This is a genomic window from Burkholderia sp. COPS, assembly GCF_019425585.1.
In the GTDB taxonomy this organism is placed as follows: domain Bacteria; phylum Pseudomonadota; class Gammaproteobacteria; order Burkholderiales; family Burkholderiaceae; genus Burkholderia; species Burkholderia cepacia.
Genome location: NZ_WIXR01000012.1, coordinates 227874 through 271179, shown reverse-complemented (window position 1 = coordinate 271179; position 43306 = coordinate 227874). Strand labels below are relative to the sequence as shown.

The 43306-nt window shown below is 68.3% G+C and carries 38 protein-coding genes (1 of these 38 running past the window's edge); 14 read left to right on the top strand and 24 right to left on the bottom strand.

The features are described from left to right. The coding region (locus FOZ70_RS10715; RefSeq protein WP_258025593.1) for a crotonase/enoyl-CoA hydratase family protein at window positions 1-515 on the top strand (515 nt) is incomplete at its 5' end. Between the two features lie 45 nt (window positions 516-560). On the opposite strand, the gene pdeR is transcribed toward FOZ70_RS10715, so the two are convergent. The 4 genes from pdeR to FOZ70_RS10695 all read right to left on the bottom strand — a co-directional run bounded on the left by pdeR (window position 561) and on the right by FOZ70_RS10695 (window position 9070). Beyond that, on the bottom strand, window positions 561-2564 hold the full coding sequence (gene pdeR / locus FOZ70_RS10710) for a cyclic di-GMP phosphodiesterase (RefSeq protein WP_059488994.1): 2004 nt from the start codon (window positions 2562-2564) through the stop codon (window positions 561-563). 574 nt (window positions 2565-3138) lie between these two features. Further along, the gene (locus FOZ70_RS10705) at window positions 3139-6786 is read right to left on the bottom strand and encodes a hydantoinase B/oxoprolinase family protein (protein ID WP_219705842.1); all 3648 of its coding nucleotides are present in this window, start codon (window positions 6784-6786) and stop codon (window positions 3139-3141) included. 121 nt (window positions 6787-6907) lie between these two features. After that, a complete protein-coding gene (locus FOZ70_RS10700; protein WP_219705840.1) occupies window positions 6908-8206 on the bottom strand; it encodes an MFS transporter in 1299 nt (432 codons plus the stop codon). A 90-nt stretch (window positions 8207-8296) separates the two neighbouring features. Then, window positions 8297-9070 carry a putative hydro-lyase gene (locus FOZ70_RS10695; protein ID WP_219705838.1) on the bottom strand — a complete coding sequence of 258 codons (774 nt, stop codon included), beginning with the start codon at window positions 9068-9070 and terminating at the stop codon, window positions 8297-8299. A 205-nt stretch (window positions 9071-9275) separates the two neighbouring features. Between FOZ70_RS10695 and FOZ70_RS10690 the strand changes: the two genes are divergently transcribed. Continuing rightward, on the top strand, window positions 9276-10208 hold the full coding sequence (locus FOZ70_RS10690) for a LysR family transcriptional regulator (protein ID WP_021161672.1): 933 nt from the start codon (window positions 9276-9278) through the stop codon (window positions 10206-10208). A gap of 182 nt (window positions 10209-10390) precedes the next feature. Here FOZ70_RS10690 and FOZ70_RS10685 read toward each other — a convergent pair whose 3' ends face one another. The 6 genes from FOZ70_RS10685 to FOZ70_RS10660 form a co-directional block, all read right to left on the bottom strand. Further along, window positions 10391-10717, bottom strand: a complete 327-nt coding sequence (locus FOZ70_RS10685; RefSeq protein WP_219705836.1) for an antibiotic biosynthesis monooxygenase — start codon at window positions 10715-10717, stop codon at window positions 10391-10393. Window positions 10718-10782: 65 nt separating this feature from the next. Beyond that, window positions 10783-11769: a YkgJ family cysteine cluster protein gene (locus FOZ70_RS10680; RefSeq protein ID WP_219705834.1), complete on the bottom strand. Its 987-nt coding sequence runs from the start codon at window positions 11767-11769 to the stop codon at window positions 10783-10785. After that, on the bottom strand, window positions 11763-12599 hold the full coding sequence (locus FOZ70_RS10675; protein ID WP_219705832.1) for a MetQ/NlpA family lipoprotein: 837 nt from the start codon (window positions 12597-12599) through the stop codon (window positions 11763-11765). The genes FOZ70_RS10680 and FOZ70_RS10675 overlap by 7 nt, the downstream gene beginning before the upstream one ends. Continuing rightward, entirely contained in the window at window positions 12596-13645 is a 1050-nt protein-coding gene (locus FOZ70_RS10670; protein WP_060129417.1) for a formylglycine-generating enzyme family protein, read from the bottom strand. Before FOZ70_RS10670 ends, FOZ70_RS10675 begins: the two co-directional genes overlap by 4 nt. 15 nt (window positions 13646-13660) lie before the next feature. After that, window positions 13661-15619 (bottom strand): arylsulfatase, encoded by a 1959-nt coding sequence (locus FOZ70_RS10665; RefSeq protein WP_219705830.1) that lies wholly within the window; start codon window positions 15617-15619, stop codon window positions 13661-13663. Between the two features lie 186 nt (window positions 15620-15805). Then, a complete protein-coding gene (locus FOZ70_RS10660) occupies window positions 15806-16525 on the bottom strand; it encodes an SDR family oxidoreductase (RefSeq protein WP_059589405.1) in 720 nt (239 codons plus the stop codon). 460 nt (window positions 16526-16985) lie between these two features. Between FOZ70_RS10660 and FOZ70_RS10655 the strand changes: the two genes are divergently transcribed. The 6 genes from FOZ70_RS10655 to csgH all read left to right on the top strand — a co-directional run bounded on the left by FOZ70_RS10655 (window position 16986) and on the right by csgH (window position 21494). Continuing rightward, window positions 16986-17591, top strand: a complete 606-nt coding sequence (locus FOZ70_RS10655; protein WP_081058819.1) for a CsgE family curli-type amyloid fiber assembly protein — start codon at window positions 16986-16988, stop codon at window positions 17589-17591. A gap of 46 nt (window positions 17592-17637) precedes the next feature. After that, window positions 17638-18060 carry a curli assembly protein CsgF gene (locus FOZ70_RS10650; protein WP_225723295.1) on the top strand — a complete coding sequence of 141 codons (423 nt, stop codon included), beginning with the start codon at window positions 17638-17640 and terminating at the stop codon, window positions 18058-18060. A gap of 64 nt (window positions 18061-18124) precedes the next feature. Next, the gene (locus tag FOZ70_RS10645; RefSeq protein WP_042976486.1) at window positions 18125-19024 is read left to right on the top strand and encodes a CsgG/HfaB family protein; all 900 of its coding nucleotides are present in this window, start codon (window positions 18125-18127) and stop codon (window positions 19022-19024) included. Window positions 19025-19053: 29 nt separating this feature from the next. Beyond that, window positions 19054-19596 (top strand): hypothetical protein, encoded by a 543-nt coding sequence (locus FOZ70_RS10640; protein WP_124588680.1) that lies wholly within the window; start codon window positions 19054-19056, stop codon window positions 19594-19596. 129 nt (window positions 19597-19725) lie between these two features. After that, entirely contained in the window at window positions 19726-21102 is a 1377-nt protein-coding gene (locus FOZ70_RS10635; RefSeq protein WP_219705828.1) for a hypothetical protein, read from the top strand. 71 nt (window positions 21103-21173) lie between these two features. Then, window positions 21174-21494 (top strand): curli-like amyloid fiber formation chaperone CsgH, encoded by a 321-nt coding sequence (gene csgH, locus FOZ70_RS10630; RefSeq protein WP_219705826.1) that lies wholly within the window; start codon window positions 21174-21176, stop codon window positions 21492-21494. A 37-nt stretch (window positions 21495-21531) separates the two neighbouring features. Here csgH and FOZ70_RS10625 read toward each other — a convergent pair whose 3' ends face one another. Next, the gene (locus FOZ70_RS10625) at window positions 21532-22443 is read right to left on the bottom strand and encodes a LysR family transcriptional regulator (RefSeq protein WP_219705824.1); all 912 of its coding nucleotides are present in this window, start codon (window positions 22441-22443) and stop codon (window positions 21532-21534) included. 127 nt (window positions 22444-22570) lie between these two features. Here FOZ70_RS10625 and FOZ70_RS10620 point away from each other — a divergent pair, with 127 nt between their 5' ends. Next, the gene (locus FOZ70_RS10620) at window positions 22571-23590 is read left to right on the top strand and encodes an NAD(P)-dependent alcohol dehydrogenase (RefSeq protein ID WP_060275507.1); all 1020 of its coding nucleotides are present in this window, start codon (window positions 22571-22573) and stop codon (window positions 23588-23590) included. A gap of 49 nt (window positions 23591-23639) precedes the next feature. Here FOZ70_RS10620 and FOZ70_RS10615 read toward each other — a convergent pair whose 3' ends face one another. From FOZ70_RS10615 to FOZ70_RS10605, 3 genes are read right to left on the bottom strand one after another with little or no spacing between them, the layout of a single operon-like run. Further along, entirely contained in the window at window positions 23640-24824 is a 1185-nt protein-coding gene (locus FOZ70_RS10615; protein WP_219705822.1) for a porin, read from the bottom strand. Between the two features lie 51 nt (window positions 24825-24875). Further along, window positions 24876-25673, bottom strand: coding sequence for an ABC transporter substrate-binding protein (locus FOZ70_RS10610; protein WP_059494531.1), 798 nt, complete (start codon window positions 25671-25673; stop codon window positions 24876-24878). 49 nt (window positions 25674-25722) lie between these two features. After that, window positions 25723-26856, bottom strand: a complete 1134-nt coding sequence (locus FOZ70_RS10605; RefSeq protein ID WP_219705860.1) for a M20 aminoacylase family protein — start codon at window positions 26854-26856, stop codon at window positions 25723-25725. A gap of 184 nt (window positions 26857-27040) precedes the next feature. Between FOZ70_RS10605 and FOZ70_RS10600 the strand changes: the two genes are divergently transcribed. Next, complete coding sequence (locus tag FOZ70_RS10600) at window positions 27041-28000, top strand: LysR substrate-binding domain-containing protein (protein ID WP_059653926.1); 960 nt, start codon at window positions 27041-27043, stop codon at window positions 27998-28000. Window positions 28001-28061: 61 nt separating this feature from the next. On the opposite strand, the gene FOZ70_RS10595 is transcribed toward FOZ70_RS10600, so the two are convergent. The 8 genes from FOZ70_RS10595 to FOZ70_RS10560 form a co-directional block, all read right to left on the bottom strand. Continuing rightward, the gene (locus FOZ70_RS10595; protein WP_219705820.1) at window positions 28062-30374 is read right to left on the bottom strand and encodes a TonB-dependent receptor; all 2313 of its coding nucleotides are present in this window, start codon (window positions 30372-30374) and stop codon (window positions 28062-28064) included. A gap of 212 nt (window positions 30375-30586) precedes the next feature. Next, on the bottom strand, window positions 30587-31804 hold the full coding sequence (locus FOZ70_RS10590) for an MFS transporter (RefSeq protein WP_219705818.1): 1218 nt from the start codon (window positions 31802-31804) through the stop codon (window positions 30587-30589). Continuing rightward, window positions 31801-32877 carry an ABC transporter substrate-binding protein gene (locus tag FOZ70_RS10585; protein ID WP_219705816.1) on the bottom strand — a complete coding sequence of 359 codons (1077 nt, stop codon included), beginning with the start codon at window positions 32875-32877 and terminating at the stop codon, window positions 31801-31803. Before FOZ70_RS10585 ends, FOZ70_RS10590 begins: the two co-directional genes overlap by 4 nt. A gap of 34 nt (window positions 32878-32911) precedes the next feature. Continuing rightward, window positions 32912-33322: a biopolymer transporter ExbD gene (locus FOZ70_RS10580; protein WP_009694203.1), complete on the bottom strand. Its 411-nt coding sequence runs from the start codon at window positions 33320-33322 to the stop codon at window positions 32912-32914. Further along, a complete protein-coding gene (locus FOZ70_RS10575) occupies window positions 33322-34038 on the bottom strand; it encodes a MotA/TolQ/ExbB proton channel family protein (protein WP_048021693.1) in 717 nt (238 codons plus the stop codon). Before FOZ70_RS10575 ends, FOZ70_RS10580 begins: the two co-directional genes overlap by 1 nt. A gap of 41 nt (window positions 34039-34079) precedes the next feature. Continuing rightward, entirely contained in the window at window positions 34080-34904 is an 825-nt protein-coding gene (locus FOZ70_RS10570) for an energy transducer TonB (protein ID WP_219705814.1), read from the bottom strand. Between the two features lie 33 nt (window positions 34905-34937). Continuing rightward, on the bottom strand, window positions 34938-35984 hold the full coding sequence (locus FOZ70_RS10565) for an ABC transporter substrate-binding protein (protein WP_059494513.1): 1047 nt from the start codon (window positions 35982-35984) through the stop codon (window positions 34938-34940). A gap of 44 nt (window positions 35985-36028) precedes the next feature. Next, window positions 36029-37201, bottom strand: coding sequence for an LLM class flavin-dependent oxidoreductase (locus tag FOZ70_RS10560; RefSeq protein WP_021156762.1), 1173 nt, complete (start codon window positions 37199-37201; stop codon window positions 36029-36031). A gap of 465 nt (window positions 37202-37666) precedes the next feature. Between FOZ70_RS10560 and FOZ70_RS10555 the strand changes: the two genes are divergently transcribed. Genes FOZ70_RS10555 through FOZ70_RS10540 form a run of 4 tightly spaced genes read left to right on the top strand, consistent with a single transcriptional unit; the run spans window position 37667 to window position 41506 of the window. Further along, window positions 37667-38743: a hypothetical protein gene (locus FOZ70_RS10555; RefSeq protein ID WP_059676736.1), complete on the top strand. Its 1077-nt coding sequence runs from the start codon at window positions 37667-37669 to the stop codon at window positions 38741-38743. 40 nt (window positions 38744-38783) lie between these two features. Further along, complete coding sequence (locus FOZ70_RS10550) at window positions 38784-39881, top strand: PhnD/SsuA/transferrin family substrate-binding protein (protein ID WP_230953592.1); 1098 nt, start codon at window positions 38784-38786, stop codon at window positions 39879-39881. Further along, on the top strand, window positions 39881-40696 hold the full coding sequence (locus FOZ70_RS10545) for an ABC transporter permease subunit (protein ID WP_219705813.1): 816 nt from the start codon (window positions 39881-39883) through the stop codon (window positions 40694-40696). The genes FOZ70_RS10550 and FOZ70_RS10545 overlap by 1 nt, the downstream gene beginning before the upstream one ends. Window positions 40697-40717: 21 nt before the next feature. After that, window positions 40718-41506, top strand: coding sequence for an ABC transporter permease (locus FOZ70_RS10540; protein WP_219705811.1), 789 nt, complete (start codon window positions 40718-40720; stop codon window positions 41504-41506). Here the strand turns inward: FOZ70_RS10540 and FOZ70_RS10535 are convergent. Together FOZ70_RS10535 and FOZ70_RS10530 are read right to left on the bottom strand one after the other, a co-directional pair. After that, window positions 41497-42624: a sigma 54-interacting transcriptional regulator gene (locus tag FOZ70_RS10535; RefSeq protein ID WP_021156756.1), complete on the bottom strand. Its 1128-nt coding sequence runs from the start codon at window positions 42622-42624 to the stop codon at window positions 41497-41499. The two genes, FOZ70_RS10540 and FOZ70_RS10535, sit on opposite strands and share 10 nt — an antisense overlap. Window positions 42625-42754: 130 nt before the next feature. Continuing rightward, window positions 42755-43306, bottom strand: partial view of a class II aldolase/adducin family protein gene (locus FOZ70_RS10530; RefSeq protein WP_059556137.1) — the 3' portion only. Its footprint extends 129 nt past the window's final position; only the last 552 of its 681 coding nucleotides appear in the window; its start codon lies off the right edge, out of view; it ends in the stop codon at window positions 42755-42757.

Below are 43306 nucleotides of genomic sequence, written 5' to 3'. Positions count from 1 at the left end.
GCTTCGGCACCGGGGCGATCTCGATCGCGATGGTCGAGGGCAGCGCGCTCGGCGGCGGCTTCGAGGCCGCGCTCGCGCATCACTACGTGCTCGCGCAGAAGGGCGTGAAGCTCGGGTTCCCCGAGATCGCGTTCAACCTGTTCCCGGGCATGGGCGGCTATTCACTGGTCGCGCGCAAGGCCGATCGGGGCCTCGCGGAGCAACTGATCGCGACCGGCGAAGCGCACGCATCCGAGTGGTATGAGGATCGCGGCCTGATCGACCAGACGTTCGACGCGGGTGACGCGTATCTCGCGATGCGTACCTTCATCGACGTGACGAAGCCGAAGCTGAACGGCGTGCGCGCGATGCTGCGCGCGCGTGAGCGGGTGTTCCAGCTGTCGCGCTCCGAGCTGATGGACATCACGGAAGCATGGGTGCATGCGGCGTTCACGATCGAGCCGAAGGATCTCGCGTACATGGAACGCCTCGTGATGCTGCAGAACCGGCGCGTGTCGAAGCTGCGCACGGTGTAGTGCGACGGGCGCCGCCTGCGGGCGGCGCCCTTTCATGAACGGCGCTCAGGCGATCAGCCTGAGCTTTCTCGTTTCCGCGAGCCACGCCTCGAACGCCTGTGCCGGCATCGGGCGCGCGTAGTAGTAGCCCTGCGCGTGATCGACGTCGAGCTGCTTGAGGAACTCGGCTTCCGCATGCGTTTCGACACCTTCGGCGATCACCGCGAAATTCAGCGCCTTCGCGAGCGACACGACCGAGCGCACCAGCGCCTGCGAGCGCGGATTGCGGTCGATGGCCGTGATGAAGGTGCGGTCGAGCTTGATCGCGTCGAGCGGCAGGCGCGACAACTGCGACAGCGACGAATAACCGGTGCCGAAATCGTCGAGATGGATCTCCGCGCCGAGCTGGCGGAACTGGCGCATCAGCCCATTGGCCGCCTCCTCGTCCTCGATGAAGCAGCTCTCGGTCAGCTCGATGTCGAGCAGGCCGGGCTTCAGGCCCGCGGCGTCGAGGATCGACGCCATCTGGTGCACGATGTTCATGTCCTGCAACTGCCGCGCGGACACGTTCACCGCGATCCGGATACCGAGCCCCTTCGCCTTCCACGCGGCGGCCTGCGCGGCCGCGGTGCGCATCACCCAGCGCCCGAGCGGCGCGATCAGGCCCGACTCCTCCGCGAAGCGGATGAACTCGATCGGCGCGACGAGCCCGCGATCGGGCGACTGCCAGCGGATCAGCGCCTCGACGCCATGCACGTCGCCGGTCGCGATATCGACGACCGGCTGGTAGTGCAGCACGAACTGCTCTTCTTCGAGCGCCTTGCGCAGGTTCGTGTCGAGCCACATGTACTTCGCGACCTTCTGGTTCATCTCCAGCGAGAACACGCGGTACGTATGCTTGCCCTCTTCCTTCGCGACGTACATCGCGGTATCCGCGCTGCGGATCAGCGTCTCGAGCGAGTCGCCGTGCTGCGGATGCATCGCGATGCCGATCGAGCAGCTCGTGTAGACCTCCATCAGCCCGAGATGGATCGGCGTGCGCAGCCGCTCGAGGATGATCTGCGCGGTCGCTTCGAGCAGCGGCCGCGTGCCGTGCTCGAACAGCACGAGGAATTCGTCGCCGCCGAGCCGCGCGAGCGTCGCGCCGGACGGCAGGCAGCCGCTGATGATCGCCGACACGTCCTGCAGCAGCCGGTCGCCGGTGATGTGCCCGTAGTGATCGTTGACGCGCTTGAAGTTGTCGAGATCGAGGAACAGGATGCCGACCTGCCCGCGCGTCGCGGCGGTTTCGGCGGCGATCGCCGCGTGGATGCGCTCGCTGATCGCATGGCGGTTCGGCAGCCCGGTGAGCACGTCGGTGTTCGCGAGTTCGGTGAGCCGCTGCTGCGCGCTGCGCTCCTCGGTGATGTCGATGCCCGAGCAGATCAGGAACTGCTCGTCGACCCCGCTGCCGCTCTGGACGAACTTGTTGCGGAACTGGAACAGGCGCGGCCCGTTGACCGTATTGATGTAGCGCTCGACCGCGAACGAGTGGTTGCTCGCGAAAAAGCCGGTGATGTTGCTGCGCGACTGCGCGCCCTGCTCCGGGCTCATGAACAGCTCGAACGCACTGCGGCCGATCACATCGACCTCGCGCTTGCCCGTCACTTCCTCGCACAGGCGGTTGAAGCGCTGCACCATCCCGTTGCGGTCGAGGATCACGACGAGCGAGTTCACCTCCGACACGACCTGCTCGGCGAACGCGAGCCCGTGCGCGAGATCGACCGCGACGGACTCGGCATCGGAATAGGCGGAGGCCGTGCCGGCCCAGTTGGTCGTGTCGACCTTCCGGCCGACGAGGTGGAGCCTGACCGGTTCGCCGAACAGCGCGATGTCGAGCACGAGGTGCGACGTGACGCCGGTCAGCGCGCGGATGCTCGCGGCCTGTTCGGCCGTCAGCGCGACGGCGACGTTGGTCAGGCCGCGGACGGCCGCCAGTTCGAGTGCATTGCTGTCGCTGCCGAGACGCCAGCAGGGGCTGCGCGTACCGACGTGCGCCTCGAGCACCGCGCTATCGTTTTCGTCATCCATGGAGACGCCCCGATCCAGAAAAAACGCACAGTGTAGACGGAGGCGAGTCGGCCGACCGCCCTTCCGGGCCGCGCAGCGCGCTCCCGGAAAGGCAACCGTGGTTGCCGTGATGATGGGCCTCGTCCCGTACTTGTTTCCAGCTAATGCGACCCGGCGTTCGCGCGTGATGCGCGCAGGTTGTACCTAACGAATGATGAGAGCCATCTTATCAAATGACGATCGAGAATGGCACTCACATTTAGAGCGGAGTGTCAAGGAATTGGGACTCGATTGGCAAGCCGGATTTTTCATGATTGGCAGCCCGTCTGAACGCGGGTGCGGCGGTGCGCAACGCGCCTGGCGCGACAGGCTGAACGCCCCGCCGGGCGGGCGTTTGCGGCCGATTCCGGAGTACCGGGGCAACGCTGCGGCGGGCTCGTGGCGACAGGGTCGGATCGCGTTCCTGCGACCCGGTTTTCCGTATTTTTTGATTCCGTTCGGGCATTAATGCACGGCTTTATTCCACAGTCCGTTGCAATGTTATCCGCGTGCCGGCGCGGTCGCCCACGCCGGTCGCCCGCGCCGGTCGCCCGGCTCAGCCCGCCGCGCCGTATCCGCCGCCGCCCGGGGTTTCGACGACGAACACGTCGCCCGGCGCCATCTGCGCACGGCCGATATGCTCGAGCGCCTCGACCGTGCCGTCCGCGCGCTCGATCGAGTTGCGGCCGAGGGCGCCGGCCTCGCCGCCCGCCGCACCGAACGGCGCGTGGATCCGGTTGTTCGACAGGATCGACGCGGTCATCGGCTCGAGGAAGCGGATCCGCCGCACCGCGCCGTCGCCGCCGCGCCAGCGGCCGCCGCCGCCCGACCCGGCGCGGATCCGGTGCGAATCGAGCCGCACCGGGTAGCGCCATTCCAGCACCTCCGGATCGGTGAGCCGCGAGTTCGTCATGTGCGTCTGCACCGCGCCGACGCCCGCGAAGCCGTCGCCGGCACCGCTGCCGCCCGCAATCGTCTCGTAGTACTGGTAGCGATCGTTGCCGAATGTGAAGTTATTCATCGTTCCCTGGCTCGACGCAACGCAGCCGAGCGCGCCGTACAGCGCGTTGGTGATGGCCGACGACGTCTCGACGTTGCCCGACACGACCGCCGCCGGATACTCGGGATTCAGCATCGAACGGGCCGGCACGATCACCGTGAGCGGCTTCAGGCAGCCGGCATTCAGCGGGATGTCGTCGCCGACCAGCGTCCGGAACACGTACAGCACGGCGGCCATGCACACGGCCTTCGGCGCATTGAAGTTGTTGTCGAGCTGCGCGGACGTGCCCGTGAAGTCGATTTCCGCGCGCCGCGCGGCCCGGTCGACGCGGATCGCGACGCGAATCTCCGCGCCGTTGTCGAGCGGGTAGCGGTACGCGCCGTCCTGCAGCGCGCCGATCACGCGCCGCACCGCTTCTTCCGCGTTGTCCTGCACGTGCCCCATGAACGCGAGCACGACGTCGCGGCCGAACTGCGCGACCATCCGGCGCAGCTCGTCGACGCCCTTCTGGTTCGCGGCGACCTGCGCGCGCAGGTCGGCCATGTTCTGCTCGACGTTGCGCGCCGGGTAACGGCCCGACGCGAGCAGCGCGCGGGTTTCCGCATCGCGCAGCGTGCCGGCCGACACGAGCTGCCAGTTGTCGATCAGCACGCCTTCCTCGTCGATATGCGTCGAATCGGGCGGCATCGAGCCCGGTGTCGTGCCGCCGATGTCCGCGTGGTGGCCGCGCGAGCCGACGTAGAACAGCGGCGCGTCCGAACCGTCCGCGAACACCGGCGTGATGACGGTCACGTCCGGCAGGTGCGTGCCGCCGTGATACGGATCGTTCAGCATGAACACGTCGCCGTCGCGCATGCGGCCGCGGTTGCGCTCGATCACCGTGCGGATGCTCTCGCCCATCGAGCCCAGGTGCACCGGCATGTGCGGCGCGTTCGCGATCAGGTTGCCGTCGCCGTCGAAGATCGCGCACGAGAAGTCGAGCCGCTCCTTGATGTTCACCGAGTACGCGGTGTTCTGCAGCCGCAGCCCCATCTGCTCGGCGATCGACATGAACAGGTTGTTGAAGATCTCGAGCCGCACCGGGTCGGCGTCGGTGCCGAGCGAGCGGCGCGTCGGCAGCGGCGTCGTACGTGTCAGCACGAGGTTGCCCTGCGCGGTCATCTGCGCGCGCCAGCCGGGCTCGACGACGGTCGTGCCGTTCTGTTCCGCGACGATCGCCGGGCCGTCGATCGCGTCGCCGGCCAGCAGCGTGTCGCGCACGTAGAGCGCCGCATCGTGCCATTGGCCGCCGGAATAAAAGCGCACCGCGGAATGCGCGCGCAGTGCGTCAGAGTCGCTGCCGTCGCCGCGCGGCGCGAGCGGGGCGATCTCCACCGGCGCGTCGGAGCGGCCGATCGCCTCGACCGACGCGAGTTCGGCCACCAGCGGCGTGCCGGGCATCAGGAACGCGTAGCGCTGCCGGTACGCGGCCTCGAATGCCTGCTGCATCGCGGCGACGCTGCCGGCCGGCACGTCGAGCGTCGAATCGGTGCCCTGGTAGCGCAGGTGCACGCGGCGCTCGATCGCGATCCGCGCCTGCGGCACGCCCTGTTCGAGCAACGCGCCGACGGCCTCGTCGGCCAGCCGGTCGAGCGCCGCGTTCAGCGCCGGCAGCGACGCGTCGGACAACACCGCCTCGACCGCACGCTCGCGCATCGCGGTCTGGTCGGCGAGGCCCATCCCGTATGCGGACAGCACGCCCGCGAGCGGGTGCGCGAACACCTGCGTCATCCCGAGCGCGTCGGCCACGCCGCACGCATGCTGGCCGCCCGCGCCGCCGAACGTCGTCAGCACGTAGCGTGACACGTCGTGGCCGCGCTGCACCGAGATCTTCTTGATCGCGTTCGCCATGCTGCCGATCGCGATTTCCAGGAAACCTTCGGCGAGCGCCTCGGGCGTCTCGCGCCGCCCGGTCGCCGCGTGGATCTCGTCGGCGAGCGCGGCGAACTTCGCGACCACGCCGTCGCGGTCGAGCGGTTCGTCCGCATGCGGGCCGAACACGCGCGGGAAATGATCGGGCTGGATCTTGCCGAGCATCACGTTGCAGTCGGTCACCGTCAGCGGGCCGCCGCGCCGGTACGCGGCCGGCCCCGGGTTCGCGCCGGCCGACTCGGGCCCGACGCGCAGCCGCGCGCCGTCGAAGCCCAGCACCGAGCCGCCGCCGGCGGCCACCGTATGGATGCTCATCATCGGCGCGCGCATCCGCACGCCGGCCACCTGCGTCTCGAACACGCGCTCGAACTCGCCGTGGTAATGCGACACGTCCGTCGACGTGCCGCCCATGTCGAAGCCGATCACGCGCTCGAAGCCGGCCGCCTGCGCGGCGCGAACCATCCCGACGATGCCGCCGGCCGGGCCCGACAGGATCGCGTCCTTGCCCTGGAACGCGTCGGCACGCGTGAGGCCGCCGCTGCTCTGCATGAACTGCAGGTTCACGCCCGGCATCTCGTGCGCGACCTGCTCGACATAACGACGCAGGATCGGCGACAGGTACGCGTCGACGACGGTCGTGTCGCCGCGCGACACCATCTTCATCAGCGGCGACACCTCGTGCGACACCGATACCTGCGTGAAGCCGATCCGGCGCGCCAGCGCGGCCAGCGCGCGTTCGTGCGCGGTGTAGCGATAGCCGTGGATCAGCACGATCGCGAGCGCGCGCACGCCCGAGTCGTACACGCGGCGCAGCGACGCTTCGGCCTGCTCCGCGTCGAGCGGCACGACGACGTCGCCGTGCGCGCCGACGCGCTCGTCGATCTCGACGACGGTTTCGTACAGCGCGTCGGGCAGCACGATGTCGAGATCGAACAGGCGCGGCCGGTTCTGGTACGCGATGCGCAGCACGTCGCGAAAACCGCGCGTCGTCGCGAGCGCAGTGCGTTCGCCCTTGCGTTCGAGCAGCGCGTTGGTCGCGACCGTCGTGCCCATCTTCACCATGTCGACGCGCTCGGGCGTGATCGGCTCGCCGGCCGCGAGGCCCAGCAGGTGGCGAATCCCGGCCACGGCCGCGTCGCGATACTGCTCGGGGTTCTCCGACAGCAGCTTGTGCGTGACGAGCGTGCCGTCGGGCCGGCGCGCGACGATGTCGGTGAACGTGCCGCCGCGGTCGATCCAGAATTGCCAGCGCGCGGCGTCGGAGGAAACGGGGGTGTCGTGTCGGTCAGTCATGATGTCGGGTCGATGCGTCGTGAAATCGAGGGACGAGCGCCGCCGCACGGCGCGCGCGGCGCGCCATGTCACGGGGGCGATGAAAGGGGGAGGACAACGCGGGGCGGACCGCCCCGCCGGTTCAGGCGGCGTCGAGTTCGCGGCCGCGTGTCTCGGGCAGCGTCAGCGCGGCGACGATCACCACGCCGTATGCGGTGACCGCGAAGATGCCGATGCTCATGCCGAGCCCGTATTGCTTCGACAGCGCGCCGATCAGGAACGGGAACAGCGCACCGATCGCGCGGCCCACGTTGTAGCAGAAGCCCTGGCCGGAGCCGCGCACGCGGGTCGGGAACAGTTCGGTGAGGAATGCGCCCATCCCCGAGAAGATGCCCGATGCGAAGAAACCGAGCGGGAAACCGAGCCACAGCATCGACGCGTTGGTCAGGTTCAGCGACGTGTACGCGAACGCGATCACCATCGAGCCGAGCGCGAACAGGATGAAGTTCGGCTTGCGGCCGAGGCGGTCGGTCAGGTACGCGCTCGTCAGGTAGCCGACCCACGAGCCGAAGATGATCATCGCCAGATAACCGCCGGTGCCCATCACCGTGAGGTGACGCTCGGTCTTCAGGAAGGTCGGCAGCCACGTCGTGATCGCGTAGTAGCCGCCCTGCGCGCCGGTCGTCAGCAGCGCCGCGCGCAGCGTCGTCGTGATCAGCTTCGGCGCGAAGATCTCGGTGAGGCGCGGCGCGTCGGCCACTTTCGCCTGCGCGGCCTTCTCCTTCTCGTAGACGTCCGGCTCCTTCACGTAGCGGCGGATCGCGACGACCAGCAGCGCCGGTGCGAGCCCGACGAGGAACAGCGCGCGCCACGCCTGCTCGGCAGGCAGCACCGAGAACAGCAGCGCATACAGCAGCGCGCACAGCCCCCAGCCGATCGCCCAGCCCGACTGCACGAGGCCGACCGCCTTGCCGCGGTCGCGTGCGCGGATCACTTCGCCGATCAGCACGGCGCCGGCCGTCCATTCGCCGCCGAAGCCGAAACCCATCAGCGCGCGCGCGGCGAGCAGCTGATGGTAGTTCTGCGCGAGCCCGCACAACGCGGTGAACACGGCGAACCACAGCACCGTGAGCTGCAGTGTGCGCACGCGGCCGATCCGGTCGGACAGGATGCCGGCGATCCAGCCGCCGGCCGCCGACGCGAGCAGCGTGACCGTGCCGATGAAGCCCGCATCCGCGAACGAGATGCCCCAGGTCGCGACGAGCGTCGGGATCACGAACGACAGCATCTGCGTGTCCATCCCGTCGAGCATGTAGCCGACCTTGCAGCTCCAGAACGCGCGGCGCTCGCGCGGCTGCGCGTCGCCGTACCACGAGAACAGGCCGTTGCGCTCGGGGCTCGCGGGCTCCGCGGCGCTCGCCGCGAGGGTCTTGCTTTCCATGGTGATGCTCCTGTCGTGATGCGCCGTCAAACGGCGGTCGTGCGTGCGGTATGTGGTGCGGTATGTCGTGCGGGCCGTCGTCGCCCCGGATCAGAATACGGCCAGCGACGCGTTCGTGATGTCGGTCATCAGCATGTGGCCGGGTGTGTGCGCGATCGCGATCGGCAGCTTCGCGTCCATCAGCGCGGTTTGCGGCGTCACGCCGCACGCCCAGAACACCGGTAGCTCGCCGTCGCGGATCGTCACCGCGTCGCCGAATTCGGGCGCGTTCAGGTCGGCGATGCCGAGTTCGCGCGGATCGCCGAGATGGATCGGCGCGCCGTGCACGCCCGGAAACCGGCTCGTGACCTGCACCGCGCGGATCGCGTCGGCGCCGCGCATCGGCCGCATCGACACGACGAGCTGGCCACCGAAGATCCCCGCCCGGCGGTTCGGGATCGACGTGCGGTACATCGGCACGTTGCGCCCCTCCTCGACGTGGCGCAGGCCGATCCCTTCGCGGGCCAGCATGTCCTCGAACGAGAACGAGCAGCCGATCGCGAACACGACGAAATCGTCGCGCCACAGCGCTTCCAGCGACTCGACGCGCTCGGTCAGGCGGCCGTCGCGATAGATGTTGTAGCTCGGCACGTCGGTGCGGATGTCGAGATCCTCGCCGAGCGCGTCGACCCGGAACGCGCCCGGTTCGCCGACGCCCAGCAGCGGGCAGGCTTTCGGGTTCGCCTGACAGAAGCGCAGGAAATCGTGCGCATACGCATCAGGCAGGATCGCGAGGTTCGCTTGCGCGTACGGGCCGCAATGGCCCGCGGTCGGGCCGCGGAATGCGCCGCGGCGCACGGACTGGCGGAATTCGGAAGGCGTCATGAGGTTCTGTCGCTTATCGGTGTGTCGTCGGGATGACGGTGCCGTGTCATCGGATACGGCGAAGAATAGAAAAGAAAAAATTTTGTCGCCAACGAGTTTTTTTGCGCTTCGTGTATAGAATTTCTTAACAGGTCTTCGGGTTTTCCCCGGCTCCGTTCACTTTTCCTCACCGGCAAAGTGCGCATCCACGCTCCGTCCGACCGCCATGAACACGCGTTTTCTCGAAACCTTCGTCACGCTCGCGAAGCTGCGCAACTTCCGCACGACGGCCGCCGCGCTGCATGCGACGCCGGCCGCGATCTCGCAGCGCCTGAAGGCGCTCGAGGACGAATTGCAGACGGTACTCGTCGACCGCGACAGCCGCGAGTTCCGGCTCACGCCGAACGGCGAATACCTGCTCGGCTACGCGAAAGCCGTGGTCGAGGCGACGCAGGAACTGCTGGCCGCCGCGTCCGGCGAAAGTGCGCTGCGCGGGAAGCTGCGGCTCGGCGTGATCGAGACCGTCGTGCACAGCTGGCTGCCGCACTACATGCGGCGGCTGGCGGCCGACTATCCGCAGCTGGAAATCGACCTGACCGTCGACGTCAGCGTCGTGCTGCAGCGCCGGCTGATGGCCGGCGAGCTCGACCTGATCATCCGCGTGGAAGGCAGCGACGAAGCGTCGGTCGTGTGCGACGCGCTCGCGAACTATCCGGTGCGCTGGATCGCGCGGGCGGGGCTGCTGCCGAATACGCGCTCGGGCCTCGCGCGGCAGGTGCTGCGCCAGCCGATTCTCACGTATGGGCGCGGTACGGCGCCCCACCGCGCGCTCGAGGATATCGTCCGTACCCTTGCGCATGCGCACGGCGTGCCGCTGTCGGACACGCGCATCACCGGGTCGCCTTCCATCTCCGTGATCGTTCAGCTCGTGCGCGACGGTTTCGGCGTCGCGGCGATTCCGGTGCTGTTCGTCGATGCGCTGATCGAAAGCGGCGAAGTCGTCGAACTGCCGCTGCAGCCGTCACCGCCGTCGATCGTCGTGTCGATGTCGCGGCGGGCGGATGCGCCGAGGTTCGTGCACGGCGCGTCGATTGCGGCGCGGGTCGCGTGTCATGAGTATTGCGAGAAGAGTACGCGGCGGTTGGTTGAAGCGCTCTGAGGCGTGGGTCGCGCAAAGCTGTGTTTTTCGGGTTCCTGAGCGTATAGCCCAGCCACCTTGGCCATGCTTGATGAAGAATTGATTGCACGCGATACCGCGGAAATACGTGTTCAAGCGCGAGCTTCCAGGCGCGGCATGTCGTTACTTATCTGCAATGCGAAATAAATGATTCAGACAGCTATTCACGCGGATAACCCTCCGTGCGGCTGCATCAGCTTGCCGTCGCCGTACTCGCGCAGCACCTTCGAAATCACGACGCGATAGCCGTCCAGCCAGCACGCCTGCTTCGCCTTTGCCTCGCGATGCGCCGGATGCTGCATCAACTGCTGCAGCGCCGCCTCCGACTCCCAGTAGTAGACGTTCTGGATCAACCCCGATTCGGCGTTCTCCCACGTCTCCTCGCCGAGATAGCCGGGAGTCGCGCGCGCCATGTCGGCGATCTGCCGGTCGAGCCGGTGGAACTCGTCGTCGTATTGACCGGCACGAAAAATGAAGGTCGACGCGTACATGCCTGCTCCAGCGACAGCGATTGAAAGAGCGGCGATTGTAAGGCACGCGCAGTGTGCCGCGATCGTCACGCGGCCAGCGGATCGGCACCGGCCTGGCCGGCGAGCCACGCGTCGATGCGCGGCGCGTCTTCACGCATGCCGGCCGTGGGCGCCGGCATCGCGGCCAGCGCGTGCCGTGCACGTTCGAGCGCCTCGCCGAAGCCGCGCAACTCGCGCGTCGCGGGGCGGTCGCCGGCATGCCGGCGTGCGAGTGCCGCGTCGATGTTCGCGGCGATCAATGCACGCTGAGCGTCGATGAAGTCGATGCACAGCGTGCGGCAATGCGCGGATACCGACGCAACGGCGAGCAGGACGGGCACGATCGACACGGTCAGGTAGCCGCCGGGTGCAAGCCGCGACAGCGCACGGTGTACCTCCTGCCCGCCGCCGGTCAACGATGCGAACACCGCGTCGCGCCACACCGCGCGCTCGAACACGAGCGCATCGCGATATGCATCGAGCGCCGCGCGGTCTGCGACCTGTCCGGCCGTCACCAGCAGAATCGGGAACGAAGCCGCGACGGAAGATTGCGTGCTCGTCGTTTCGACAATACAGTCCGCGCCAAGCCACGCCGCATCGTCGCGCCGCGCGGCCAGCACTCGGGACTGCAGCCGGTCGGGCAGCATCGGATCGAGCGGCACCGCGCCGCAGATCGACGGCTTGTCCGCATGTACGCTGCAGCGGCCGTCGTCGGCCAGTGCCGCGCAACGGCCGAGCGACGGATAGTCGTAGCCCTGCAGCGTCAGCGCGATCCATTCGCTCCCCGCGCCGCCGGTGCGATGAAACAACTGCCCGGCCAGCGCATCAAAAGCCGCGACATCGTCGGCATCGAACGCGTGCTCGCGGCCGCCCGCATGCCAGCGCTCGCCGATCCGCCGCTTCGGCACGCGACCGATCGTCAGCGCACCGACGAAGCGATGCCGATGCCGGAACAGTTCGCGCAACGACAGCGTCGGCGGGCTGTTGCAGCAGCGTCCGCATGCGTTACACGCGAGCAGGTAGGTGTCTACCACGGCCGTCGCACCGAATCCTGGTAGCGCGTGAGAATGAAACGCGCGACGTCGTCCGAGTGATAGGCGGCGACGAGCTGCGTCACCCACGGCTTCGCGCGATCGGCATCGCGCACCGTCAGCACGTTCGCATACGGCGAGCGCGCGTCCTCGAGGCTGATGCTGTCGCGCGCGGGTTGCAGCCCGGCACGCGCGGCATCGTCGCTGTCGATTGCAACGAACGCGGCCTTGTCGAGCGCCGCGTAAAGGCGTTCGCGGCGCAGCGCGACGAGCTTCAGCCCGAGCCGGTTGCCGGTCACGTCGCGCAGCGTCGCATGCAGCCCGGCCTGCTCGCGCAGCGTCACCAGCGTGTCGTTCTGCAGCAGCACGAGCGCACGCGCCATCCCGCGCGGATCGGCGGGAATCGCGACCGTCGCACCGGGTTGCAGTTCGTTCAGGTTCTTGAGCTTGCGCGAATAAAGCGCCATCGGCAGCGTGACGGTCGGCGCGATCCCGGTCAGGGCGTAGCGTTTCTGCGCGCGCGTCGCGGCAAGCTGTTGCGCATCCTCGAAGCTGGCCGCGTCGATCCGGCCATCGGCCAGCGCCGCGTCGATGCGCGACGCATCGTCGAATTCGACGACGTCGATGCCGAATCCTCGTGACGCGGCGACCCGCTTCACTTCGTCGAGGATCTGCGCATGCACGCCGCGCGTCACGCCGACGCGGACGGCCGCAGCAGTCGCTGCAGTCGCTGCAGTCGGTGCAGTCGATTCAGCGGCGATGGCCAAAGCCGGATGAACGCCCCCGCACGCGACCATCAGCCACGCGCCCAGGTAGTGCACGACGCGCTTCATGACGCGTCCCTCAGAATCGTGCGAAATCCGATATGCGACGCACCGAGATCGGCTTCCTGCTGTTCACGCGACGACGCGCGATAGCGCACGCAGTAATCGCGCGAGCACAGGAACGAGCCGCCCTTGATGACCATCGGTGTATCGTGCCGACGCGTCGGCGGCGCGACGGCCGCCGTGTCGCCGTTGGTATGCGACTGGTGCGGGCCCGTATAGGCGTCCTTCGTCCACTCCCACGCATTGCCGATCATGTCGTAGAGCCGGAACCCGTTCGCCGCGTAGCAGCCGACGGGCGCGAGCCCCGCATGGCCGTCCTCGGCCGTGTCGAGCACCGGGAACGCGCCCTGCCAGTAGTTCGCGGCCGGCTTGCCCTGCGCGTCGCGCGGCGCCGCGTCGAGCGACGCGTCGTCGCGGCCCGCCTTGCCCGCGTATTCCCATTCGGCCTCGGTCGGCAGGTCGCGGCCGAGCCAGCGCGCATACGCGAGCGCATCGCGTTGCGTGACGAGCGTGACGGGCAGGTTGCCGATCCCGTCGACGCCGCTGCCCGGCCCGCGCGGATGGCGCCACGATGCGCCCTTCACCCACGACCACCACGCGAGGTCACGCGCGTTCATCTCGTCGCGCGTCGGCACATGGAACACGGCCGCCCCGCCCTGCTGCTCGGCCTCGGTAACGTAGCCGGTAGCTTGCACGAACGCGGCGAACTGCGCGATCGTCACGTCGGTCTGGTCGATCCAGAAGCCGCCGACGCGCGTGCGGCCGTCGCCCACCGGGCGCTCGTCCGCATAGCCGCGCGTGCTGCCGAACACGAACGCGCCGCCGCGCAGGTGCACCATCCCGGCCTTCGGGTCGTCGCGCCACTTTGCCGGCAGCCCCGAGTAACGCTCGCACTGCCGCTCCGAGCCGAGCGGCGCGAGCGCGCGGCCGCGATTCGCGTCGTCGAATGCGTCGCCCCCCGGCGCGACGGGATTCGCATAACCGGCCGCGAACGCGGCGGCGAACAACGTGACGGCCAGCGCCGCGCCGATCGTCCAGAACCGGAACCGCATCGTGTCGCCCCGGTATCAGTAGTAACCGCGCGGACGCAGCGGTTCGACGCCGCCGACGTTGCTCATGTAGGTCTTCCACTGGTCGACGAGCGTGCCGATCACCGACGGGTTCTGCGCCGACACGTCGGTCGTCTCGCCGCGATCCGACGCGAGGTCGTAAAGCTGCCAGTGTCCGTCGAGCGGCCCGAGCGGCGGTTCGGTCCACAGTGCCTTCCAGCGGCCGTCGGCGCTGCGCAGGTAGGCTCGTCCGTAGGCTTCGTCGCCGAACGGCGTCGTATGCACCTCGCCCGTCGCCGACCCCGTGAGCACCGGCAGCAGCGACTGGCCGGTGACCGGATACACGTAGCGGTTGTTGTAGATCACCTTGCCCTTGTTCTGGTCGACGCCCGTCAGCGTGTTGACGAGCGGCGGCGCCGGCTGCGACGGCGGCGTGACGCCCGCGATCGCGAGGAACGTCGCCGTGTTGTCGGTCACGTGCGTGAACGCGCGCAGCGTCGGCAACTGCTGCGTCTGGCCCGGCAGGCGCACGATCGTCGGCGTCGATACGCCGCCTTCGGCCGAATACCCCTTCGTGAGCCGGAACGGCGACGCGCTCACCTCGGCCCAGCGCAGCCCGTACTGCAGGCGCTGCGCGTTCTGCTTGCCGTTGTCGGTGCCGAGGGTCGAGTAGACCGGCTCCTGCCCGTTCGCGGTGTCGGTCGCCGTCGGGTCCGCGCCCGAGTCGATCGGCCAGCCTTCTGCGCCGTTGTCCGACTGGAACATGATGAACGTGTTGTCGTATTCGCCGATGTCCTTCAGGTGCTGGATCAGGAGTCCGATGTTGTAGTCGAGGTTCTCGACCATCCCCGCATAGATCTCCATGTAGCGCGCCTGCGCCCGGCGCTCGGCCGGCGACAGGCTCGACCACAGCTTGTCGACCTTGCCGGGGCCGTAGTCGCTGTAGCCGTCGGCGGCCGAATGCACCGCGCTGATGTACTTCGCGCTCGCGGTGCCGTTGTTCGCGGTCGCGGGCGACGCCGCCGTCGTTTCGGGCAGGCCGTCGAACGGCTTGAAGTCGGCGGGGATCAGGCCGAGCGCCTTCTGCCGTGCGATCCGCGCATTGCGGATCGCGTCGTAGCCGGCGTCGTACACGCCCGCGTACTTGTGCAGCCATGGCTCGGGCACCTGCAGCGGCCAGTGCGGCGACGTATACGCCGCGTACGCGAAGAACGGCTTGCCGTCGCGCTTGTTCGAATCGATGTACGAGATCAGCTTCTGCGTATAGAAATCGGTCGAATAGAACACGGCCGGGCTGCCGCCCGCACCGCCCGGCTGCCCGGGCTGGCCAGGCTGCACGTAACGGCCGTCTTCCGTGTAGTTCGACGAGCCGGCCGGCTCGTGCGCGAAGTGGTTGGTCGCCGCGCCGCCGAGCAGCACGTAGCTGCGCTCGAAGCCCCATTGGTCCGGCGTCTGCCCGCTGCCCGTCGCGCTGCCGACGATCCCCGAGCCGATATGCCACTTGCCCGCGATGTACGTGTGGTAACCGGCATCCTTCAATAGTTGTGCGAACGATAGCGCGCGGTCGTTCAGGTAGCCCTCGTAGCCGGGCAACCCGCGCCGTTCGTCGGTCGGCACCCCCATCGTGCCTTCGCCGACCAGATGGTGATCGGTGCCGGACACCAGCATCGCGCGCGTGATCGCGCAGACGGTGCCCGTGTGATGGTTCGACAGGATGCGGCCCGACGCGACGAGCGCGTCGAGGTTCGGCGTGTTGATCTCGCCGCCGAATGCATGGATGTCGGAATAGCCGAGATCGTCGGCCATGATGTACAGGATGTTCGGGCGTTTCGCCGCCAGCGGTGGCGCGGGGTTCGTCGATGACGACGGCGCATCGCTGTCGACGCCGCCGCAAGATGCGAGCGACAACGCGCCGGCAATCGCGGCGCAGACGACACGGAAACGAAAAGCATGCAACGGCGAAGCGGACTTTTTCATCGTTCTGGAACGCGCGATCTACGGGATCGGCGATCTTAGCGTCGCGCGCGCGGCCCCCAAAGTCCGATTCGTCACATGCTAACGGGGCGACGGAATATGCGCGCAAACCGAATACCGGCCATCAGCACGCGCGTATGCATGCGCCGCGCCGCGCGACGGCTCGGCTGCGCGACTGTGCGTCGTACTTCAGCTGCGTCCGCCGAGACTGCCGCCGCCGTCCACGGCCAGCACCTGCCCCGTGACGAAGCCGGCCTCGTCCGACAGGAAGAACGCGATCGCGGCCGCCACGTCGTCGGGCGTGCCGAGCCGGCGCGCGGGAATCGTCGCGAGCACCTTGCGTTCGGCTTCGCTGCCGACGGGCCGCGTCAGCCGGAACAGTTCCGTCTCGATCGGTCCCGGCGCCACCGCGTTGACGGTCACGCCGTGTTCGGCCAGTTCGAGCGCCCACGTGCGCGTGCAGCCGACGAGCGCGCTCTTCGCGGCGGAATACGCGGTGCGATCGAGACTGCCGAAAATCGCCCGGCTGCAGATGTTGACGATGCGCCCGTGGCCGCGCGCCTTCATCGCGTCCGCAAAGTGCTGCGTGACCTGGATCGCGGCCCGCACGTTGAGATCGAACACGGTCTGCAGCGACCGGAAATCGATCTGCCCGAGCGGTTGCGGCATCACGATGCCCGCGTTGTTCACGATACCGTCGACAGCGTGCTGCTCACCGATACGGGCAAGCGTTGCCGCCGTCTGTTCGATGTCGGCGAGATCGCACGCGCGCAATTCGCCGGGAAAGTCGATGCCCTGCACATTTCGCGCGAGGCCGATGACGTGATGACCGTGCCGGGCGAGCAAGGTACTGACCGCGAGGCCGATGCCGCGCGTTGCGCCGGTGACGAGATAGGTGCGAGATGACATGCGTGCTCCCGAAGTCCGTTCACGTGAAGAGCGTGGAGAGAGGTTGCCGGAGTGGAGATCCGGAACCTGCGCTTTGGTCGGACGATTCTACGTGCGTAACGGACGTTACGTCGTGTCGTTACGAGCGTGTCCGTAGCAACACGTTACGTTTACCGCGCATCAGCTGCTCAAGGAATTTCCAAATCACGATTGGCGCGATTTATCGTCTGATTTAATCGCAATACGCATAATTAAAAAGAAAGATTGTTAGTGAGATATCACATCCGCAAACGTTTTACGCGAATGAAATGCACATCAGAAAAATTAGACGAATAACGACTTTAAAATAAATTCCGTTTGAAACAGCGACAGGCATGCCTCTTGCTGACTCCCCCCACCATGTGCCGCGTTCGACCAGGAACGAATAACCCGAAAATCGGGCGCCGCCATATTTCGTACAAGTGAATCCGGGGTCGGGGAAATGGAATCGAGCGCAAGCAGGCGATTTGCCTGGGGGGCCGTGACGTGCCTGTCGCTGTTCGCGACGGCACGCGCGCAGGCCCAGGACACCGTCGTCGCGCCGCCTTCCGCCGCGGCGAACGGCGGACATCCGATCGCGCCGCCTTCGACGCTGCTGAACGCCGAGCGGGTCCTCGAAGCACCGAAGCCCGCGCCCGGCGCGGGCCCGGCCGTTGCGCAGCCGGCGGCGGGCGCCACGGCGGCCGGCGCACGGGCGGCCGCCCGCCACGCCCTTCCGGAAGATCAGCTCGGCGGCACGGTGACCACCGATGCCGTGACGCTCGCCGGCCGCGATTTCTATACCTACTTCTCGCAGACGTGGTCGGAAATCCCGCTGAGCGAGCGCTACATGGTCGCCATTCACGAACGCCCGTCCGGGCGTTACGGCAGCCTGATCTGGGTCGAATTCCAGCAGAAGCGCGTATTCCAAACCTTCCTGCCGATTGCGCGGGCCAACGTCAAGGCCGTGGCCGAAAGCGCCGCCAATATTTCCTTTCAAACCGTCATTCAGGACGATCTGTCGAATTTGCTGTTCCCCGATTCGGATCTGGCGAAAGACGAGATTTAGTCGATTAATCGAAAACAAGGGGTTAGGAAAAATGAATCGAAACGGATTGAGCTTGATCGCCCTGGTCGCGATGACCGCGGTTTCGCCTTGCACATGGTCGTCGACACTGGTTTATCAGCCGAACAACCCGAACTTCGGCGGCAACCCGGCAAATGGCCCCAACCTGCTCAACGAGGCGAATGCGCAGAACAAGCACACGGATCCGTCGCTGTCCGCGTATTCGTCACCGACTTCCACGTCGTCCCTCGACCAGTTCAATGCGCAGCTGCAGCAGGCGATCCTGTCGCGCGTCGCCAGCTCGGTGACGAACTCGATCGTCGGCACCAACGGCGACCTCAAGCCGGGAACGATCAGCACGGGCAATTTCACGATCGTCGTGAGTGCGGCCGGCAACGGCAACCTGCAAGTGACGACCACCGACAAGACGACGGGCGCGACGTCGACCTTCATCGTCAGCAACGGCCAATGAATCGAAAAAAACGACTGGGCGAATCATGAGAAAAAACGCTGAACGGGCACGCTTCGACACGGGGATGACACGGATCGCAACGATTGCAGCGCTGCTGCTGTCGCTGGCCGGCTGCGTCACGCGGCCGATGCCCGCGCTGAGCAATGCCACGCTGACACCGCCGACGCGCACCACGCGCGACCTCACGCATCTCCCGCCGCCGAAGGGCAAGATCGTCGCGGCCGTCTACGGCTTTCGCGACCTGACCGGGCAGTACAAGGCGTCGCCGGACAGCTCGTTTTCGTCGCAGGTCACGCAGGGCGGCGCGTCGTTCCTGGTCAAGGCGATGCGCGACTCCGGCTGGTTCACGCCGGTGGAACGCGAAAACCTGCAGGACCTCCTGACCGAACGCAAGATCATGCGCGCCACCGACGGCGCGGATGCGAAGAAGGCGCAGAACGATGCAATGGCGCCGCTCATGCCGGCAAACATCGTGCTCGAAGGCGGCATCGTCGGCTACGACACGAACGTCCGGACCGGCGGGGCCGGTGTCGCCTATCTCGGCATCAGCGGATCGATGCAATACCGGGTCGACCAGGTCACCGTCAACCTGCGCGCGATCGACATCCGCACGGGCCAGGTGCTCAACAGCGTCTCGACGACCAAGACCGTCTACTCGTATCAGGTCGACACGGGCGTCTATCGCTTCGTCGGCTTCAAGGACCTGCTGCAGGCGGAAGTCGGGCTGACCCGCAACGAACCCGCGCAGATCTGCGTCAACGAAGCGATCGAATCGGCGCTCACGCACCTGATCGTCCAGGGTGTCGCGAACCAGACCTGGGCGCTGAAGAACGACCAGGACTGGTATGACCCGACGATGCAGCGGTATCTGCAGGAAGACCGGCAATACGCACAGGACATGGAGGACGCCAACACCGCGTACGACCCGCAGAAGATCGATCGTCCGGGCGCGTCCACTCATTAACCGGCATCAGGCCGGCCAGCGGAGAAAACATGATGAATCGACAGCGTGAGCGGAACGGGCGTGCCCGCGTGATGCGGCGGGTGCTCGCGACCGTGGCGGCAGCGGCGGCCATGCAGGCCGCGTCGGGCGCACCCGTGCCGCTCAGCGATCTCGGCCCGCCCGAACCTGCCTTCGACTACAGCGGCAACATCGTCGCGGTCCGGCAGGACGGCGGCGGCAACGGCGCGTCGCTGGACCAGGCGGGCCACAACGGTGCGCTGATCCGGCAGGCCGGCGACGGCAACTCGATCGTCGCGCGGCAGACCGGTGCGCAGAACTGGGTCGCGGCTTCGCAGGCCGGCTTCGGCAACACGTTGAAGGCGACGCAGCGCGGCAACGGCAACACGTTGCAGGTGCAGCAGAACGGCGCCGGCAATTCGGTCGATTCGACGCAGGTCGGCACGTCGCTGTCGGCGCGCGTCACGCAGAACGGCAGCAACAACGCGGTGAACATCGTGCAGGGCGGCTCGAACACCGGCATCCAGGTGATTCAGACCGGCCACGGTGCGCGCGCCACGGTGCTGACGCGGTAACGGTTACGCAGGTCGCAGGTGCTGTGCTTGAAGTGCAGAGGGGTGAGGCGTGAGAGCGTCCTCGAATGGCGGGGGTGTCGGCAAAGACCGACTTTTCCGGCAAATTTTCTTTCGAATCAGGAGCAACAAATGAAGGTGACCAAGTCTGCAATCGCAATCGCCGTGCTGATGCTCGCATCGGCCGCCGCACAGGCCGATTCATCGGGTAACACCGTGAGCATCGGGCAAACCGGCAACTACAACTCGGCAACCGTCGAACAGACGGCGACGACCGGGGATTCGGTGGCGATTAGCCAGTCGGCGTATGGCAACGATCCCCGCTACGGGTTCGTCGCCAACGTGACGACCCAGGGCGGTACCGACGACACGACCGTGATCAACCAGAACTCCTGGTGGGCGCAGCCGTACTCGAGCGTGAACGTGTCGCAAACGGGCTCGTCGCACGAGAAGAACTACGTGACGCAATCCGGCGGCGGCGATTTCTCGGCGACCATCACGCAGACGACGTCGGCGTACACGGGCGGCCCGCAATACGACGTCAACACGATCAACCAGTACAGCTACATCGACACCGCGTCGATCTCGCAGCAGGGCGGCGGCTGGAACACCGTGACGATCAACCAGGGCACGCCGAGCCAGACGGCGATCGGCAACAACGCGAGCGTGACGCAGACGGACACCATCGGCAACACCGTCGGCATCACGCAGACCGGCAACAACGGCACCGCGTCTGTCCAGACCTCCTGGGGCGGCGCGAACACGACGTCGATCACGCAAACGGGCGGCGCGACCAACGCCAACGTGACGCAGTTCGCGGAAGGTGGCGACAATGTCACGACGACCCAGAGCGGCACCGCAACCGCCAACGTGAATTCGTGGTTCGGCGGCGCCAACCTGACGACGATTTCGCAATCGGGTGGCGTGGCCGGCAGCACCGCGACGGTCAACCAGATCCTGGCGAGCAGCAATACCACCTCGATCACGCAGACGGCGGACGGCAACAACGCCACGGTCAACCAGACGCTCGAGTTCGGCGACGCCGCGACGATCAACCAGTCGGCCGCCCAGAACACCGCGGCGATCTCGCAGCAGTTCGGCTTCGGCAACAGCGCGACCATCACGCAAACCGCCGCGAACAACCTGGCAACGATCACGCAAACCAGTTCGGCAGGCTCGACGGCATCCATCGCGCAGAGCTCGGCGAACAACCAGGCGTACGTGGCGCAATCGGCGGCATCGGGGTCGCTGACGACGGTGAACCAGACGCTCGACATCGGCAACTACGCCAATGCGTCGCAGACGGGTGCGGACGACGTGCTGAGCCTTTCGCAGGCCGGCGGCTTCAACGTCATCAACGCGTCGCAAGTGTCCGGCACGGGTAACCTGGGCTACGTGACGCAGACCGGCTACAACAACAACGCCACGCTGGTGCAACAAGGCAACGCCAACTACGCGAGCATCAACCAGAACGGCTTCAACAACACCGTTTCGGTCAAGCAGCACTAAGCGCCGCCGGCGTAACGGAAAGGCCGGACGGATGCCCGTTCGGCCTTTTTTTCATTCGACAGGGGACGATCATGGTTGGCATTCACGATCTCAGCGCCTATTTCGACATCGCCGCCAGCGCCGGCGGCGTGAATATCGTGCCGCACGTACGCGCGGCCGCACCGGTCGACGTGTCGTACAGCCTGCGCATCACCCGCACCGGCGGCGCGGGTTCGGCCTCGCTGACACGCTCCGGCGAATCGCGGCTCGTGGGCGGCGAGGATCAGCCGCTCGCGACGCTGCGACTGAGCGTCGATTCGAGCGATATCTGCAAGGCGACGCTGGTTCTGCACGTCAACGGCGAGCATGCCGAGTATTCGGTGGACTGCAATCCGCGTGGGGCGTCGAGTTGAGATCTTGCGGCGACCGCATGGCCGACCGCGTACCGCCTCACCCATCCGACGCGAGCATCTTCGGTATCTCGTCGACGAGCGCATCGATGACGACACGCACCTTCGACGGCACGTGGCGCGATGCCGGCCGCACCGCGAACACTTCGGCGCCCGACACGCTGTTGCTGTCCAGCACGAGCGCGAGGCGGCCGTCGCGCAGGTAAGGCGCCATCAGCCAGCAGGGGAGCCACGCGAGGCCCGCGCCGGCGGCGGCCGCATCCGCAATGGCCTGCAGGTCGTCGAGCCGCAGGCGCCCGGCCGGACGATGGTCGTGCACCGCGCCGTTCGCGCCGACTATCGGCCACGGCGTCGGTTGGCCGCCGCGCGAATACGCGATGCCGACGTGCGATGCGAGTTCGTCGAGCCCCGCCGGCCGGCCATGACGTTCGAGATACGCGGGCGATGCGCAGACGCCCATGCGCTGCACGCCGAGCTTGCGGCCGACGAGCGCGCTCGTATCGGCGAGCTCGCCGATGCGCACCGCGATGTCGAAGCCGTCGTTGACGAGGTCGGCCACGCGATCGCTGAACGACACGTCGATTTCGAGCCGCGGATGGCGCTCCACGAGGCGCCGCATGAGAGGCGCCACGCATTGCCGGCCGAACAGCACGGGCACGCTGATGCGCAGCCGCCCCGCCGGCTCGCGCTGGCCCGCGTCGAGCGCGGCCTCCGTCTCGCCGAGTTCGGCGAGCAGCCGCCGGCACTGTTCGTAATAGACGAGCCCCTCGTCGGTCAGGCCGAGCTGGCGTGTCGTGCGCTGCAGCAGCCGGGTGCCGAGACGGCGTTCGAGCCGCGCGACGACCTTCGCGACCGCCGAGCGCGTGACGCCGAGCCGCAGCGCGGCCGCCGCGAAGCTGCCCGAATCCACCACGTCGACAAATTCGGCAACGCCTCTCAGCCGCTCGTCCATGCCATTTCGCTCCGGTTGGGTAACAGGTTTGTGTCCATGCAGGCGACAGTCGTCGGCCGAATTATCGTCAATGCGTCCCTGCGCGCAACACTATGATAGTCCGCACTATCTCGAAAAAGGAGTCGACATGCACGCATGGCAAGTGAAACCGGGCGACGGTGTGGCCGGGCTTCGGCGCATCGACGCGACACGCCGCGCGGTCGGGCCGACCGACGTCGTCGTGAAGATCCATTCGGCCGGCCTGAACTATCGCGACCTGATGTTCGCGCGCGGCGACTATCTCGGCATCGGCAACGAAGCGCTGATTCCGGTTGCCGACGGCGCCGGCGAAGTCATCGAAACGGGCCGCGACGTCACGCGCTTCAAGCCCGGCGATCGCGTGATCAACACCTACTTCCCGAGCTGGATCGAAGGGCCGCCGACGCCGCAGAAAACCGCGGGATCGCCCGGCTCGCATTTCGACGGCGTGCTGGCCGAGCACTTCGTGTCCGACGAAGCCGCGCTGGTCGCGATTCCCGCGCATCTGGACTACGACGAGGCGGCGACGCTGTCGTGCGCGGGCATCACCGCATGGAACGCGCTGTTCGCCGACGGCGGCCTGGGGCCCGGCGCGACCGTCGTGCTGCTCGGCACGGGCGGCGTGTCGATCGTCGCGCTGCAGCTCGCGCATGCCGCGGGGCTGCGCACCATCGTCACGTCGTCGAGCGACGCGAAGCTCGAACGCGCCCGCGCGCTCGGTGCGGACGCAACCATCAACTATCGCGCCACGCCCGAATGGCAACACGACGTGCTGCGGCTCACCGGCGGCGCGGGTGCGGATCTGGTCGTCGAAGTCGGCGGCAAGGATACGCTGCCGCGCTCGGTCGCCGCGACGAAGATGGGCGGCACCGTGTCGGTGATCGGCGGCCTCAGCAGCTTCGGCGGCCCCGAGCTCGGGCTGCTGTCGCTGATCGGCGGGATCCGGCGGCTGCAGGGGATCATGGTCGGCAGCCGCGCGATGCTCGACGACGTCGTGCGCCTCGTCGACGCGAAGCGGATCAAGCCGGTGGTCGATCGCGTGTTCGGCTTCGACGAAGCGCCGCAGGCGTATGCGTACCTGCAGTCGGGGCAGCACTTCGGCAAGGTCGTGATCCGCGTCGCGCAGTAAGCGCATCGGGGTGACGGGCAGCGGGCGGCTTCGCCCGCTGCATCCGGCGTCAGAACCGGTGACGAATCCCCGCGTGAATCATCAGCTGCTTCGAGGTCGACGACAGGTCCGCCGCGCCGGGAACATAGGCCTGGTCGAGCGACGAGCCCGTCGCGTCGCCCGCGATCCGCTGGCAGGCGCCCATCAGGTATACGTCCGTGCGCTTCGACAGCGTGTAGTCGCCCATCAGCCCGAGCGAATGGATCTTCGGCTTCGCGGTGCCCGTCGTCGCGTCGTAGCGCACCGTCGTGTAAACGTATTGCGCCCCGACGAACAGCCCGGGCGTGAACTGGTATTTGCCGTTCACTTCGAAGTTCCGGTACTTGATCGACGTCACCGTGCCGCCTGCGAGCGGGCCGGTCACGGGCTCGATCGTTTCGTCGCCGAACAGGTAACCGACGTTCGCGGTCGGCCGCGTGACGTTGCTGTTCGTGTACGCGAACCCGACCGTCGCGGGCCCCGCCGTGTAGTTGATGCCCGCACCGAAGATCCGCAGCCGCGCCGACGCGAAGTTCGCATCGGCGCCGACCGCTCCCGAGCCCGCGATCGCGCCGCCCGGCGTCGCACCCGGGTTGTCCGCATTCAGGAAGGCCGCGCCGACGAGCCACCCGCCCTGCTCGTACTGCGCGCCGACGCTCCACTGCCGGTTGTTCGCAAAGCCCGTGTCGTTACTGACGCTGTACGTGCCGCCGAACGAGAAGCCGGCGAAATCCGGGCTCGCATACTTGACCGTGTTGTTCACCCGAAACGTATTGCCGGTGTTGTCGTTGTCGAGCGGATGCGAGAACGGATAGACGCCCCAACTGCCGTTCGCGGTGGTCGGTGCGAGATAGTCGACCACCGCATCGTATTGCCGGCCGAGCGTCAGCGTGCCGAACCGCGCACTGCCGAGGCCGACGTACGCCTGCCGCCCGAACATGCGGCCGCCCTGCGCGAGCGTGCCGCTGTTCACGTTGAAGCCGTTCTCGACCTGGAACAGCGCGCTGTAGCCGCCCCCCAGATCCTCGCTGCCCTTCAGCCCCCAGCGGCTGCCCTGCGCGAAGCCGCTCGCCATCTGCCACGCGCCATGGCCGCCGACATTGTTCGTGTAGTCGATGCCCGCATCGACGAGGCCGTACAGCGTGACGCTGCCTTGCGCGAACGCGGGCGCGGCGCACAGTGCCGGCATCGCGACGAAAATCAGTCTCCAGTTCATCCGTCATCCTTATTTATTGTGTCGTTACCGCGCCAGGCATGGCGCTACCGCTTACTTCGCGCCGTAGATGTCGAAGTCGAAATACTTCCGGTTGATCCGCTGGTACGTGCCGTTCGCGAGGATCGTCGCGAGCGCGCGGTTGAAGGCGTCGCGCAGGTCGTTGTCCTGCTTGCGCAGCCCGAGCCCGTCGCCCTGCCCGAAATACTTCACGTCGTCGATCGCCGCGCCGACGAACGCGAAATCCTTGCCCTGCGGCTTCTTCAGGAAACCGTCGCTCGCCGCGATCGATGCCTGGAACGCCGCGTCGAGCCGGCCCGTCACGAGATCGGCATAGACCTGGTCCTGGTTCGGGTACGACACGATCTGCGCGCCGGCCGGCTGCCAGTTCGCGATCGCATAGTCGGCCTGCGTGGAGCCCTGCTCGACACCCACACGCTTGCCCTTCAGCGCGCCAGCCGTCGGCAGCAGCGGCGAACCCTTGCGCGCGACGAGGCGCGCCGGCGCATTCGAGATTCGGTTCGTGAAGGCGATCTGCTGCTGCCGCTTCGGCGTAATCGTCATCGACGACGCGATGACGTCGAACTTGCGCGCGAGCAGCCCCGGAATCATCCCGTCGAAACTCGATTCGACCCACACGCACCGCGCATGCAGCTCCGCGCACAACGCATTCGTGATGTCGATCCCGAAGCCCGTCAGCGTGCCGTCGGGCAGCTTGTACTCGAGCGGCGGGTAAGTCGGATCGACCGCGAGGCGAATCTCCCTGCCCGCCCAGTCACCCGCATGCGCCGCCCCCGCCGCCAGCGCCAACGTGAGCGCCGCCATCCGTTTCCATTGCTTCCACTGCTTCATTGCCAGTCTCCTTCCTCGTGTGAATCGTCAGTCAAACCACGCGGTTGCGTCACGCGAGATAACGCTCCGCCAGCGCAATCCAGTAGCTCGCGCCGGTGGCGAGGCACGCGTCGTTGAAGTCGTAGCCGGGATGGTGCAGCCCGCATCCCGCGCCGCCTTCGCCATCGCCTTCGCCGTTGCCGATCGACAGGTAGCTGCCGGGGCAAGCGTTCAGCATGAACGCGAAGTCCTCGCTTGCCGCGATCGGCCGCAGATGGGGGATCAGCGCGCCGTCACCGCCCCATTCGCGGGCGACGTCGCGCGCAAAGGCGGTTTCCGCCGCGTGATTGACGAGCACCGGATAGTCGTGGCGGTAATCGATCTCGGCCGTCGCGCCGTAGCTCGCGGCCTGCCCGTGCACGATCTCGCGAATGCGCCGTTCGAGCAGCGCGCGCACGTCCGGCGACAGTGCGCGCACGCTCAGTGCCAGATCCGCGTGCGGCGGGATCACGTTCGACGCGGTGCCCGCATGGATCGAGCCGGCCGTCACGATCGCCAGGTCCTGCGGGTTCACGTTGCGCGACACGACGGTCTGCAGCGCCATCACGATCGACGCGCAGACGACCACCGGGTCGATCGTCGTATGCGGCGCCGCGCCATGCCCGCCGCGCCCGGTCACGCGCACGCGCACCTCGTCGGCCGATGCCATCGCCGGGCCGTCGCAGAAGCCGAGCACGCCGGCCGGCAGGCCCGGCACGTTGTGCATCGCGAACACCGCATCGCACGGAAACTGCTCGAACAGCCCGTCGTCGATCATCCGCTTCGCGCCGCCGAGCCCTTCCTCGGCCGGCTGGAAGATCAGGTTCAGCGTGCCCGTGAAGCGGGCGCGCTCGGCCAGGCACCGCGCCGCCGCCAGCAGCATCGCCGTATGGCCGTCGTGGCCGCATGCGTGCATCACGCCGTCGCACCGGCTCGCATGCGGCAGCCCGGTCGCCTCGCGGATGGGCAGCGCGTCCATGTCGGCGCGCAGCCCGAGCCGCTTCCCGGTGCCTCGCGTCAACGTGCCGACCACGCCCGTGCCGCCGAGCCCGCGCGTCACCCGATAACCCCACGTTGTCAGAAAGCGGGCCACGAGGTCGCTCGTCGCATGTTCCTCGAAGCCCAGCTCCGGATGCGCGTGCAGCCGTCGGCGCAGCGCGATCATCTCCGTCTCGATGGCCGCCAATTCCGCCTGGATTGGTGTCTGGTTCAACCCCGATTCTCCTCGATGTACACCGGTTGCCGATCGCTCGAATGACCGATCGTGGCCGCATCGTAGGCAGCGAAAATCCCGGCGAACAGCCGCGGTTTCGTTATGATGACAACCTTTCGTTGTCGGGTATCACGCCATGGGTACGATCAGGCTGCATCAGCTTCAGGCGCTCGTCGCGAGCGCGGAGGCCGGGAGCATCCGCGGCGCGGCGCGCACGCTCGGGCTGTCGCAGGCGGCCGTCACGCGCGCGCTGCGCGAACTGGAGGCCGGCGAGCGCCTGCCGCTGCTCGTGCGCGCGCCGGAAGGGATCGGCTTCACGGAATACGGCAAGACGCTGCTCACGCACGCGAAGCTCGTGCTGAAGCAGCTCGAACATGCGCAGAGCGATCTCGAACGCATGCGCGGCCGCATCGAGGGCCGGCTGAGCATCGGTGTGACGCCGTGGCTCACGAAGACGTTCCTGGCGGAAACGGTGCTGCGCTTTCGCGAGCGGATGCCCGACGTGCGCCTCGAACTCTACGAGGCGCTGATGGCCGTCGCGCAGCCGCTGTTGCGTGACGGCAGCATGGATTTCGCGCTCGGGCACGTGCAACCGGGCGGCACGCAGGAATTCGCGTTCGAGCCGATGCTGCGCTACGAGACATCGGTGATGGTGCGCGCCGGCCATCCGCGCGAACACGCGCGATCGATTCATGACCTGCTCGAGAACGACTGGGTGCTGAATTTCGCGGCCGACGGGCAGGCCGCGCTCGTCGATTACCTGTTCACGCGCCACGGTGCCGACATCGACGAACGGCGCATCGTCCGCGCGCAGTCGGCGGCGATGCTGCAGACGATGCTCGAACAGGCCGACATGTGCACGTGGTGCCCGACGATTCTCGCCGCGGTGCCGCCGTTCGGCGAACGGATGCGCGCGTTGCAGCTGAAGGAGACTTTCGAGCCGCGCGACCTCGGGATCGTCACGCGGCGCAGCAGCACGCTGAGCGACGCGGCGCGCTGCTTCATCGACTGCCTGCTGCACGTGATCCGCCGCCATGCGCGATCGGCACGCAAGGCGGATCTCGCGCTGTTCAGGACGCTGTCGCTGCTGGTCTGACGCGCGGCGAACACGGGCGGGCCGCCGCGTCGCCGCATCCGCGTCGTGCCCGTCCCGCCCGTCAGATTTTCGCGGTCAGTGTGATCCCGACCGTGCGCGGATCGCCGTACAGCACCGGATACGCGCCATACGACGGCAGCAGCTCGAGCTTCTTGTAGACCTTGTTGGTCAGGTTCGTCACGTAACCCGTCACGATGTACTTCTGGTTCGGCGTCGTGTAGGAAACGTGCGCGTTCAGCACCGTGTAGCCGCCCTGCCAGAGCTGCGGCATCGTCTGCCGGGTCGCGCTGAAGTATTCGCGGCTGCGGTAGTTCACGTCACCGCCGGCCGTCAGCGTGCCGAACGACACCGGTACGCGATAGTCGAAGCCCGCATTGATCGTCGTATGCGGCGAGCGCGCGAACGAGTTGCCGACGGCGGTCGGCACGTAGCGGAACTCCGTGTAGCGCGTGTTCAGCATCCCGAGGTTCGCGAACAGGTAGAGGCTGTTGACCGGCTGTGCCTTCAGCTCCAGTTCGAAGCCGTCCGCGCGCCCCTGCCCCGCATTCGACAGCGTCGACACCGGCGGGCCGCCGAACGGGTTCGGCGCGAGCGCGAATACCTGGATGTCGCGATAGTCGTAGTGGAACACGCTCGCGTTGACGATCAGCCGCTTGTCGAACCACTCGCTCTTGATGCCGACTTCATAGTCGGTCAGGTACTCCGGCGACACGGTCGACACCGTGCTCTGCGTATACGCGTTGCCGTTGTAGCCGCCCGAACGGAAGCCGCGCGCATAGCGGAAGTACGCACGCACGTTGCTGCTGAGCGCGTATTCGGGCGTGAGGTCCCAGGTCGGCGCGCGCCACGTGTTCGTCTGGTTCTGCCGCGCGCTGACCGCCAGCGGCGACGACACCGACGACGGCTCCCACCAGCTGCCCGGATTGCCGAACGTCACGTTACCGGTGCCCTGCAGCCCGGTCAGATTGATGTTCTTGCGCTCGATCGTGTAACGCAGCCCGCCCGTCACGTTGAAGCGGTCGGTAAACCGGTACTTCACGCTGCCGAAGATCGCCGCGCTCTGCGTGTGCTGCGTGAGGTCGGTCAGGTGGTAGAACGCGGGTGACGGCGAACCCGGCAAGCCGCCGCCGGCGCCCTGCTCGGCCAGTTGCTCGGTGAACAGGTGCGTGCCGACGAGCCAGCTCAGCCGGTCGGTCTGCGGCGATTCGAGCCGGAATTCCTGCGAGAACTGGCGGCTCGACAGGCGGTCGTGCGAGCGTGCGGCGTCGAACGCCGAATAATCCTCGTCGTCCTGGTACCAGCGGTGCAGCCCTTCGAACGCGGTGATCGACGTGAGCGTGACCGCCGGGTTGATGCGCCAGTGCGCGGTGAGCGACGTGCCCCAGGTCGAGATGTGATCGCTCGACGGCGCGTTGAGCGACACCGTGTACGGATCGCTCGAGCCGACGAAGCCGAACTGGTTCGCACCGCCCGGCCCCGCGCCTTGCGCGTGCCACGCATTGCCGCCGCCCGTGTAGTTGCGGCCGTGGATGTTGAACAGGAAGTTGGTGTCCGACGTGGGCACGGCGAGCACCTGGAAGCGCACCGCGTTGTCGTGGAAGCCGCCGAAGCGCCCTTGCTGAACCGTATTCGTGTAGAAGCTGTCGGCGTTCTCGTGATACACCGACACGCGCGCGGCCAGCACGTCGTTCTTGCCGATCGGCCCGCCGATCGCGGCCTCCGCGAGCCGGCTGTTGTACTGGCCGAGCCCGATCTTGCCGTAGCCGCTCACGTCGAAGGTCGGCTTCTGCGACGTGATGCTGAGCGCGCCGCCGACCGTGTTCTTGCCCCACAGCGTGCCCTGCGGGCCGCGCAGCACTTCGATGCGATCGAGGTCGAACAGCGGGAAGCCCTGCCCGAACACGCTGTTGATGTACACGTCGTCGAAGTACACGCCGATCGGGCTCAGCGACAGGTCCGACGGATCGTTGCTGCCGACGCCGCGCAGGAACCAGCGCGGCCGCTCACGGCCCTCGGTCGATTGCCCGGTAAAGTTCGGCACGTACTTCGTCACGTCGTTGACCACGCGCAGCTCGTTGTTCCTGATCGCGTCGCCGCTCAGCACGCTCACCGCGACCGGCACGTCCTGGATACTCTCCTTGCGCCGGCGCGCGGTCACGGTGACCGTGCCGAGGTTCGTTTCGCGGATGGCCGTGCCGCGGGTCGCACGGGCCGCCGTCGGTGCAGCCGCGGCGGCATCGTCCGTGCCCGGTTGTGCCGGCTTCGCGTCCGGTGCCGCCGTCACCGCACCCTCTTCCGCCCACGCGGGCAACGACACGGCTCCGCCCGTCAGCAGTCCCCCCAGCGCGGTGACGATTAGTTTTTTCCTGAACATCGATGAGTCATCCTGTTTGATCGGTTGAACGCACGTGCGTGCGCGACGCACGGGTTCCCTGTTGCAATTCGGATGCCAGCCTCGAGAGGCCCGTCGTATCGGGCTTCCGGCAGGTATGCGGTGTGCGCGTTGCTGCATGCGCATCTGTGAACGGAAGCAAACTGCTTGTCACGCAACACTGCCGGATCGCGCGACACGCGCTCCGACGGTCGTCAGGAGAGCTTTGCAGTCACGGGCTGCGACGCATCGCGCCTCGCATGTGCGACGCGCAACGCGCACGCCACCAGCACGACGACGGGCAGCCAGCACAGAAACACGGCCTGCAACCCGACGGCCGGCACGAGCGCACTGCCGGCCAGCGGGCCGCAGAACGCGCCCGTCATCGACGCGAGGTTGTAGAGGCTCGACACCTGGCTCTTGTCCGACGGGTGACGGCCGAGGCGCTGCATGTTGACGAGATGCAGCAGCGACGAACCGGCGCTCAGCACGGCGAGCCCCGCGCCGACGATCCACGCGTCACGGGCGAGCCCGAGCGCGAGCAGGCCGGCCACGGCGCCGGCCAGGCTGAGCCCGTGGCAACGGCGGGCGCTCAGCCGCTGCGCGGCATGGCCGAGCCCGAACAGTGCGATCACCGCGACCACGCCCTGCAGCGTCAGCAGCGCGACGGCGTGCGCCTGGGACAACCCTAGCGACTGGATCGCGAGCACGACCGTATACGCGCCGGCAAGCGAACGCGTCGCACTGTTCACGGCCTCCAGCACGAGTTGCTCGCGCACGTCGTGATTCCAGGCGAGCGCCAGCAACGCGCGCAGGCCGCCGGTTTCCGGTCGGGCGCCGCGCGGCGCGGCCTCGGCGTCGCCGAGCAGCGTCCGGCTGAACAGCGCCATGCCCGCGAAGCTCGCCGACGCCACGCAGAACGTCGCGACCGCGCCATGCGCGCCGATCAGCCAGCTCGCGAGCCACGGCCCGACCATGCCGGTTCCGACCGACATCGCCGCGCGGTACCAGCCGGCGCGCGCGAGGCCGATCTGCGCGAGACGCGCGAGAAACACGCCGTTGATGGACACGATCCGGAACGGGATGCACAGCCCGATCAGCACTTGCGTGAGCGCGATCAGCGGCCATGCGCCGGTATACGGCACGACGAGGTTGAGCAGCATCGGCCCCATGCTCGCGGCGAAATACACGCGCCGCGCGCCGTAGCGCGCGACGAGCAGCCCGGCCGGCAACGTCATCAGCGCGATGCCGAGCGGCTCCATCGCGGCGATGATGCCGAGCCGCGCGCTGTCGACGCCGAGCGCGAGCGCATACAGCGTCGTCGCGAGCTGCGCCATGCTGATCGTCGTGCCGCTCGCGAGCGCCAGCAGCATGAAGCCGCCGGTGAAGCGCTCGCGCCGCCATGCGTCGGCGACGCGTGCCGGCGCGCTCACCGCGCGGCGTCGCGAGACAGCGGTGCGATGCCGTCGAGCGCGCGCCGGTCGATCCACGCGCGCACGTCGAAATCCGCAGGCAGGAACCGCCATTCGACGAGGAAGCGCTTGAAATCGTCGAGCGCGGCAATCGACGCTTCGTCGAGATCCGTGCGCAGCCGCCGGTGCACGTCGGTGCCGTACGCGAGCCGCAGCCAGTCATGGCCCGATCCCGTCTCGCGGCCGAGATAGCCGAGCACTTCCTGCTCGTGCTCGCGCGCCCAGCCTTCGACGTCGGTCACGCGCGCGAGGAAGCGGCGAACGATGTCGGGATGGCGTTCGAGCGTCGACGCATTGACGGTCAGCGGCCGAGGCGAGCCGTTGTTGATGCGGATCTGCGGATCGGGATGAAAGCCGATGTCGACGACCGGCTGCGCGCCGATCAGGTGCGCGGTCTCGAGCCCGAGCGAACCCTTCACGTAGATCGCATCGACCTCGCCGCGCACGAGCGCGGCCGCTTCGGCCGCATAAAGGCGCCGGCTGGACAGGCTCGACGGATGGCTGAATGCCGCGTCGCGCGTCAGCGGCGTCGACACGGGCGCGCGCAGGTTCGACGCGGGCACGTCGACCCATTCGACGTCGGCGGGGCCGAGCCCGTCGAGCGACAGCGCGCTGACGAAGCCACGCAGCGCCGCCGCGCAGAAGATGTCGATACGTTCGCCGTCGCGGCGCGGCAGCCCGATGCGGCGCCCGCGCAGGTCCCTTGGCCGCTTCAGGCCGGTTTCCGGCAACGCGACGATCGCCTGCGCCTCGTCGACCCAGGTCAGCGCGACCACCCGGGTATCGGCGCCGGAGGCGCGCGCCCACAGCGCGGGAATGCTGCCGCCCTGCCGGAACGTGTTGTCGAGCGAATGATCGACGTGCGCGCGATGCAGCGCCGCGTGCTGGTTCTCCTGCAGCGCGCGGACGGTGATGCCGTCGCCGGCGAACTCGCTGTCGAGCCAGCCGAGATGCGCGGCGATGCCGAGCGGCGTCGGCACCGGACAGCGCGTGTACCAGATCGACTGGACGTGATGGGAAGCCGTGATGCTCATGGATGCGTTCGGAAAAGGAGTCGTGAACCGCGCATCAGCCGCGCGGCGCGGTGAGCACCGACAGCCGCGTGATGCCCGCATGCTCGATCGCGGCCATCAGCTTCGCGACGGTGCCGTACGGCACGTGCTCGTCGGCCTGCAGGTCGAGCGCGACGTCGGGCCGGCCGGCCTTCAGCGCGGCGAGCTCGGCCGGCACCGCGGCGAGCGCGACCGCGCGCTTGTCGAGATACACGACGCCCTTGTCGTCGACGCTCACGGTGACGTTCGGCTTGCGGTCGGCCGGCGCCGTGGCGACGGTGTTCGGCAGGTTCACGTGCACCGCGTTGTTGAGCAGCGGCGCCGTGACGATGAACGCGACGAGCAGCACGAGCATCACGTCGACGAGCGGCGTGATGTTGATTTCACTGAGCACGTCGTCGTTGTCGGAAGAGGACGAGAAGGCCATTATGCGAACGCCTCCTGACGAGCGCCGTCGGCACGGCGTGCCGGCGCGGGCGCGGTGGCGGCGGCCGGCACGCGGAAACCGGCCTTCTGTGCGAGCGTGACGAAATCGGTTGCGAACGCATCGAGATCGGCCGACGCGGCCTTCACGCGGCGCACGAAGAAGTTGTACGCGAGCACGGCCGGCACCGCGACCGCGATGCCGATCCCGGTCGCGACCAGCGCCTCGCCGATCGGCCCGGCGACCACATCGATGCTCGCCGACGCACTGTGCGTGATCGCGGTCAGCGCGTGGATGATGCCGAACACGGTGCCGAACAGGCCGACGAACGGCGCGGTGCTGCCGATCGACGCGAGCACGGCGAGCCCCGCTTCCGCGCGCCGGCGCGCGTTGTGGATCTGCTGGCGCAGATGGCGTTCGAGCAGGTCGTGGCGGCTCCAGCTGTGTTCGAGATCGTGCGCGCTGCTGTCGTCGGCGCGGCGCAGCGCGTCGAAGCCCGTCGCGGCGAGTTCGCCCACGGGGCTGTCGGCGCCGTCGAGCGCGGCCGCCTCGTGGAAACTGTTCGCGGCCCAGAACGCGCGCGTGTAACGACGGTTGCGTGCGCTCGCACGCAGGCTCTGGATCGTCTTCACGACGATCAGCGTCCACGTGACGACGGAGAAGGCGACGAGCAGCCAGAGCGCACCCTGGACGATGAAGGTGGTCGGGATACCGTTCATGATGTGAGTTCCTTGAAAAATGTGGCGGGCCGCCCGGTCGGTCAGCCCAGCTTGAAATCGATCGGCACGTTGACCCAGCCGTCGACCGCTTCGTCGCCGCGCTTCGCGGGCACGAATGTCCAGCGCTTCACGGCGGCCACCGCCGCGTTGTCGAGCACGCGGCGTCCGCTGCTCGTGCGGACGTCGACGGAATCGGGCGTGCCGTTCGCGAGCACGTGCACACGCAGCACGACGCGCCCTTCCCAGCCCTGGTCCTGCGCAAAGGCCGGGTAGTCGGGCGCCGGGTTGCGCAGGTAGGCCGCGTCGCCGATCGGCGCGGTTTCACGCACGGGCGCTGCCGGCGCGGCGGGTGCGGGAGACGGTGCGGCCTGTGCGGCAGCGGCCGGTGCCGTCGGCGCCGCCTCGCGCGTGACAGGCTGCGCGGCAGCCGGCGCAGGCGCCGGATGCGCGACGGCCGCACGCGGCTTCGGCGGGGTCGGCGCCTGCTTCAGCGGCGGCTGCGGCTTCGGCGGCACCGGTGGCGGCGGATGCGCGGCCTGCGGCAACGGTTCAGGCGGGCGCGTCAGCTCGACCGTCATCGGCAGCGGCCGCGGCGGCTGCACGGGCTGTACAGGCGGCGCGGCGGGCGCGCGCGCGGCCAGCAGCGCGACGCCCGCATGCAGTGCCGCTACGGCGAGTGCAATCGCACCCGTGACGCGCCACCGGCCCGGCTTCGCCGCGCGCGCCTCCGGCCGTGCGGCAGGCGAAGCCGACGGCGGCCATGCGGCAGCCACCGCAGCGGCCACACCCGCGCCCGTGCGCGGCGCCACGCGCGCCGCATGCCGACGCGCCGGCGGCACGCCGTATTCGATCGTCAGACCTGTCATGCTCGACTCCTTGCAAAGACGCGCCGCGGCGCGCTACGCGACCCACGCATGGCGTTGCCGGTCGATGCGCGTGAACGGCGCCGGGTCGATCCATGCGCGCGCATCGAAATCCTGTTCGAGAAAGCCCCACTCGACGAGGAAGTCCTTGAACGCGACCAGCCCGTCGATCGACGTCTGCGCGAGCCCCGTCTCCAGATGGCGGTGCACGTCCGCGCCGTACGCATAGCGCACCCATTCGTCGGACGCACGCGTCTCGCGGCCGATATAGGCCACCGTCTCCGCCGGATGACGCGCGGCCCAGTCGCCCGCGCCCACCACGACCGACAGGAAGCGGCTGACGAGATCGGGGCGCGCGTCGATCAGTGCGCGATCGACGGTCAGCGTGCGCGGCGTGCCGTTGCCGATCCGCACCAGCGGATCGGGGTGCGCGCCGAGATCGATGACCACCTGCGCGTCGATCAGGTGCACGGTTTCGAGCCCTTCGACGCCTTTCACGAACACCGCGTCGACCTCGCCGCGCACGAGCGCCGCGATCTCGATCCCGTACTCGTGCGGACCGCGTGTGAACGATGCCGGCCCGGTGTGGCGTTCGCGTTCGTCGGGCAGGTCGACCCACTCCGCGTCGCCGTGCCCGAGCCCTTCCAGTTCGAGCGCGCTCAGGAAGCCTTTCAGCGCGGCCGCGCGCCAGAAGTCGATGCTGATCGGATGGCGCGGCAACCCGAGCCGCCGGCCGCGCAGATCGCGCACGGTGCGGATGCCGCGCTCGGGCAGCGTGACGATCGCCTGGAACTCGTTGGTCCACGACAGGCCGATCACGCGCGTATCGGCGCCGCGTGCCCGCGCCCACAGCGCCGGAATGTTGCCGCCCTGCCGGAACGAGGACGGGAGGCTGTGATCGAAGTGCGATTCGCGCTTGCCGGCGTCGGCCGTTTCCTGCAGCGAATGCAGCGCGATGCCGTCCGGCCCGAACTCCTCGTCGAACCAGCCGCGGTGCACGGCGATGCCGAGCGCGGTCGGCACCGGGCAGCGCGTGTACCAGAGTGCGTCGCGGGCCGTGGCCTGCGCAGCGAGTGTCGTCATGGTGAATGTCCTTGTCGTTGGAATGCGGGGGAATGCCGTTGCACTCACGCGCCGGCCACGCGCAGCGCCGCCTGCGTGCCGCGCGCGTTCAGCGCGCCGTCGACGAGCGGCAGCACTTCCTCGCCCACGCGGTACGCCTCCTCGAGATGCGGGTTGCTCGCGAGGATGAACGTCGACACGCCGATGTCGACGTATTCCGCGAGCCGCTCGGCCACCTGCTCGTGGCTGCCGACGATCACGCAGCCGGGGCCGCCGCGAATCTGCGACATCCCGGCCCACAGGTTCGGGCCGACGATCAGGTCGTCGAAGTGCTGCGTGTTGCCCTGGTGCAGCGCGAACTGGCGTTTCGCACCGACCGATTCCGACGACTCGCCGCGCCCGCCGAAGCCGTTGCGCGTCGCGTCGCCCACCGTCGCGAACATCTGCCGCAACTCGGCCCACGCCTGCGCCTCGGTCTCGCGTGCCAGGATGTCGATGCGCATGCCGAAGCGCAGGTCGCGCTCGGCGTTCTGGCGATCGAGCGCGCGGCGGGCCGCATCGATCACCTCCTTCTGTTTCGCGAGCGGCTCGCCCCAGCTCAGGTGCACGTCGCCATGCTTCGCGGCGACCGCGAGCGCGGCATCGCTCGCGCCGGCCAGGTAGATGCGCGGCGGTTTCTGGCCGCTCAGCGGCGGCAGCAGGCCGCCGCCTTCGACGCGGTAAAAGCGTCCGTCGAACGTGAACGGCTCACCGGCCGCGACACCCTTCACGACGTCGAGGAACTCGTCCGTGCGCGCATAACGGCTGTCGTGGTCGATGAAGTCGCCGTACGCGCGCTGGTCGGGGCCGCCGCCGCCCGTGACGACGTTCCACTCCACGCGGCCACGGCTGATCCGCTGCAGGCTCGCGGCCATCTGCGCCGCGTAGACGGGATGCACGAAATGCGGCTGCAGCGCGATCAGGAGCCGCAGCCGGCGCGTCTCGCGCGCCAGCGCGGCCGCCACGACCCACGGCTCCTCCGTGAAGCGGAAGATCGGGATCAGCGCGCCGTGGAAGCCGGCGATATCGGCCGCGCGCGCGACCTGCGACAGATAGTCGATGTAGCCGAATTCGTCGTCGTCGACTTTCGGCGCGACGCGCGACGCGCGCTGGCGGTTCCATTCGCCGCGTGTATGCAGGTCGTGTGCGCGCCTGCCGTCGCCATGCATCGGCAGGCGCCACAGAAATTCAACAGCCATCGGGGTTCTCCTGGTCGGGCCATTCGGATTGCGTGCGGCATCGCCGTGCCGCCCGTGTGCTGCGCTGTAAAGCACGCGGTGTGCCAACCTGCCCGACGCGGCACCTGCGCGGCCGCCTGCAAACCTGCGCGGCGCCTTGCACGCCAAGCGCCGACGGCAACCGGATCGCCCCCGCCCGGCCGTGGCCGGCACGGTCGCGACAGGCCCGTGCCGTGCTGCTGCATCGGCCGCACCGCTGCTGCGCGCGCAACAGCGGCCCACGCGACTGTTGCTGGCGCAACAGGCCACGCATCGACACACGCATCGGCCTTTCCGCGCGACGCCCGCACCGCGTGCGGCCGCGCCGTTTCCGTTCACTGGCCCGGAACTTGCAACGCTGACCGGCCCGCGCGTGCGCACCGACACCGAGCGGCACCGCGCGCGACCGCGCTTCGACCATGCTTACGCAGAGAGGGAATCTCACACATGACAGACAGGCCCGATTCGTCATCGGACAAGCAGCAGACGTTCTGGTACGCCCGATCGCCCGTGCCGACGCCGCTCGGCATCGCCGTGCATCTCGGCTGGCTCAACGGCGAGACGTCGGCCGACGGCGTCGCGATCCGCTCGCCGCGCGGTGCCACGCGGCACGACGTGTCGTCGATCAGCGACCACACGCTGGCGCAGTCGTTTCGCCAGGGCGGCAGCATCCCCGCGATGTGGGCGCGCTCGAACGGCGCGAACACACGCGTGATCGGGCTGTCGTGGGTCGACGAATCGCAGTTGATCCTCGCGCGGCCCGAGTCGGGCATCCGCTCCGTGAAGGCGTTGCGCGGGCGCCGCGTCGCGATCCCGAGCCGCCCCGACGACCGCATCGACATCTTTCGCGCGTCGGCGCTGCGCGGCTTCGTCAACGCGCTGAGCCTCGACGGGCTGACCACCGCCGACGTCGAACTCGTCGACGTGCGTGCGCGCACGCTGCAGGCCGTCGGGCCGGCGCGCGCGGCAGACCTGTTCGCGTCGCCGCACGGCTTCTCGAGCCGTGCGCTGTACGCGGCCGAAGCCGGCGCGCTGCTGCGCGGCGAGGTCGACGCGATCTACGTGAAGGGCTCGACCGGCCTCGAGATCGCGCAGCTGATCGGCGCGCACGTCGTGATCGACATCGGCTTTCATCCGGAGCGCTCGATCCGCAACAACAACGGCACGCCGCGCCCGCTGACCGTCAACGCGGACGTGCTCGCGAACCATCCCGACATCGTCGCCGGCTTCCTGAAGCTCGTGGTCGCGGCCGGCGAATGGGCCGGCACGCATCCCGACGAAACCGCGCACTACGTGGCCGGCGAAACCGCGTCGTCGATCGACTGGGTCCGCGCCGCGTACGGCAACCAGCTGCACCGGCACCTCGGCGTCAACCTCGACGACGAATCCGTCGCCGCGCTCGACGACTTCAAGACATTCCTGCACGACCGGGGTTTTCTGGAAGCCGACTTCGATGTCGCCGACTGGATCGACCCGCGCCCGCTCGCCGACGTGCTGCGGCCGTCGCGGCAGAAACGCGCGTGAGCCTCTTTTCCGCCCACTGATCCCGACCATCATGAAACACATGCTCTCCCTCGCTTCGCTGCGCCGCCCGCTGCGTGCGCTGTTCGCCGCGCTGCCGCTTGCCGCGGCATCGCTCGCCGCACCGGCCGCGCACGCGGACGATGCGCCCAAGGTGGTGCGAATCGCGGTCGTCGCCTATTCGGGCGGCGGCAAGACGCAATACGCGGGCGCCTCCGCGCTGATCGACGCCGACAAGTCGCTCGAGAAGGCGCTCGCCGCGCGGCACGTGAAGCTGCAATGGGTACCGGTGTCGACCGCGGCGGTCGGCACGCTCGTCAACGAGGCGTTCACGAACGGCAGCATCGACTTCGCGGGCTACGGCGACCTGCCGTCGGTCGTCGTCAACGCGTCGGGCACGCATACGCGCCTGATCGTGCCGGGCGGGGTCGGCAGCAATACGTATCTCGTCGTGCCGGCCGGCTCGAGCGCGAAGTCGATCGTCGACCTGAAAGGCAAGCGCATCGCGCTCAATCGCGGCCGGCCGTGGGAAGTCACGTTCAGCAAGCTGCTCGCCGAGAACGGGCTGAAGCTGTCCGACTTCAGGATCTACAACCTCGACCCGCAGGCCGGTGCGGCAGCGGTCGCGGCCGGCCGCGTCGACGGTTTCTTCACGCTGTCCGACGCGTATTCGCTCGTCGACAAGAACGTCGGCAAGATCATCTGGTCGACCAAGACCGCGCCCGACGACTGGAAGATGCGCGCGGAACTGTGGGCATCCGACGATTTCGTGCGGCGCTACCCCGACATCACGCAGCTCGTCGCGACCGCCTACGTGCGTGCCGCGCACTGGATCTCACAGCCGCAGAACCGCGATGCGTACGTGAAGATCCTGAGCGCGTCCGGCCAGCCGGAAAGCGTCGTGCGCCGCGAATACGCGGACGAATCAACGCCGTGGAAGGAGCAATGGACGCCGCTCTTCACGCCCGCGCTGACCGGTCACTACCGCGACGTGGTCGCGTACAGCCGCCAGGCCGGCCTGACGTCCGCGCCGGTCGACGTGAACGCGCTGCTCGCGCCGACGTTCGTCGCGACCGCGCTCAAGCAGCTCGGCCTCGACGGCTACTGGCGCGCAGACACGGCGCGCGTCGCGAGCCGCTGATGCCGATGCACGCCCTCGCGTCGAACGGCGCACACGCGATCCGTCTGCCTGGCGTCGCGCGGCTCGGCGGGCTCGCGCTGTGGTGGGCCACGCCCGTCGCGTTCGCCACGTTGTGGTGGCTCGCGAGCACGTTGCGCTGGTTCCCGCCGCAGCTCGTCGTGCCGCCCGGACGACTCGCGGCGACGCTGCGCACCCTGCTCGACACCGGCGAACTGCGCGACAACCTGCTGATCACGCTGCATCGCCTCGCGCTCGGGTTCGCGATCGGCGCGGCGGGCGGAGCCGCGTTCGGCATCCTGATGGCGCGCAGCCGGCTGTTCTCCGACTACCTGCGGCCGACGTTCGACCTGCTGCGGCAGGTGCCGACGCTCACGCTGATTCCGCTGCTGATCCTGCTGATCGGCGTCGACGAGCCGCTGAAGCTCGTCGTCGTCGGCAAGGCCGTGTTCTTCCCGGTCGCGCTGGCCGCGTACACGGGCGTGCACGACGCGCCGCGCGACCTCGTCGAGATGGCGCGTCACTACGGGCTCGGCCGCTTCGCGCTGCTGCGCGACGTGCTGCTGCCGGCCGCGCTGCCGCCGCTGCTGACCGGCGTGCGGATCGCGCTTGCGCGCGCGTGGCTCGCGCTCGTCGCGGTCGAGCTGCTCAGCGCCGACAGCGGGATCGGCCAGATGATGGAACTCGCGCGGCAGATGCTGCGGCTCGACGTCGTGCTCATCGACGTCGCGGTGATCGGGCTGATCGGCTTCGCGATCGACCGGTCGATCGCGCTCGTGCAACGCTACGCATTGCGCTGGCAAGCGCCGTCGCACTGACCTGACTGGATACGCTTCGAAATGACGCTCGCCATACGCTCTCTCTCGCTCGCCCCGCTGCGCCGCCGCGCGCGCGGCCTCGTCGTGCCGGCCCTGCTCGTGGCCGCATGGCAGTTCGCATCGTCCGGCGACGCGGCCCATCAATACGCGTTCGTGCCATTGCAGCAGGTGGGCGCAGCGCTGGTCGAACTCGCCCGCAGCGGCGAACTCGCGACCGATCTCGGCGCGAGCCTGCGCCGCACGACGCTCGGGTTGGGGTTCGGCGTCGCGTTCGGGCTTGTATTCGGCGCGGCGATGGCACGCTCGACGCTCGCGCGCAAGCTCGGCGAGCCGGCGTTCCAGGCACTGCGCTACGTGCCGCTGCTCGGGCTGATTCCGCTGCTGAGCCTGTGGGCCGGCACCGGCGAATTCGCGAAGGTGCTCATCATCGCGCTCGCCGCGTTCTACCCGATGACCACCGCCAGCTTCGACGGGCTGCGCCGCGTCGATCCGCGCTACGTCGAACTCGCGCAGTCGTATCGCCTGACGCGCATCGGCCTGTGGCGCGACGTGCTGATTCCCGGCGCGCTGCCCGAACTGTTCGCGGGCGTGCTGCAAGCCGTGCCGTTCGCGTGGATCACCGCGACCAGCAGCGAGCTGCTGTTCAACGCGGGCGCGGGGGTCGGCAGCCTGATGCAGAACGCGCAGGCCGGCGCGCGCGCCGACGTGCTGCTGGTCTGCGTTCTGGGGGTGACGGCGCTCGCCGTCGGCATGAGTGCGCTATGCGAGCGGATCGCGCAGCGCGCGCTGCGCTGGCGCGATCACGCCTGACGGCGCAGCCGCGCGTCGGCGTCTCCTCCGTCACCCGCGTCGCGCGGCTTCAGGATGCCGAGCTGCGCGAGCCGCGCACGCACGATGTTGCGCGACTGGTCGAGCAGGCGCGACATGCGCAGCTGGTTGTGCTCGCTGTACTCGAACACGCTGCGGTAGACGGTGTCCTCGATGTGCTGCCAGAGCGACGGCGTGCCGAGATCCAGCAGCTCGATCACCGCATGGCGCAGCGCGTCGGTCGCCTCGGCCACGTCGCGCGCACGGCGCGGCGGTGCCGCCGCCGGGGCGCGCGGGTCGTCGGCATCGGGCGCGAGCGACAGCGCGGAGAACTGCAGGTCGCCCACATCGATCGCGCCACCCGCACAGATCAGCACCGCGTGGTGGATCACGTTCTCGAGTTCGCGGATATTGCCCGGCCACGCATGCGCGTGCAGCCGTGCGCGCGCGGCGTCCGTGAGCGTCGGCGCGGCGACGCGCAGCCGCTTCGCATAGGTGTCGATGAAGTGTTCGATCAGCGGCGCGATGTCGCCGAGGCGCTCGCGCAGCGGCAGCAGGCTCAGCTTCACGACGTTGAGCCGGTAGTAAAGATCCTCGCGGAAATTGCCGGCGCGCACCGCGGCTTCGAGATTCACGTTGGTCGCCGCGACGAGCCGCACATCGATCTTCACGGTCTTGCGCGAGCCGACCGGCGTCACCTCGCGCTCCTGCAGCACACGCAGCAGCTTGACCTGCGCGGACAGCGGCAGGTCGCCCACCTCGTCCAGGAACAGCGTGCCGCGATTCGCGGATTCGAACCAGCCGGGCTGGCTGTTGATCGCGCCGGTAAACGCGCCGCGTTCGTGGCCGAACAGCTCGCTTTCGATCAGCGTCTCGGAGAATGCGCCGCAGTTGACCGCCACGAACGGGCCGTCATGGCGCTCGCTCAGCGAGTGCACGAGGCGCGCGATCAGCTCCTTGCCGGTGCCGCTCTCGCCGGTGACGAGCACGGTCGCGTCGCTCGGCGCGACGAGCTGGATGCGCTCGAGCAGCACCCGCGATTTGGGATCGTCGAACGTCAGCGCCTTCGCACGGATCGTGATCGCATGCGAATTCGGGTCCGGCAAACTGAAGATGGCCATGGCACGACCGGCGTATTGAACGGGGAAGGTTCGACGATAGCAAGGCGCGCGCCGGGGATGAACCAATTCATCGAGCTATCGGTATGACGGCGGCCGGATTGCGCCGGCCGCCGCGCGAGCTCACGCGATGTCACGCGAGACCGGTCATCTTCCATTGCTGCTCGAGCGCGCCCGGCCCGAACTCGAGCGAGCCGCCGAGCGGCTCCGCGAGCGCCTGGAAATACGCGGCTTCCTCGAGGATCAGGATGTACTTCGACACGTCGAGGATCGATTTTCCCCAGAAGGTTGCGCCGCCGTTCGCCTCGATGATCGCCGGTACCTCGGGGTCGCGGCGGATCGTGTCGACGATGAAACGCGGCTCGCCGGGACGACGATCGACGTACACCGGAATCTCGCGGGCGCGCGTGTAGCGCGCGGCCGGCGCATAGCGGATCGGCAGCGGGCGATGCGCGCTCGCCCATGCGCCGAGATACGGGCCGTGCACGTGGATCACGACACCGACGTCCGGCGCCTCGCGGAACACGTCCGCATAACGCGGCCCGTTGCCGCCCGCGCGTGCGTCGCCATGCAGCACGTCGCCGTCGAACGTCACGACGACCGGCTGGATCTCCTGCGACGCGGCCCACGGGCTCGGCGCCGACAGCGCGACGACGAGCTCGGTGCCCGGCACGCGCTCGAACGC

Excerpts from the sequence above, each read along its gene's own strand:
- FOZ70_RS10645 (WP_042976486.1), top strand. The coding sequence starts at position 18,125 with ATGACACGGATCGCAACGATTGCAGCGCTGCTGCTGTCGCTGGCCGGC.
- FOZ70_RS10685 (WP_219705836.1), bottom strand. The coding sequence starts at position 10,717 with ATGTACGCGTCGACCTTCATTTTTCGTGCCGGTCAATACGACGACGAG.
- FOZ70_RS10575 (WP_048021693.1), bottom strand. The coding sequence starts at position 34,038 with ATGAACGGTATCCCGACCACCTTCATCGTCCAGGGTGCGCTCTGGCTG.
- FOZ70_RS10615 (WP_219705822.1), bottom strand. The coding sequence starts at position 24,824 with ATGAACTGGAGACTGATTTTCGTCGCGATGCCGGCACTGTGCGCCGCG.
- FOZ70_RS10640 (WP_124588680.1), top strand. The coding sequence starts at position 19,054 with ATGATGAATCGACAGCGTGAGCGGAACGGGCGTGCCCGCGTGATGCGG.
- FOZ70_RS10660 (WP_059589405.1), bottom strand. The coding sequence starts at position 16,525 with ATGTCATCTCGCACCTATCTCGTCACCGGCGCAACGCGCGGCATCGGC.
- FOZ70_RS10665 (WP_219705830.1), bottom strand. The coding sequence starts at position 15,619 with ATGAAAAAGTCCGCTTCGCCGTTGCATGCTTTTCGTTTCCGTGTCGTC.
- FOZ70_RS10625 (WP_219705824.1), bottom strand. The coding sequence starts at position 22,443 with ATGGACGAGCGGCTGAGAGGCGTTGCCGAATTTGTCGACGTGGTGGAT.
- FOZ70_RS10695 (WP_219705838.1), bottom strand. The coding sequence starts at position 9,070 with ATGACGCCTTCCGAATTCCGCCAGTCCGTGCGCCGCGGCGCATTCCGC.
- FOZ70_RS10560 (WP_021156762.1), bottom strand. The coding sequence starts at position 37,201 with ATGGCTGTTGAATTTCTGTGGCGCCTGCCGATGCATGGCGACGGCAGG.
- FOZ70_RS10605 (WP_219705860.1), bottom strand. The coding sequence starts at position 26,856 with ATGATCGCGCTGCGCCGACGGCTGCACGCGCATCCGGAGCTGGGCTTC.
- FOZ70_RS10610 (WP_059494531.1), bottom strand. The coding sequence starts at position 25,673 with ATGAAGCAGTGGAAGCAATGGAAACGGATGGCGGCGCTCACGTTGGCG.
- FOZ70_RS10580 (WP_009694203.1), bottom strand. The coding sequence starts at position 33,322 with ATGGCCTTCTCGTCCTCTTCCGACAACGACGACGTGCTCAGTGAAATC.
- FOZ70_RS10675 (WP_219705832.1), bottom strand. The coding sequence starts at position 12,599 with ATGAAGCGCGTCGTGCACTACCTGGGCGCGTGGCTGATGGTCGCGTGC.
- pdeR (WP_059488994.1), bottom strand. The coding sequence starts at position 2,564 with ATGGATGACGAAAACGATAGCGCGGTGCTCGAGGCGCACGTCGGTACG.
- FOZ70_RS10570 (WP_219705814.1), bottom strand. The coding sequence starts at position 34,904 with ATGACAGGTCTGACGATCGAATACGGCGTGCCGCCGGCGCGTCGGCAT.
- FOZ70_RS10620 (WP_060275507.1), top strand. The coding sequence starts at position 22,571 with ATGCACGCATGGCAAGTGAAACCGGGCGACGGTGTGGCCGGGCTTCGG.
- FOZ70_RS10655 (WP_081058819.1), top strand. The coding sequence starts at position 16,986 with ATGGAATCGAGCGCAAGCAGGCGATTTGCCTGGGGGGCCGTGACGTGC.
- FOZ70_RS10600 (WP_059653926.1), top strand. The coding sequence starts at position 27,041 with ATGGGTACGATCAGGCTGCATCAGCTTCAGGCGCTCGTCGCGAGCGCG.
- FOZ70_RS10555 (WP_059676736.1), top strand. The coding sequence starts at position 37,667 with ATGACAGACAGGCCCGATTCGTCATCGGACAAGCAGCAGACGTTCTGG.
- FOZ70_RS10535 (WP_021156756.1), bottom strand. The coding sequence starts at position 42,624 with ATGGCCATCTTCAGTTTGCCGGACCCGAATTCGCATGCGATCACGATC.
- FOZ70_RS10595 (WP_219705820.1), bottom strand. The coding sequence starts at position 30,374 with ATGTTCAGGAAAAAACTAATCGTCACCGCGCTGGGGGGACTGCTGACG.
- FOZ70_RS10585 (WP_219705816.1), bottom strand. The coding sequence starts at position 32,877 with ATGAGCATCACGGCTTCCCATCACGTCCAGTCGATCTGGTACACGCGC.
- FOZ70_RS10565 (WP_059494513.1), bottom strand. The coding sequence starts at position 35,984 with ATGACGACACTCGCTGCGCAGGCCACGGCCCGCGACGCACTCTGGTAC.
- FOZ70_RS10705 (WP_219705842.1), bottom strand. The coding sequence starts at position 6,786 with ATGACTGACCGACACGACACCCCCGTTTCCTCCGACGCCGCGCGCTGG.
- FOZ70_RS10545 (WP_219705813.1), top strand. The coding sequence starts at position 39,881 with ATGCCGATGCACGCCCTCGCGTCGAACGGCGCACACGCGATCCGTCTG.
- FOZ70_RS10700 (WP_219705840.1), bottom strand. The coding sequence starts at position 8,206 with ATGGAAAGCAAGACCCTCGCGGCGAGCGCCGCGGAGCCCGCGAGCCCC.
- FOZ70_RS10670 (WP_060129417.1), bottom strand. The coding sequence starts at position 13,645 with ATGCGGTTCCGGTTCTGGACGATCGGCGCGGCGCTGGCCGTCACGTTG.
- FOZ70_RS10550 (WP_230953592.1), top strand. The coding sequence starts at position 38,784 with ATGCTCTCCCTCGCTTCGCTGCGCCGCCCGCTGCGTGCGCTGTTCGCC.
- csgH (WP_219705826.1), top strand. The coding sequence starts at position 21,174 with ATGGTTGGCATTCACGATCTCAGCGCCTATTTCGACATCGCCGCCAGC.
- FOZ70_RS10540 (WP_219705811.1), top strand. The coding sequence starts at position 40,718 with ATGACGCTCGCCATACGCTCTCTCTCGCTCGCCCCGCTGCGCCGCCGC.
- FOZ70_RS10635 (WP_219705828.1), top strand. The coding sequence starts at position 19,726 with ATGAAGGTGACCAAGTCTGCAATCGCAATCGCCGTGCTGATGCTCGCA.
- FOZ70_RS10690 (WP_021161672.1), top strand. The coding sequence starts at position 9,276 with ATGAACACGCGTTTTCTCGAAACCTTCGTCACGCTCGCGAAGCTGCGC.